Origin of the sequence: Filomicrobium insigne (assembly GCF_900104305.1) — a bacterium.
Taxonomy (GTDB): domain Bacteria; phylum Pseudomonadota; class Alphaproteobacteria; order Rhizobiales; family Hyphomicrobiaceae; genus Filomicrobium; species Filomicrobium insigne.
In genome coordinates this window covers 854,971-912,011 of record NZ_FNJC01000002.1, presented here as the reverse complement: position 1 = coordinate 912,011, position 57,041 = coordinate 854,971, and the positions used below count along the sequence as shown (strand labels likewise).

Sequence of the window (57,041 nt, the reverse complement as noted above, 5' to 3'; positions counted from 1 at the left end):
TTAACAAAAAAAGCCGCTAGGCGGCGGAGGAAGACAACGCATGACCGTCAAGTCAGACATTGAGATCGCACGCGAAGCCAAGATGAAGCCGATCTCTCAGGTGGGCGAGAAGATCGCGGTGCCGGGTGACGCGCTGCTCAACTACGGACCTTACAAGGCGAAGATCTCGGCCGAGTTCATCAACAGCGTCAAAGATCGCCCCGATGGCAAGCTCATTCTGGTGACTGCGATTTCGCCAACGCCGGCTGGCGAAGGCAAGACGACGACGACGGTCGGTCTGGGCGATGGTCTGAACCGCATCGGCAAGAAGGCGATGAGCTGCCTGCGCGAACCCTCACTCGGGCCCTGCTTCGGCGTGAAGGGTGGCGCGGCCGGCGGCGGCTATGCCCAGGTCGTGCCGATGGAAGACATCAACCTGCATTTCACCGGCGACTTCCACGCCATCACGTCGGCGAACAACCTGCTCGCCGCGATGATCGACAACCACATCTACTGGGGCAACAAGCTCGGCCTTGACGAGCGCCGCATCACCTGGCGCCGCGTCATCGACATGAACGACCGGGCGCTGCGCTCGATCGTCAACTCGCTCGGTGGCGTTTCCAACGGCTTCCCGCGTCAGGACGGCTTCGACATCACGGTGGCCTCGGAAGTGATGGCGATCCTGTGCCTTGCCAGCGACCTCAAAGATCTGCAGCGCCGCCTCGGCAACATCGTCGTCGGCTATACGCGCGACAAGAAGGCGGTGCTGGCGCGGGATCTGAAGGCGGACGGCGCTATGACCGTGCTGCTCAAGGACGCGCTGATGCCGAACCTGGTGCAGACCTTAGAGAACAACCCCGTGTTCATCCACGGCGGTCCGTTCGCCAACATCGCGCACGGCTGCAACTCGGTGCTGGCCACCAAGACGGCCTTGAAGCTCGCCGACTATGTCGTGACCGAAGCCGGCTTCGGCGCGGACCTCGGCGCTGAGAAGTTCCTCGACATCAAGTGCCGCATGGCCGGTCTGAAGCCGGATGCCGCCGTCATCGTGACGACGGTGCGCGCCATGAAGATGCATGGCGGCGTCGCCAAGAACGATCTCAAGGGCGAGAACGTCGCGGCGGTCGCGAAGGGTTGCGAGAACCTCAAGCGTCACATCGAAAACATGCGCAAGTTCGGTCTGCCGCCGGTGGTTGCCATCAACCAGTTCATCACGGACACGGATGCGGAAATCGATGCGGTCCGGGAAGCGGCTGAATCGGTCGGCGCCAAGGCGTTCCTGTGCTCGCACTGGGCAAACGGCGGCGCCGGTATCGAGGACCTGGCCCGCTACGTCGCGGAGCTGGCGGATTCGGGCCAGGCGGACTTCAAGCCGCTTTACCCCGACGACATGCCGCTGTGGGACAAGATGAACACCATCGCCACGGAAATTTACCGGGCTTCGGGCATTACCGCCTCGGCGTCGGTCAAGGCGCAGTTCAAGGATCTGCAGGACGCCGGTTACGGCCATCTGCCGATCTGCGTGGCCAAGACCCAGTACTCGTTCTCGACCGATCCCAACCTGCGCGGTGCGCCAACGGGCCACGAAGTGCCCGTGCGTGAAGTGATCCTGGCGGCGGGTGCGGAATTCATCGTCGCGGTCGCGGGTGACATCATGCGCATGCCCGGCCTGCCGAGCGTGCCCTCAGCGGAAGCCATCCGCCTCAATGATCAGGGCCATATCGAGAACCTGAGCTAACCCAAAGCCGGGGAGGGGCGCAGCAGCGCCTCTTCCTCCGAGCTCTATCAATTGTGACCGGCTTTAACGATTTTCTTGAAGCCGGTTTTTCCTTTACGAAACATGCTTTGTTCAGGCGCCGTTGTGCTCGACCCGATTTCTCCCGCTTTCTTTTGCGATGTAGAGATGTCGGTCGGCGCGTTTGATGAGCTGTTGGATGTCTTCATCGGTTTTCAGTTCGGCGAGACCGAATGATGCCGTGATTTTGCCGATGGGTTGCCGGGTGGTTGTTACCCGCCAGCTGCTTGCCTCCAAATCGGAACGAATATTTTCGGTCACGTGTTTAGCCCCCTCAATACCCGTCTCGGGGAGGATTAAAGCAAACTCTTCGCCGCCATAGCGAATTGCCGTATCGCGGCCCTTAATATTTTTAACGAGCAGCGAAGCGAATAGTTGAAGCACGCTGTCTCCGACCTGATGGCCGAATTTATCGTTGATATGCTTGAAATGATCCAGATCGCAGATCACGAGAGAAAGTTTTGAGCCCTTGGCCTGCGCTTGTGCAGCTTCCTGGGCCAAAGTGATATCGAAGCGTCGGCGATTTCCAAGCTCGGTCAAGGGGTCACGCATGCCCTGATCCAAAGCATGCGCGAGCTTCGCGCGGAGTTCTTCGATCTGTTGCTGGGAGGTGGTGAGGCGTTGCTTGAGGTCGGCAGACTCTTTCTGCATCAGAGAATTCTTGGCGAGCAGAAAAGTGATTACGACGTCGGTCTTGTTGGCAGATTTGGAGCGTTCGAGCTTGGTGCGCGCGTCTTTCAGCGACCTTGAGAATTCTTCGTTCGCGCGCAAGAATGTCTGGATCCACTTTATATTCTGGACGAGTTCTTCATCCAGACGCAGGCCCTCGGCGCGAATGTCTTTTGCGAGTTCACGCTGGCTTGCTGAGAGCTCCGGACGGTTTCCCTCTTCTGCGTTACCCAAGTAGCGCTTTGTAGCGAAGTAAAGCCCCGCGCCGCTAAGCGCGAACAAGCTCAGGATAAAAACAAGAGAGTTCGGGCTTTCGACATAGCGGATCGTCTGTGTCTGACCAACGCTGTTGGATATCTCCCAGATCGCTGGCGATAACAATCCAAACGTCAAGGCGTTCACACTCACCGGAAGCCAGCCCGGAGACAAAAGGAGAGACGCCCATAAAATAGCTAAAAATATCGCTCCCGACACAAGCAGCGGCAGGGGATTGCAAAAGCGTACGGTCAATCAATATATCTCCGATTTGAGGATAGCTATATACTATAAATAATGCGTGTATACATAGATATGGTTAAAGGCTGGTAACCAAGAAGCTCTTGAGATTTCAGGCATATGGCTAAAAAGTAATCAGGCCAATTTATTTCTGTATACGAACCATCTTCCTGCGACCTAATTTTTGTCGGCGCGCCGTATCGTTACGGCGACGTCTATTTCATTATTTAAATCCACTCCTGTGTCGGTGAATATTTTTCCTGCAATGTCTTTTGTTAAATAATGCATTGTGTGAAATGAGCCGGAAGAATCCGTTCTCCGCATGTGCTCATGCAAGTCTACGAGGCCAGTGTACTCGATCGTTCCTTCGATCCATTCACCCGTACGGCGGTCTGCTTTGACGATTATATGATGACGTTTGTTCATCGCTTGCTCGCTGTCGCAAACTTCAAAAAATACCTAATTCTTAATTCTGGCATTGGCTTTTTATTTAATTTGCCGTGTGCCCAGGGCAATCCAGGCATCGTGTGTTCGATGTAAATTGGGCAGCTCAGGTTGCTGGCTTTCGTCGAAATGGCGCAAATATAATCTGCCCGCCTCCTAACTTAAGAGAAATTTTCATCACTCTATGTAGCTTATGCTGCTGGTCGTTTCTGCAGAGTGACAAAATGGTGCGCGTAAGAGAAGAAAATAAACTTTCTGTGGCGTGGTACGTACCGTCATTGCTCTGCATTGCGCTTGTCGGCCTGTGCTGGATTGGTATTGCGCTTATTCTGAAGAATACCAGAGAGTCGCAGATTGCTGCGGAAGCCCGCCACTTGCACAACGTGGCGATGATCTTTGCCGAACACGCCGCGAGCACGTTCGGTCAAGCAGACACGATGCTCCGTTCCTTAAAAAATGACGTAGAAGCGGATCTTGCATCAGGTATCGATAGTCTCAGGATTGAGAGATCAAAGTACGGCCTGGGGCCACAATCTCGACCTGTTGAGCGACTCTCCCTTGTGAATCCAAGGGGGCAGCTTGTTGCGACCTCGCTTTTAGGAACGGATACGCCACTCATTGATTTGAGTGGCCGGCCGCATATTCGAGTCCATTTAGACAATCCGGCATCCGGATTGCACATTGGCGTTCCGGTAATTTCAAAGCTCACATATCGGTGGTCTTTGTTCCTGACTCGCCGGATCAATGGGCCTAGCGGGTTCTTAGGAGGGATCGCGACTGCAGCGGTTGATCCCGCGATTTTATCGGAAATGTATGGTTCCGTGAGGCTGGGTGATGATGCGGTTATTATGCTTGTCGGCACGGACGGTATCGTCCGAGCAAAGGTGGGCGAAGACGGCAAGGCGATAGGCCGGAAGTTGGATTCGCCGGTCTGGAGGAGATTGCTAGCATCGCCACCTGACAGACCCACGGTGCATCGTACTCTCATGTCATCCGAGAAGATGATCGATGTGGCACCAGTGATGGGATATCCCTTGCGAGTGGTGGTTGGCCTCAGCAAGAACGACTACCTTGCCTCTTATCGTCTTGAAGAGCGGCGCTTAATCAGCATTGGCGCGATTGCGACGGGACTACTTTCATTGGCGGCGATTCTGATCGCAATGCTTCAATTGCGTTCCAATGCGGCCTTTCAATCTCTTGTATTGGTCGAGCAAAACAATCGGCTCATAAACTCTACGCTCGCCGTGAACAATGATCGATTCCAGGCTATGTCAGAACACCTGAGCATTGGTCTTTGTATGTTCGATGGTAGCGGAAATCTTGTCGTCTGTAATGACAACTTTTTGAAAATGTACGATCTCCCGTTTGAGCTTCGCGATCGGGAGGCAAGTTTCAAAGAAGTTGTGATACTTTGCGTCGATAACGGATTCTGGGCGGTGCGGAATGGGGACGAAGGCGGTGTTTCCGAGCCAACCTATTGGGGGCGTCTCGATGAGGAGCCTTCAAACCGTTGCGTGTATGACCTTGTGGATGGCCGATCCATTTTGGTGACGCGTCAGCGTATGAATACCGGTGGCTGGGTATTTACGCATGATGACATCACTGAGAAGCGTAAGAAGGACCGGCAGATCGAACTGTTGGCACTTTCAGATTCGTTGACATCTCTGGCCAATCGTCCGCGCTTGCTCCGCGAATTGGAATCGATGGTTGCGTCTGAGGATCGGAACTTCGCGCTGCTGTTGCTGGACCTCGACCATTTCAAATCAGTCAACGATAGTCTCGGGCATCCGGTCGGCGATAAGCTCTTGATCGAGGTTGCGGAGCGTATCAAGCGAACCTGCCGCGAGGGAGATGTTGTTGCGCGTCTCGGTGGCGATGAATTTGCTGTTATCGCCAAAGATCTCCAGGCCGTTAAGGACGCGAGCAAACTTGCGGCCCGGCTTATACAAGAAGTGTCTCAGCCCTATCTTGTCGCCAGCCATGAACTGGTTATTGGGGTCAGTATCGGTATTGCGCTTGCACATTCCACGGATCTCGCGCCGGAAGTACTTATGCAGGACGCGGACGTTGCGCTTTATCGCGCGAAGGCGGAAGGACGTAACGCTTATCGGATCTTCGCGCAGCAGATGATGCTGCAAGTCAAGCAGCGGCGCCTTTTGGAAACAGAACTACGGACGGCGGCCATCGAGAATCAGTTTGAGCCCTATTTCCAGCCGATTGTTAACACACATGATGGCCGCGCCGTGGGGTACGAAGCATTGGCGCGGTGGCATCATCCGTCGAAAGGACTGGTGATGCCTGGCGAGTTCATTGATGCTGCGGAGGAGACGGGGCTTATTGGTCCAATCGGACGACAATTATTCCGGCAAGCCTGTCAGGCTATGCGGCGCGCCCCGGAGAATGCATTTCTTTCGATTAACATCTCGCCGGTGCAGTTGCGCCATAACGATTTTGTCGAGCGCATTCTGAAGCTTTTGCAGGAAGGCGGACTGGAGCCTGATCGCGCTCAGATTGAGATTACGGAAGCTGTTGTGCTCAGGGATGATGCGATTACGCAGCATAATCTTTTGGCGTTACGGCATGCCGGTGTGCGGATCGCTGTCGACGACTTCGGTATGGGTTACTCATCCCTGAGTTATCTGAAGGAATATCCGTTTGATACGGTGAAGATCGATAAGAGCTTTACCAGCGGCGTCACTGACAATGGCCGTGGCCTTGCAATCGTCAAAGCGATTGTCGAACTAGCGCACGCTATCGGTATGGACGTTACGGCGGAAGGGGTCGAGACGGAAGAGCAGTTCACGCTCCTGAGGAGCATCGGCTGCAGTAAGGTGCAGGGCTACCTGCTGGGGCGCCCAGTGCCGGTTGATATGATTTTTGCTGGCTCCGCTACAGCTTATACGCCGTCGAGCGATGATTTGGGGGCGGGGAAAATTTACGCCTGACGAGAGACGATGGCCCCGTGATTGCTCTCTGACACAGCCTTCTGGGTGAGCGATTAGTGTCGAGAAGCGCGCAAGCGCATGTGCGTCGGATAAGCGCGCACTTTTGGTACGAGACCGGCGTTGAGCGCGCGCTGCATCCCCTCCCAATAGGCTGTTGTCATTAGTTCCCCATTGATTTCGCGAAAAGCGCGACGCAGATCAGGGTCGTCGACGCGAAGTCCAACCAGCATCTCCTCAGGTAGGAAGATGGTACCTTTTTCGAAAAACCAATCGGGGATGTCCTCTTCGCCTTCGATACGATCGAGGTTTGTGCGGACTTTGATGCCTGTGAGGGGTTCCACCGCATCGTAGTCGAATAGATAAACGCGGCCAATTCGGCTGACGCCATAATTGCGGGCGTCGAGATCCTTGTTGAAGATGTTGGCCGCAGCATTATTCGCGATACAAGTGCCGAGTTCGCGTATGGCGGCTTTGGCTTCCGTGGGAGATGCCTTTTTCAGAAACTCGGGAACGGGCGTAAGTTTCATTTGAACGATCAAATGACGGAATAGCACATAGCGGTGGAGAATCTTGACGCTGTCCGGCGCAGCGTTGGCGAATTCCTGCAACAGCTGCGGCGTGAACCATTCGCGGTCCAAGCGGACATTATCGTAGATTATGTTGTCCAGCATGGAGCCCGCACGATCGGTCTCGTGTACCGCCCGGTATTTCTGAAGTATGGCATCGACGCCGGGAAAGGTATCCCACTTATAGCCCTCGGCGGGCTGATCCCGAATTACCTTCAAGACGTACCGCGAGGATGGCGTTGAAAAACCGATGGCCACGGTGCCGCGAAAACCTAACGCAAAATCGAGCTGTTCGGTGGCGGTGTTGTGTTCGGCTTGAAGCTCGCGCATGACGGCGACCTTGCCGACGTGATTGAAGCCGATCGTCGAATAATGGAGGCCCAAGGGCCGCTTCGGCATGACGGAATGGAGGAAGTGCGCAAGCTGATGGTACGCTTCCGCGGTAACGTGAAAGTTGGCGAGCGCAGAAGAGAAGACGTAATGCAGTCGATCAGCCTCGAACAGGACGGCATCGACATATATGCCGTCCTTCTCATTGAGCAATGCGAGGGCTAATGGAATGTCGGGCCCAGATGGTTGCTTTATGCGACCAACGAGATAAGCACCACGATTTCGGAAAAAGCCGCCATCGATCATTTCGATCGTGATTGATGCGCCTGAAATGTCGCTGTTTGTGGCGGCTTCCAGTGTCTCGTTTATGCGCATTGCGATTAGCCGAGCGTCATCGACAATGTCACGGAAAGGCGCGTTGAAGCCCGGCACCTGCAGCAGATCAATTACCGTTTCGTTTTTAACGGGCCAAATACAGGTGAACGTACGTATGGCAGTGGGGCCGTTGTCATGAGGAACGATCTCTTTCTGCCTGCCGGCAAAATATGAGACTGGCGCCCATTCACCTTGCCGCATGAGGCGGCGCGTGGAACGTAGGAAGGCAAAGGCAAGATCGGCTTCATAGCGCTCGCGAATTTGAGTGAGATATTGCGCTTCAACCTCAACCCAAAAACCGCGTTCGTCAGCGAACTGGGGCCACGATTGCTTTAGCAGTGGAATCAACGCGTCGAGATTGCGCCCGTAAATGTCGAGACGCTCACGGCTCAGGTTGGTCGTTTCCGGCCAATTACGCGTCTCGAACGCTTCCTTGGCAAGATAGGGGATGTGACGCGAGCGGACGTAATAGTTGTCGAAGACGGCCAGGATAGCATTGGCGATGTGGCTCGCCTGAGCTTCTCGTGTTGTGGCTTCGGGTAGTGCGCTGAGCGCGTCGCGAGCGACTTCCTCAACCGGGATGAAAGATGCGGGGGATGAGCTGGCCTGAAACGCGACCGTCATTGCTGTGTCCTTATCGGTTGGGGCGCGACGTAGCCAGATGAGGAATACAAAAAAGCGCTCAAATAAAAAATGCGGCAGCCCAGCCGGGCTGCCGCATTGAATTTGCGAACAGGTCGGTGCCTGTTCGCAATCTTAGCTGATTATTCCGCAGCCTCAACGCGTGCGCGAACTTTCTCAACCTTGGCTGCGCAGTATTTGAACTCCGGAATCTTGCCCATTGGGTCAAGTTTCGGGTTCGTCAGCATGTTTGCGGCAGCCTCTGCAAAGCAGAATGGAATGAAGACCATCCCTTCGGGAACGTCGCGATCCATACGGGCTTTGAGAGTGATTGTGCCGCGCCGTGTCGAAACTTCGACTTCATCACCCGGCTGCAGGCCTTGCCGTGCGAGTTCGCGCGGATTGAGGCTTGCGATAGCTTCCGGCTCCAGGCTATCGAGCGTGGCTGCGCGCCGCGTCATCGAGCCGGTGTGCCAATGCTCCAGCAAGCGGCCTGTGGTAAGGATCAGCGGATATTCGTCATCCGGCACCTCATCGGGTGGGAGAAGGTCGGCAGGCGTAATCTTCGCGCGACCGGACTTGGTCGGGAACGATGATGCGAAGATGATCTCGTTGCCCGGCTTGTCGGGCGAATCACAAGGATACGTGACTGAGCCCTCACGCTCGACGCGTTCCCACGTGATGTTGTCCAACGACGGCATGACAGATGCCATTTCGTCGAACACTTCGTTGACGCCGGCGTAATCCCAATTCAGTCCAACGCGCTGAGCTAGTTCTTGAAGGAGTTCCCAGTCCTGACGTGCTTCGCCCGGGAGCGGCACGACGGGGCGGCCAAGCTGAACCTGGCGGTTGGTGTTTGTGAACGTACCGAGCTTTTCGGCGTGAGCGGAAGCCGGGAGTACGACATCGGCATGCCACGCTGTTTCAGTGAGGAAGATATCCTGAACTACGAGATGGTCGAGCTCAGTCAATGCTTCGCGTGCATGCTGGACGTCAGGGTCCGACATGGCGGGGTTCTCGCCCATGATATACATGCCGTTGATTTTGCCATCGTGGATGGCGTGCATGATTTCAACGACAGTGAGACCGGGCTTGGGATTGAGTTCTGCTCCCCAAAGCTTTTCATATTTCGAGCGTGTCGCCGGATCAGTCACAGAGACGTAGTCCGGGAAGACCATCGGAATGAGACCCGCGTCGGAAGCACCTTGGACGTTGTTCTGGCCACGGAGAGGATGAAGGCCGGTACCTGGGCGGCCGATCTGACCGGTCACAAGTGCCAGCGAGATCAGGCAACGGGCATTGTCTGTTCCGTGGGTGTGTTGTGAAACCCCCATGCCCCAGAAGATGATGGAGCGCTGCGACGTTGCGTAAAGGCGGGCAACTTCGCGAATTGTCTCGGCGGGGATTCCGCAAACGGACTCCATCTTTTCAGGTGTGAATTCCTGAATTTTCTTTTCGAGAGCCTGGTAACCTTCCGTGTGTGCCTGAACGTACTGAACGTCGACCAAGCCTTCGGTGACGATCACGTTCAGCATAGCGTTCAGGAGCGCGACGTCGGAGCCGCCCTTGAACTGCAGCATGTGCGAGGCGTGACGTGCGAGCGTACCATTATGACCGCGAGGGTCCATAATGATGAGCTTTGCACCGCGTGCGGCTGCGTTCTTCAAATAGGTGGCGGCGACGGGGTGGTTTTGGGCGGGACGGGCGCCGATGACGATCATGCAGTCGCTGTCACCAGCTGCCGTGAACGGAGCCGTAACAGCGCCGGAGCTCACGCTTTCCATGAGCGCTGCCACTGATGATGCGTGGCAGAGACGCGTGCAGTGATCGACGTTATTGGTCCCGAAGCCCTGGCGGATAAACTTCTGGAAGAGATAGGCTTCCTCGTTTGAGCCTTTGGCCGAGCCGAAGCCGGCAATGGCGTTACCACCCTTCTCTTCGCGAATTTTGACAAGGCCCTGGGCGGCTTTCTCAAGAGCCTCTTCCCAAGTTGCTTCGCGGAAGACCTTTGCGAAGTCTTCAGGACGCAACTGCATGTTGGGGTCTTTAGCGACGCCTTCGCGACGGATAAGCGGCTTCATCAGACGGTCTGGGTGACTGATGTAATCGAAGCCGAACCGCCCCTTAACGCATAGGCGGTTTTCGTTCGCCGGGCCGTTGCGGCCGTCCACGTAGAGGATCTTGTCGTCCTTGACGTGTGCGGTGGTTTGGCAGCCAACGCCGCAGAACGGGCAGAGCGTATCGACGGAGTGGTCTTCGTAAGCGACGCGTTTGCCTGCATCATCGAGCAGGTTGGCTTCCATCAGAGCGCCGGTCGGGCAAGCCTGGACGCACTCTCCGCACGCAACGCACGTTGATTCACCCATTCCGGAGTCGAAATCGAAAACGACCTTCGAGTGGTGGCCGCGGTAGGCCATGCCGATGACGTCGTTCATCTGGACTTCGCGGCAAGCGCGGACGCAAAGACCGCAATTGATGCATGCGTCGAGATGGACCGAGATCGCTGAGTGCGTGTTGTCCGCGACAGGGCCGGCTGCGCCTGGGAAGCGGCTCGTCGTGGCGATGTCCATCTGGCCGACCCAGTTCCAGAATTTGGACGATGGGTCGTGGCTTTCTTCTTTCGCAGGCTGGTCGGCGATGAGCAGTTCGAAGACCATTTCCCGGCTTTTCTTCGCCCGTTCGGAAGCGGTCTTCACCTTCATGCCATCGGCGACTTTGCGTTGGCAGGACGCCGTGAGAACGCGCTCGCCCTCGACTTCTACCATGCAGGCGCGGCAGTTGCCGTCAGCGCGGTAGCCTGGCTCCGGCAGCCAGCAAAGGTGGGGAATTGAGGTGCCGTGGCGTTTGGCGACTTGCCAAATCGTTTCGCCAGGCGCGGCCTCGACGGTCTTACCATCGAGCTCAAAGGTGATCTTATCGGTCATGATCTATCTCAGCACGTAATGGAGTTGGTTTCGCCGTATTGCGACGGCTGCTTATCCCTTGCGTTAGTCCCGTTCTGGCGCCGCGGGGCTGCCTGAAACGATGTCGTCCGGGAAGAATTTAATGACGCTGGTCAGCGGGTTCGATGCCGCTTGCCCCAAGCCGCAGATAGACGCATCGCGCATCACTTGCGCGAGATCATCGAGAAGTTCTTTGTCCCAGCTGGGCCGGCTCATCAATTGGACCGCCTTCTCTGTGCCGTTACGACACGGCGTACACTGGCCGCAGCTCTCGTCCTCAAAGAATTTCATGAGGTTCAAGGCCACAGCTTTCATATCGTCCTTATCCGACAGGATAACAACCGCGTGCGAGCCAACGAAGCAGCCATGCTTTTCGAGCTGGCCGAAGTCGAGCGGAATATCCGCCATCGACACGGGCAGAATGCCGCCCGATGCGCCGCCCGGCAGGTAGCCCTTGAAGGTGTGACCTTCTTTCATGCCGCCGCACAAACGCACCAAGTCGTTGGCTGTCGAGCCGGCTGGAGCCAGGATGACGCCGGGGTTCGCGACGTGACCGGAAACGGAATAGGACCGGAAGCCCTTCGCGCCGTTGGTGCCCTGGTTCTCGAACCACCCCGCACCTTTTTCGATGATTTGGGGGATCCAGTAGAGCGTCTCAATGTTGTTGACGAGCGTCGGACGATTGAAGATGCCGACCTGAGCAACGTAAGGTGGGCGATGACGAGGTAGCCCTCGCTTGCCTTCGATCGATTCGATCATGGCGCTTTCTTCGCCGCAAATATAAGCGCCAGCGCCGCGGCGTAGGTTGATCTTGGTATGCGGAGCCAGGTTCGCAGCCTGCAGTTTGGGAAGTTCAGCCCGCAGAATTTCAAGCACAGCTTGATACTCATCGCGCATGTAGATGAAGACTTCCTCGGCCTCTACTGCCCAAGCCGCGATCAGCATACCTTCGAGGAACTGGTGCGGACGCGTCTCGAGATAGTGCCGATCTTTAAAGGTTCCGGGTTCGCCTTCATCGCCGTTGACGGCCATGAGCCGCGGACCCTTCTCAGCCCGAACCAACGTCCACTTGCGTCCGGTTGGGAAGCCCGCGCCACCGAGGCCGCGCAGCCCACCATCAGAGAGTGTTGCGATAACGTCCTCGACTGTGTGCTTGCCGGAGAGGCAGGCCTTCAAGACCTCATAACCACCTTCGGAAACATATTGTTCGAGTGTTTGATAGGCGGGAACCTCAGGATGCGTATGGCCTCCGGTCGCGAGTTCCATCACCTTCGTGGGCGTAGCGTGGTCGACGTGGTGGTGGCCGACGTGTGCAACCGGTGCCGTATGGCAGGAGCCAACGCACGGGGCGCGGAGGATGCGCACATTTGGTGCGTCCTTGGACTGAAGCGCTTCGATAAGCTGTTCAGCACCGGCCATCATGCAGGAGAGGCTGTCGCAGACGCGGACGGTTACGGCCGGGGGACGCTCAGCATCATCCGGGACGACGTCAAAATGCGCGTAGAACGTTGCAACCTCATAAACCTCTGCCATGGGGACGCGCATGAGTTCTGCTAGCCCCTGGAGAAGGCCGGCAGGCAGGCAGCCCTCGGCATCCTGAATTTTGTGGAGATATTCGATAAGAAGCGGCCGCTCATACGGTCCTTCGCCAATCAGCCCCTTTACCGTCGCGAGTTCCTCGGGCGTGAGAACACGGCCTTTTGGATGCAACAGAGCGTTGCGACGTCCTGCGCCGGGGTGAATTGGCTTCTTACGTCCGCCGCCACCGCCATTGCCGTGACCGCCTTTTATTGTCATATCGTTCATGTTTTCGTGCCTAAACCCGCTTCAAGCGATCCAGTTCTCGAACCAGCGGATCGCATCCCGATTGAAATTTCCTATCAAAACCAGCCTTAGGTCAAATCGGCGTCGTCTATTCCTGCCATCGTCTCTTCTTTTCTTTGTCTATACGGCAAGTGTTTTCCGCATTGTTTCGCCGACTGTGGCTGCGTTGGGTGCGACGACAACGCCGGCTGATTGCAGGGCCGCGATCTTGCTAAGCGCCGTTCCGCCGCCACTCGATGAGGCAAATGCGCCGGCATGCCCCATGCGCCGCTCCGGCGGGGCGTGACGACCGGCTACAAGCGCTACGATCGGCTTTGTCGGCTTAAGCTCGGAGATCAGCTCTGCGGCTTCTTCTTCTTCCGTTCCACCGATTTCGCCAATTACGATGACGCCATCGGTGTCAGGATCATCCAGAAAAAGTTTAACGCAGGTCTTCAAATCGACGCCATGAACCGGATCGCCGCCTACGCCGATGGTTGTCGACTGGCCGAGTCCCGCTTGTGTCGTTTGCAGGACTATTTCGCTGGTTAATGAAGCTGACCGAGAGGCGATTCCAATGCGCCCGGGGCTTGCGTCGACCGTCGACATGACCCCCAACTGCGTTACGCCCGGAGCCAGAATACCTTGTGAGTTTGGACCAATCAAACGCGTCTGGGTGCCGATGAGTGCCTGGCGGACGCGGACCATATCTAAAATGGGTATTCGTTCGGTGACGCAAACGATCAAAGGTAACTCAGCTTCAATTGCTTCAATGATCGCTGCGGCCGCGTTGTTGGGTGGCACAAAAACTATTGTGGCATTGGCGCCAGTTGCGTCAATTGCTTCGCGAACGTGATTGTAGACGGGAAGATCCAGATGTCGGTTGCCACCTTTACCTGGCACGACACCTGCGACAAGCTGAGTGCCGTAAGAGAGCATCCGGCCACAGTGGAAAGTTGCGGTGCGGCCTGTCATGCCCTGGCAAAGGACCTTAGTTTCTGGACCAATGAGTACTGCCATCAGGCTGCTTTCCTTCTCGATAGCGCGACCGCCTGCTGGGCGGCGTCCGCCATATCGCTGACGGCGACGTAACGTGTGCCGTTGTTTTCCAGGATGGTGCGCGCGAAATCGGCGTTGTTTCCTGCCATACAAATCACGATAGGTATCTGACGGGGATGACGGCGCAGCGCGATGCCGATGCCTTCGGCGATGGTGTCACACCGTTGCATGCCGCCGCCGTGCACGTTGACCAAAATGGATTTGACCTGTGAGTTTGTCAGGAGCATTCCGAAACCATGCGCGATATCAAGGCTGGTTGCGGTGGTGCGGATGTCCATGAAATTCGCGGGCTGTCCGCCGGCGTCGACGATGAGATCGTACGTCGCCAGAGCAAGACCGGCGCCGTTGACGACTACCCCAACGTCTCCGTCGAGCGGGACGTAATTGATCTGGAAGCGCTGAGCTTCGAGTTCGGTTGGAGAGCAGACGATCCGATCGTTCTCCTGACGCAAGGCGGCGAGCTCGGGGCGGCGGTAGAGTGCGCTGTCGTCGGCAGATATTTTTACATCGAGTGCGATGAGGCGACCGTCCTTCGTTAGGGCCAGCGGATTAATTTCAATAAGCGTCGCTTCGTACGCGACAGCGGCGTCAGCGAGGTCGCGGTAGAGATTGGCTAATCCGGTTACGACTTCGGGTGTGTCCGCGATGATCGACGCCAAGCTGTGGAAGTCCGCGACGGCCTTATTGTTCTCAAGTGTCAATTCGAGTCGATGAATCAACCCCGGTTCTGCAGCAGCCCGCTCTTCGATCGCTTCGCCGCCTACTGCAGATGCGAGCATCACCAACTTGCCGGCCGACCTGTCCAGCGTGATGGCGACATACATTTCGCGCAGGCTTTCGATGCGCTCTTCAACGAGCACTTGCTGGACGATGTCGCCGATTGAGTGGGGCTCGCCAATGCGCAAGGCCTTTCCGATCATCGATCGGGCCTGCGCGCGTACTTGTTCCGGTGTCGAGGCGAAGGCGATGCCGTTATATTTCATACGCGCGAGAAGAGGGACCTGTGCCTTGACCGCGTAGCGATCGCACCCGAGCCGCCGGGCGGCTTCAAAGGCTTCTGACTCGCTCGCCGCAACCTGGCCAATCGGGGTGGCGATGGCAAACCGGCCCAGGAGCCGTTTTGCTTGAAACTCAAGCAAGTTCATCGACGCTTCCTCTGGCGTAAACCCAAGCCCCTATACGCGGTCGGATCTGCGCCATTCCGTTTTGCTGGCAGTCAGCCGGGCCGCATTTGCGTTGGTATATAGGATGATGAACGAAAGTATAGTGTTCGGCCGCGGAGACAAGGTCGCTGTTGATGGCATACGGTATACCAAATTTTGATCGTTGTCGAGGATTAGGTGGTATATTTCCGATCGATCTTTGGGGCGTGTTCAACTCAACCCATTCTTAGCGATTGCCTGTTCCGTGATGTGATCCTGGGCGACCGAAAACACCAAATCTCATGCCCATGTAGCTCACCACCATCGTGATCAAGCTTGAGATGAAGAGTGAGACAAGCGGGGGTGTTGTCGGTTGCGCAATGAGGATCCCAGAATAGATGGCGTAGTTCGCCGCCGCCGTCGTCCAGGCGATGCTTGCATACCCGGTGAATTCACGAACCGTCGGCGGCCGTTTTACAGCGAACGTAAACGTTCTGTGGGTCAACCAGCCGACAACCATCGCAATGGAAATCGCAAAGATACGGGAAACAAAAGGGTCGAGCCCGATGATGCGGTAGAGCAGCGCCAATATGACGGCATCGACGGTGAGGGCGAGCGTTCCAGATATAAGAAAGCGGCCACCGTGGGCTAGGGCATCGCGCATCTTTCGACCATTGGTTGGAGAAGCGTTGGCATCCTCTCTGGGATCGTCCGTCAAGGCCGCTGCTCCAGTCCCTCAGCCACGTCAGGGTGAGGTTCGCCGGGTTTGGCTGGCTGATTGGGGGTAAAACCAATCTCTTCGGCAACAAGGAAGAGTGGGCGCGCTTTCACCTCATCATAGATGCGGCCTAGATACTCGCCGATAATTCCCAGTGAAATCAATTGAACGCCCGCGAGCAGAAGGATTGAAATAATCAGGGTTGGAAATCCGGCGACATCAGTGCCGAAAATTAGAGTCTTTAATAAGAAAATCGCAGCGTAGATGAAGGCGAACGCCGAGACGAGCAGGCCGATGTAGGACCAAATGCGCAATGGGATCGTTGTAAAAGAGGCGATGCCGTCGATTGCGAAGCGTAATAGCCGGCGTGTGCTCCAACGTGACGCGTCTCCCACTTGCCGCTGGGCGACGTTATAGGGGACGCCAATAGAGCGGAAGCCGATCCAGGCAAAGAGGCCTTTGTTGAAGCGGGCGCGTTCTCCGAGCTGATTGAGGGCGTCAACGGCGCGTCGACTTAAGAGACGGAAGTCGCCCGCGTTTTCGTGTAGTTGCGTGCCGGACAGCACTTTGAAAATTGCGTAGAAGCTGCGTGCCATCATTCGGTAAGTGGCGCTGTCGGATTCCCGATCCATCCTCTGACCGTAGACATCGTCGTAACCCCGCTCCCACAGCGAAATGAATTGCGGTAACGTTTCGGGAGGATGCTGCAAGTCGGCATCCATGAGGATGACTGCATCCCCTCTAGCGTAGCGTAGCCCGGCGGCAACAGCGATTTCTTTGCCGAAGTTGCGGCTGAACGAAACGGACTTAAGACGCGGGTCAGTTTCGTTGAATTGGCGTAGCTGCGATAGCGTCGCGTCTGTTGAGCCATCGTCTATAAAGACGATCTCGTAGTCATATGTTGTTCGCTCGAGAACGGGCAGAAGCCGGGCAAGCAGCCGGGGCAGGCCGTTAGCCTCATTGAGCAACGGGATTACGATTGACAACGACTGCCTCCGGCCCGACGTCGCTATGGAGGTGGCCGGTTTGCGGACAGGCAGCTCGTCGATCTCCTTCGTCAAGAAGGCCTCGTGGTTCACAAGTCGTTAAGTATTTGCAGCGCGTTAGGCCGCATATCTTCAATGCTGCTGATTTGGCTTATTAGCTGCGCTCTGGCTAGAGCAAAGTATGTTTACTCGGTTAATCGGGATCGCCGCTTGCACATAATTTTGGAGATATCTTGCGTTGTGCGTGGGGGCGCGATTGAATCTGGCCCAAAGGTGCCGAAGCACCGGATACATGAACTAGGGAGTCTGCCACAGCATGCCGATTGAGGGGGACCTCGTCCAATTTCTTGAGCGATGGTCTGCGCAGGACCCCGAGCGTGGGGAGGTGGCGCAGGCCGTTGAGGTTATAGCGCGGGCGGCTTTGGCACTTCACGGGCTTGTGGATCGTGGTGAGCTCGCCGGGGGGCACGACGTTGTCGGGCTGAAGCCCGCGGGAGGGGATCAGCAAACCGGGCTTGATCGCCAAGCCAATGCGTTGCTGTTGGATGCGTTGCGGGACGCACCGGTCGCCGCCATGCTGAGTGAGGAAGCTGCGCGGCCCATAACGATACGGACGGACCAGCCGCTTGTCGCAGCGATCGATCCGTTGGATGGCACAACAAATATCGATACCAATGCCGCGATCGGAACAATCTTTTCAATATTGCCGCGCTTTCACGCAATGCAGTGCGGTGGGGTCGAAGACTGTTGTTTCTTTCAGCCCGGGACTAGTCAGCTCGCTGCGGGTTTTGTCGTCCATGGCTCAAGTACGCTCATGGCGCTCACCGTCCGTGAAGGGACGCATATCTTCACTTTCGATCCCGATAGCGGACGTTTTCTCCTGACGCTACGCAATGTGCAAATTCCGGCGATGGCCAGAGAATATGCAATCAACGCATCGAACTATCGACATTGGGACGAGGCGATCCGCATTTACGTCGACGACTGCTTGCAGGGCGTCGAGGGAGTGCGTGGCTGCGACTTCAACATGCGTTGGATCGGATCACTTGTTGCCGAAATCTATCGCATTTTTATGCGGGGCGGGATCTATATCTATCCGGCTGATCAACGTGAAGGCTATGAGCACGGGCGGCTTCGTCTCATCTATGAAGCCAATCCGATTGCATTGCTCGTCGAGCAGGCGGGTGGGGCAGCGTCGACAGGGCGCGAGCGCATTCTCGATATCGTTCCCAAGGCCCTGCATCAACGAGTTCCTATTCTCGTCGGGTCGCGCGCGGAGGTCGATTATGTTGATCGCCTCTATACGCATCCGCGGGCGCACGGCGAGCGCTCCCCACTCTTTGGGCGCCGCGGTTTGTTCCGCCTCTGACGGGACGTAAGGTGTGAAGATAGCGGCGCCTGCATGCTTCGCATTGTTAGGTTAAGCGCTCCTCATTCCATCCCTAGAACGTATTTCCAAAAAAGGTATCCAAGGTCATGTCAGCCAAGCATCCGATCATCTCGGTCACAGGGTCTTCAGGGGCCGGGACGACGGCAGTCAGGCAAACGTTCGAGCAGATCTTCCGCCGGGAGCGCGTCAACGCCGTGTTTCTGGAGGGAGACGCTTTTCATCGTTACGACCGCTTCGAGATGCAAAAGGCCACGGAGAAATCGACTCAAAACGGCGAGGGTGTGATCAGCCACTTCGGTGTTGAAGGCAACTTGGTCGAGGAGCTTGAGCGTACGTTCAAAACTTACGGGGAGAACGGCACCGGCCGGACTCGTCATTACGTTCATGATGACGAGGTGGCGGCACGTTTCGGTGTCCCGGTGGGGCGTTTCACTCCCTGGAAGGATCTGCCGGAGGGGTCAGATCTCATGTTCTACGAAGGGCTTCACGGCGCCCTCGTCACCAAGGACATCAACATTGCGCGCCATGCGGATCTCAAAATTGGCGTGGTGCCGGTGATCAACCTCGAATGGATACAGAAAATCCATCGCGATAAGTCGACCCGTGGGTATTCAACAGAGGCGGTGACGGACACGATCCTTCGCCGGATGCCGGATTACGTAAAATATATTTGTCCGCAGTTTTCGGAGACGGATATCAATTTTCAGCGCGTTCCAATGGTGGATACCTCTAATCCGTTCATCGCGCGGTGGATCCCGACGCTTGAGGAGTCGATGGTTGTCATCCGGTTTAAAACACCGCGTGGAATCGACTTTTCGTATTTGCTGGCGATGATCCAGGGCAGCTTCATGTCGCGGGCGAATTCGATTGTCATTCCAGGCGGCCGCATGGACCTTGCGATGCAGCTCATTCTGACGCCGATGATCATGCAGCTTGTGGAGCGGCGTCGCAGGGTCTTCTAAATTCCGCGAGAGCGAGTGGACGCGCATGACGTCCGTTCTCTGAAAAGGATGTCTGATTTTGAGCCGACCTACCGGTGGCAAAAGCGCGAAGGGGACCGGTTCCAATCCCAATCCGTTTGCTGAGCCGCTCCCCGTCGACGAGGTGTTGGAACAGCTGTCGGATACCCTGTCTCAGGGGACCAGCGCCGTTCTGGTGGCTCCGCCGGGTGCAGGTAAAACGACGCGTGTGCCTTTGGCGCTGCTTGACGCTCCGTGGCTGGATGGCCGCAAAATCATCGTTCTGGAGCCTCGACGCATTGCTGCTCGCGGTGCTGCGGAGCGGATGGCCAGGAGTCTGGGAGAGGAACTCGGTGAGACCGTAGGACTCCGGGCGCGCCTCAACTCGCGGGTGGGGCGTAAGACCCGGGTCGAGGTTGTCACGGAAGGCGTGTTCACACGCATGATCCTCGATGATCCGATGCTCGAAGGCATTGGGGCTGTTCTTTTCGATGAGTTTCACGAGCGATCATTGGATGCCGATCTGGGATTGGCGCTCACGCTGGATGTGCGACGGGGACTGCGACAGGACCTGCGTATTTTGGTCATGTCGGCGACGCTGGCGGCTGATCGCGTCGCGGGCTTATTGGATGGTGCGCCGGTCATTGTCAGTGAGGGGCGGAGCTATCCGGTAGAAACACGCTATCTCGGGCGCAGTGTTGAGCGGCGTATTGAGGACCAGGTCAAAGACGCGATTATGCGGGCAGTCCGTTCGGAGCCTGGATCCGTGCTTGCGTTTCTACCAGGCCAACGGGAAATCATACGCGTCGCGGAAGCTCTAGAAGAGACGATGAAGGGGGATGTCATCCTTGCCCCCCTTTATGGCGCTATGGATCCACGCGACCAGGACCAAGCTATTGCGCCAGCACCGGTGGGTAAACGAAAGGTCGTGCTTGCGACCGCGATCGCTGAAACTTCTCTCACAATCGAAGGCATTCGCGTTGTGGTCGACAGCGGCTTGGCGCGGGTGCCGCAGTTTGAGCCTGATGTTGGGGTGACGCGGCTTGTTACGGTTCGCGCGCCGCTTTCGTCCGTGGACCAGAGACGTGGCCGGGCGGGGCGTATGGAGCCCGGCGTCTGCTATCGTTTGTGGGATGAAGCACAGACTTCATCGCTTTCTCGGTTTCCCGAGCCTGAAATTCGAACGGCAGATCTCACGGGGCTTCTGCTCGATTGTGCCGATTGGGGCGTCGTGGATCCGACTTCTCTCTCTTGGCTCGATGCACCTCCTTCGGCTGCGCTTGATGCAGCACGCAGCCAGTTGGTCGCGCTTGGTGCGCTTGATCTTGAAGGCCGCCTCACGGACGTGGGGCGTGCTCTGCGCGCACTCCCATTACCTCCGCGATTGGCGCGCATGGTATTTGCTGCCGTAGAGGATGGCTGTGAAGATGAGGCTGCCGAAATTGCGGCGGTGATCGTCGAGCGGGGGATCGGCGGCAGCGACACCGATCTGGCGGTCAGGCTTGCTAAGTTTCGTAGAGATTCCTCACGCCGGGTAAAGGACATGCGCCGTTTAGCAGGGGAGTGGGCGCGTGTGGCGCGCAGTCTCGTCTCACTGCGGAAGCCAATCTCTCTACGCGACATCGGTTTGGCTGGTCATCTGGCGCGCGCTTATCCTGATCGCATCGCGAAATCACGTGGTTCGGATGGCCAGTACTTATTGGTCAACGGCCGCGGTGCGCGTCTCGATACGGCTGATGCTTTGGCGCGTTCTCCTTATCTCGTTGTCGCTGATTTGCAGGGTAGTGCCGCCGCCACCCGTATTTTGTTGGCAGTGCAGGCGAGCGAGGATGACATCGTCGCGATTGCTGGCGCGCGTATGACATCGTCGGTGGAACTCGCTTTCGATACACCGTCATCGAGTGTGCGCGGACGGGAGGTGCAAAAGCTTGGGGCAATTACTTTGTCCGCTAAGCCGATGCAGGTCCGGGCGAGCGAAGAGACGCAAGAGCTGCTTGCGGAGGGGCTGGCAAAGATCGGGATCGCGGCACTTCCTTGGAGCAAGGCGCAAATTCAACTCAGGGCTCGTGTTGCCTTTTTGAGAGCGGAGTCGCCGACTGATTGGCCGGACTTGGGCGATGCAGCGCTCGCTGAAACGGTTCAGCTTTGGCTGGCGCCGTTTCTGGCTGGAAAGCTGCGGGCAAGTGACCTCAACGCGGGGGATCTTTCGGCGGGTTTGGATATGCTGCTGTCGTGGGAACAACGGCGAGACCTCGATGAGGAAGCGCCGACGCATTTCCTTGCCCCGACCGGCAATCGACACGCTATCGACTATGAAACGGCGGGGGCACCGGCACTGCATATCCGGGTGCAGGAATTGTTTGGGCTGACGGAACATCCCGCGATCGCCAAAGGGCGTCTCCCTCTGACGCTGCACCTTCTTTCGCCTGCCCACCGTCCTATCCAGATCACGCGCGATCTGCCCGGATTCTGGGCGGGGTCCTGGGCGGCCGTCCGCGCGGACATGAAGGGGAGGTATCCCAAGCACGTCTGGCCGGATGATCCAGCGCGCGCAGAAGCGACCCACCGTGCAAAGCCGCGGCGCTGAAATTGATCAGACATTCCCTTGCTTTGTACGATTTTCGCGGCAGGGGGCCTGCTTCAATTTGTCGGGGCCTACTCACGACTTAGCTGACAACAAACTGTCACACACTACCGTTTATCACTGCGGCGACGTTGTGGACGCGCACTAACGGTTGCTTTTTGCAGCCATATCGGGCTAGCGAACGCAGTAACCGGGTAGGTGCCTGGACGGTCCTACCATAGAGCGATGGGGGTTGGTTCGTGAAAATCTGCATGATTGGTGCCGGTTACGTGGGTCTCGTGTCGGCAGCGTGCTTTTCCGAGTTTGGTTTCGACGTAACCTGCGTCGACAATAACCCCGAGCGCCTGAAGCAGATGGAAGAAGGCCGCTCTCCCATTTATGAGCCGGGGCTCGACGATCTGATGGCGCGCAATATTGCCGCTGGCCGTCTACGCTTCTCAGGGGATCTGGGACCGGCAGTAAAGGCTGCCGATATCGTGTTTCTCGCCGTTGGTACGCCGATGCGTCGTGGTGATGGGCACGCGGATCTGTCTTACGTCTACGGGGCCGTCGAAGAACTAGCACCGTATCTGGATGGCTTCACAGTCATTACGACGAAATCGACTGTACCTGTCGGGACAAGCCGTGAAATCCAGCGTCGACTTGCGGCCTTAAGGCCAGATGCCGAATACGCCGTTTGCTCGAATCCCGAGTTCCTGCGGGAGGGGTCGGCGATTCAGGACTTTACCCATCCGGATCGGGTGCTCGTTGGTCTCGATGATGCGCGAGCACAAGAAGTGATGGAGAAGCTTTATAAGCCTCTCTCTATCCGGAATGCTCCGGTTATGTTTGTGTCACGCGAGTCTGCGGAGCTGGCTAAGTACGCGGCCAATGCGTTCCTGGCGCTTAAAATCAGCTTCATCAACGAAATCGCGGACCTTTGTGAAGAGGTTGGCGCAAACGTGCAGGAAGTCGCCTCTGCTATCGGCAAAGATCGGCGTATTGGCGATAAGTTTTTGCACCCTGGGCCCGGTTACGGTGGGTCGTGCTTCCCGAAGGATGTGTCAGCGATCATCCGTACCGCACGGGAAAGCAAGTCGCCCTTGTCGATCATTGAACAAGTGCAAATCGTCAATGACGAGCGCAAGATCGCAATGGCCGGCCGTATCGTGAAGGCGGCTAACGGTTCGGTGCGCGATAAGACGATCGCGGTGCTTGGGGTTACGTTCAAACCCAACACGGATGATATGCGCGATGCTCCAAGCTTAGTGATTGTGCCCATGCTGCAGGAGCGTGGAGCCACCGTGCGAGTCTATGACCCGCAAGGCCAAAAGCAAGCTGAGCCTCTGTTGCCCGGCGTTACGTGGTGTGCGGATGCCAACGATGCGATCTTAGGGGCTGATGTCGCGGTGGTGCTGACGGAATGGAACGAGTTTCGTGCTTTGGACCTGAAGGCTGCACGTGCACGCATGTCCGGTGATGTGCTCGTTGATCTTCGCAATATTTTCAGTGCGGACGCAGCGAGAGCCGCGGGCTTGCGTTACCACAGCATTGGGCGGCCGGTCTCCGCTGACTAAATCAGCTTGCCGGGATTGAGAATGCCTTGTGGATCGAAAGTCTGCTTGAGCTGACGCATCAGGTCCAGTTCAACTTGACTGCGGAAGTGTGTGAGCGCTTCGCGTTTCATTCGGCCAATGCCGTGTTCTGCAGAAATCGAGCCACCAAGTTCGGTGACGAGGGTGTGAACCGCTTCATTCATCGGTTCCCACAGCTTGAGATAGGCGGCCTTATCCATCTCTAACGGCTGTGAAATATTGTAGTGAATGTTGCCGTCGCCAAAATGACCGAACACGATCGGGCGGCATCCGGGGCAGATGCTCTCCACAATGGGGGCTGCACGCGCGACGAATTCGGGAATGCGTCCGACGGGCACGGAAATGTCGTGCTTGATGCTGCCGCCTTCGAACCGTTGGGCTTCGGACAGCGTCTCGCGGAGTTTCCAAAGGGCTTCGGATTGCGAGATAGACCTTGCAAGGACCGCGTCGGTGATGAGCCCGTTCTCAAGCGCCTCGCCAAGCACCGTCTGCATCAGATCGTCGGGTTCTCCGATCTGCGCGGTGCTTGAGATCTCAATCAATACGTACCAGGGCTGGCTGAGGGTGTCGAACGGTGCGCGGGCGCCCTCCACGTGATGTAAAACGACGTTCAGAGATTCTCGAGAAATGAATTCAAAGGCTGTCAGATTGTGACCGGCGGCGCGCTCAGCGGCGCGAAAAAACTGGAGCGCTGCATCCAGGCGGGGAAGAGCGACGAGTGCGGTGGATTTCGTGGCTGGCGCCGGAAAGAGTTTCAAAACAGCGGCGGTGATAATACCGAGCGTGCCTTCGGAGCCGACGAAGAGCTGTTTCAGGTCGTAGCCCGTGTTGTCCTTCTTCAAGGCGCGCAGGCCATCCCAAACGCGCCCATCGGCCAGTACAACTTCAAGGCCCAAGACGAGCTGACGTGCGGAGCCATAGGCTAGGACGGCGACACCGCCGGCGTTTGTTGCGAGGTTTCCGCCGATTGTACATGTTCCCTCAGATGCGAGGCTTAATGGAAAAAGGCGATCGACTGCAGCCGCTCGGGCCTGGACTTCCGCGAGCGTGACGCCAGCTTCTGCAGTCATGTGGCCAGCATCAGCATTGACGTCGCGGATACGATGCAAGCGATTGGTTGTCAGAATGATCTCGTAGCCGGTTTCCGCCGGAATCTGTCCGCCGACAAGCCCCGTATTTCCACCTTGTGTGACGATGGCGAAACGTTTGCGATTTGCGATCTCCATGATGGCGGAGACCTCGGCAGTAGATCCCGGGCGCAGCACGAGCGGCGTGCGGCCCACATAACGACCGCGCCATTCGCGCAGGAATGGCGCTTGATCGTGCGGGTCGGTTAACGCGTGCTCGTGGCCGACAATCGCAATCAGCTGTTCAATTGCGGAAGGTGAAGGTGGCAAGAGTCCGGAGATGGACCGATCGTTCATTCGTTATGCTCGCGGTTTGCGAACCGGCTGATTGCCCGATTGGGGAGAGCCTGTCCGTTTGCCGCTAATGCTTATCAATAATCCCCTTCATTTCCAGGGTTCGAATAATTTCATCAACCAGGGCTTCTGGGGCGAGGGTGCCGCCCTGGAGCCGAAGTTCTGGATTTTCCGGCGCTTCGTAAGGGGACGAGATGCCGGTGAAGTTCGCGATTTCGCCCGCGCGGGCCTTGCGATATAGGCCTTTTGGATCGCGCGTTTCGCAGATTTCCAAAGGGGTGTCGACGAACAGCTCAAAAAACTCGCTGTCTTCAAAACGCTCGCGGGCCAGGCGCCGTTCAGCCCGGAACGGGGAAATGAACGAGACGAGGGTTAGAAGCCCAGCGTCAACCATGAGACGCGCGACTTCTGCAACACGGCGGATATTCTCGACGCGATCCGATTCGGTGAAGCCAAGGTCGCGGTTCAGTCCGTGGCGTACGTTGTCGCCATCGAGAATGTATGTGTGACGGCCGAGGGCGTGGAGGCGCTTTTCGAGCAAGTTGGCGACCGTGGATTTTCCCGAGCCAGAAAGGCCCGTAAACCAAATGCAGCAGGCCTTCTGGCCTTTCATCGCGGCGCGCTGGTGTTTGTCGATATCAACGGCTTGCCAATGGATGTTGTGCGCGCGGCGCAGCGCGAAGCGGATCATACCGGCGCCGACTGTTTCATTTGTAAGTCGGTCGATAAGGATGAAACCGCCGGCCTCGCGATTATCAGCGTAAGTGTCGAAGACAATGGGCTTAGACAGCGAGAGATTACAGAGGCCGATTGCGTTGAGCTCCATTTCGCGACCTGCGGTGTGCTCCAACGTTTCAACGTTGATCTTGTGTTTCAGCTCGCTGATCTGACAGACGGTCGATTGCTGACCACAACGGAGAATGTAGGGGCGTCCACGCATGAGCGGACGTTCGCTCATCCAGACGATGTCGGCTGCGAATTGGTCGGCGACCTCGGCCCGCACATCCGCAGCGCAAATCACATCGCCGCGGCTTACGTCGATTTCGTCGGCAAGTGTTAGAACCACCGCGTCGCCAACGGTGGCGCGTTCCAAATCGCCATCATAAGTCACGATGCTTGCGACTTGGGTCGATCGCCCGGCGGGAAGTACCGTGATCCTGTCACCAACGCTTACGGATCCTGCTTGGATCGTACCAGCATAGCCGCGGAAATCGAGGTCCGGACGACACACCCATTGAACCGGCATCCGCAGCGGTGCGGAGGCTATCGAGCTGTCAACAACGACGCTTTCCAGATGCTGGAGAAGAGCGGGGCCACGATACCAAGGTGTGCGTACGCTCAAGGATGAGATGTTGTCGCCATCGAGTGCCGAGATCGGAATTGCAGTGATGTTCGTGAGGCCAAGTTCTGCGGCGAAAGTTCTGTAGTTGCTTTCGATTTCGGCAAATCGCGTCTGATCGAAGCCCGCAAGATCCATTTTATTGATGGCCAGGACGATGTGTTTGATGCCGAGCAAGTGGGCGATGCAGCTGTGTCGTCGCGTTTGGGTGATGACGCCTTTTCTGGCATCGACAAGTATGATTGCAAGGTCGGCGCTCGATGCTCCAGTGACCATATTGCGCGTGTATTGTTCGTGACCCGGAGTGTCGGCGACGATGAACTTGCGTTTGGATGTTGCGAAGTATCGATATGCAACGTCGATTGTGATGCCTTGTTCGCGCTCGGCTTGCAGGCCGTCGACAAGCAATGCCAGGTCAATCTCACGACCGGTTGTGCCGTAACTGCGGCTTTCGTTTTCCAGTGCTTCCAGAGTATCGTCATGGACCAGCTGGCAATCGTAAAGCATGCGGCCAATGAGCGTGCTCTTACCGTCGTCGACGCTGCCGCACGTCAGGAAGCGCAGGAGCGGCATGTTGGCTTCAGCCGCTTCATTAGTGGCTGAAATCGTTGGCGAAGAATTTGGGGTGAAGCGGCTTACGGCGGTCTCTGCCATTAGAAGTACCCCTCCTCCTTCTTCTTCTCCATCGAGCCGGATTGGTCGCGGTCGATGACCCGGCCCTGCCGTTCAGATGTGCGTGACGCTTCGAGTTCGGCGATGATTTCTTCGACGGTTGTAGCTTCGGATACGATGGCGCCCGTGAGCGGATAGCAGCCGAGCGTGCGGAAGCGCACCATACGTTGTTGCGGGATCTCGCCGGGTTTCAGCGGCAAACGGTTGTCGTCCACCATAATGAGTGCACCGTCGCGCTCAACGATGGGGCGCGGGGCGGCGAGGTATAATGGGACGATCGGAATCTCTTCTTGCGCGATGTAGTCCCACACGTCGCGTTCGGTCCAATTCGATAGGGGGAACACGCGCATGTTTTCCCCAGGCGCCAAGCGACCATTGTAGAGATGCCAGAGTTCCGGGCGTTGCTGTTTGGGGTCCCAACGGTGATCGGCTGTGCGGTGAGAGAATATCCGCTCCTTAGCGCGCGACTTTTCCTCGTCACGGCGCGCGCCACCGATTGCAGCATCGAAGCGATATTTCTCAAGTGCCCGACGCAAACCTTGCGTCTTCATGACGTCCGTATGCAGAGCGCTGCCGTGGCTTATTGGACCGATGCCCTGCTCGATGCCTTCCTGATTCATGTGGACGATCAGTTCGAGACCGTACCGGTGCGCGACGTTATCGCGAAAGGCGATCATTTCGCGGAACTTCCAGCCGGTATCGACATGAAGCAAAGGGAAGGGCGGTTTCGCGGGATAAAAGGATTTGAGTGCGAGATGCAGCAGGACGGAGGAATCCTTGCCGATCGAGTACATCATCACTGGACGCTCGAATTGGCCTGCGACTTCGCGAAAGATATGGATCGCTTCCGACTCCAAGTCTCTCAGATGACCGGTATTTCTCACAGAATTTGGTCCCTCGCTCCCCTGTGCCGATGGCATACTCAACTTTGAAAGCCGCTGTAGGGCCCGCAGTCAAGATCCGACTGTTAGCTTATGGGCTATTGTGGGCTTGGTTTGACCAAGGGGAATGGGGCTGTGGTTACGCGAGTGGCCCGTGAGCCACAGCTGGGTGTGTGCAAATGGCACTCCGTTGGCCTTAATCCGGTATGTCGGGCCGAGACCATTAGCTTAAGTGTGCGCCGTCTTCATCATATTTTGAAGGCGGCTTATGTGTTGCGCGGGATAACCTGCTCTATCTCCTAAGATCCTTCAGTGAGACGTTATGGCGATCTCCGAGGCAGGGCCGACTGATATGAAGTGCAATGCGATAGGTGATGATGTGAACCTCACGATAACCTCGAAAGCTGACGCCGGCGGAAAACCAGCCGAAGCGGCGCTTGATATTGCGAAGCAATGCCAAACGTGGCTTCGCGAAGGCTGGACGATCGGCCTAGCGACTGTCGCGGACACCTGGGGATCGTCACCTGTTCCAATCGGCGGTCAGATGGTGATAGCCGATGGTGCAAATTTCCAGGGATCGGTTTCGGGTGGCTGTGTCGAAAACGAGGTGATCGTGGCGGCGACCGAGATCATTGAGACCGGTACGCCGCGGCTGCTGGAATTCGGCATCACCAATGAGACGGCTTGGCAGGCCGGGCTGCCGTGTGGCGGGCGCATTATGGTGTTTGTCGAGCGGCTTACGCCAGATGATGATTTGGCTTTCATCGATGAAGTGATTACGGCGCGGGAAGGTCGTCGTCCGATCGTCGCGTTGCGTCAGCTTGATACGGGTCAGCGAGACCTTTTCAAGCCGGGCGATAACGCGCCAGCTGAAGTCAAGGAGCGATTGGCTTCCGGGCATAGTGGGCTAGCCCAAGTGGATGGACGTAAAGTCTTCCTTCAGGCCGTGGTGCCCCGTGCTCGTATCATCGTTATCGGAGGAACGCACACAGCTCAGGCTCTCGCATCGATGGCACCGTTGGTTGACCTTGATGTTGTCATCGTCGATCCCCGTGAGGCGTATGCAGCCTTGCCGCGTTTTCGAGATCGAAACGTTATTGTTGCCTGGCCACAGGATGCGATACCGGAACTTGGCCTTGATGAGTATTCGGCCGTGGTTACGCTTTCGCATGTCGAGCACATTGACGATGAAGCGCTCAAGTTGGCGGTGAAGAGTGACTGTCGCTATATCGGAGCGCTGGGGTCCACACGTAATCACGTAAGACGCCGACAGCGGCTCGCTGCTGCCGGCCTTGCGTCTGAAGAAATCGATCGTGTGCACTCGCCGGTTGGGCTCGACATTGGGGCGCGGACGCCTGAAGAGATTGCGCTTTCAATCCTAGCTGAAATTGTCCTGACTTATCGGGGACCGCGGAGAAAATGAAAATTGGCTGTGTCATCCCGGCGGCTGGCTTTTCGCGTCGGTTTGGCACTGCCGACAAGCTTACCGCGGAACTCGATGGGACAGCATTGGTACGCAAGGTCTGCGAAGCCGTTGTCGCGAGCCGCGTTGCAGTGTGCCTCGTCGTAACGCAGCCCGCCGCCGTGAATGTGGTTACGGCGCTCCTCGGACTTCCGGTTTCCATCGTTGAAAATCCGAAAGCCGCGTTGGGGATGGGAACTTCGATCGCCGCGGGGGTTGCGGCATTGGACACAAGTGTCTCCGGGGCGTTCGTCCTGCCAGCGGATATGCCGGGCATGACGTCGGAATTTTTAGATCAATTGATCGCGTGCTTTGCAAGCGAGGGTGGGCGCAAGATCATTGTGCCGGTGACACCGAGCGGCGAACAGCGCAATCCTGTTTTGTGGCCGGCAGCGCATTTCGAAGCGTTGAAAGCTCTCGGCTCTGAGGGCGGCAAGAAGCTTCTCGATGAGCTGCGTGAACAGGTCGTTCAAGTCCCGCAAAGCGATGCCAGTTTGTTCGCAGATGTCGATACGCCGGAGGACTTTGTTCGTTTGCTGGGTGGGCGTGTCCACTGAACGAAGTCAGGGCGCGGGCCTCAAGACTTCGATCGTCATTTTCCAGCGCGCGTGCTTTTCGCGCTCCTTAAGCCAATATGCGGCGAGGTCCGGTCCGGATAGCCATTCTCCGCTCAGGCTGTTCTTCTTTCTGTAGTTTTGCCAGTCAGCGGATGTGAAAACCCGTTTGAATAGATCGGCGTAGTAGGCTTGAGCTGCTTTGGTCATGGAGGGTGGCCCGACGACAGAGCGCTGCATGAAGTAGTTGAAGTCCATGCCGGTTTCCCGAAGAGTGGGAGTAGATTGGAATTGGGTGATCCTTGCCGGGGTAATGGCTACGATTGGCTTGGTGATGCCGGCTTCGTAGTACTTGCGTTGCTCAGACGGATTGTTGACCGTCGAGTCGCACAGCTTCTCGGTTAACTCCTTGGCTACCGCGCCGCCGCCTTTGAGGGCGCGATAGGACATGTCGAGTCCGAAGGTGGCATTCAAGAACTCCGTCAGTAAATGATCTTCAGCTCCTGTCCCCGTACCGGACATGACCCAATCCTTACCCTTGGTGCGTGCCTCGCGTACGAAGTCCTCGATCGTGTTGATGTCTTTGCGGTCTGTATGCACCCAGAGCAGAAACACATCTTCGGCCAAACGCGCGATGGGTGCGAAGGCGCCGATGTCGATCTTGAGTTCCGGTTTATCAATGGGTGTTGTGTAGAAGCTATTGAGCGTGAACAGAATTATATGGTCGTCGCCGGCGCGTCGCTGCAACTCCTGAAGTGCGTCTGCGCCGGAGTTACCTGGAATGTTCACGACCTCGAATTTTGCCTTGGTCAGTTGATTGCGTTCGATGAGATCGACAATGAAGCGGGTGGCCTTGTCCGCACCGCCGTCGCGACCCGCCATTACAATAAACGTTATGGGCTTGTTTGGTTGCCATTGAGCCGCTGCTGTTACGCATGTGGAGAGCAAAGCGGCCAGGATGAAGGCTACGCCTATCCTGAGTTGGCGAAGATGCAATCGCAGCATCCTATCCTCCAAGTTCTTAGGCGATTTGCCTTGCAGCGAAAGCGCACCGCTGCCGGAGCGAAGCTATTTCACCCAGATTTCGACGCGACGATTGTAGTTGCGGCTGGCGGGGGTGTCGTTGCAGGCCACGGGTGCTAACTCGCCGTATCCTTTGGCGATTGCGTTGGTGACGCCGGATTTTTTTAGGAGATCTGCGACTGCCGTTGCGCGTACCTCAGAGAGTCTTAGGTTCTCGTCGTAGCCGCCAACAGCATCGGAGAAACCGAGGACGAGTAGCTGGCGGTCGCGGAATTTGGGTGATTGCACTGTCGTGACGAGGCGCTCAATGTCTTGCCGACCTTTGTTGTCGAGCCCGACTGATCCACTTTTGAAGCGGAATGTCGTCGTGAGCCGTTCGGCTTGAGCAATCTCGCTGATCAGTTGGCGCATTGCGTCGAGATCGAAATCTTCATCGTGCGCGTTCAAAGCGTAGGCGATCCGAGCCCCCTGGTCTCGGAAGGTGAGGGAGTCGCTGCCCAGATCGATAAAGTCGGTGCGTGCAATGGCAGGCTGCGCTTGCTCAGATAAGGTGAAGTCCAAGAAGCGAGCTGCGAGCGGATTTTTCGGGCGTCCCGGCGTGTACAAGTAAAGGCGGCGGGTGAGCGGGTATTCCTCGGTCTTCATTGCGAAGCGAGAGGGCCGGGAGATAAGACCACACGAGGATTCGATATTGAGAGCCTTGGCATTTCGCTGGTAGGCAATGCTGGCAAATGTAATGCCGGAGGGGTCTGCAATTATCCAGTTTGATCGTTCCGCGTCATCGGAGGTGCGCTTGGCGCTTTCGGCCATTTGTTTGCCGTTCGGTTCAAGCACGAGCGTTTGGAACGTGTCCAACGTGCCGGACCCGTCCGCTGGGGCATAGAGGTTGATTGCTCCCTCTCTGCCACCAAGTTCGGACCAGTCGGTTATTTCGCCAGCAAATACCCGGGCGAGATCGGTAATTGATATTGCTACGACTGGATTGTCCGGCGAGACCAGAACGACCAAGCCATCCAGTGCCAGGACATGCTCATGTGTGGGTGCATGCATATTGCCGAGTCCGGCTGCGGCGAGGCCGGTAGCCTCCAGATCGGCGATCGGTCGCGATGACATCGTGAGTTCGGAGGTTTTCGCGCGGAGTTCGGTGAACGCAGTATCGGAACCTTGCCGACGGAGATCGATGGTTCCTGCGTGACGTCCGTCTGATGATGTCAGCTTCACCGTCGTATTTTTGGGATCAGATCCAACCGCGGTGGAAACGGACAGTCCCAAAGTGTCAGCGTAAGCCTCAATCAGAGCAGGCATAAGCGCATGACCGATAGTATGGGAGCCGGCTATGGCCATTTTACCCGACGCTGGTAGTGGCGCTAATTTGGCCGGTATCGGCTGCGTTGTCGTCGTGAGATTCGGGCAGGCTCCGCCGATGCATTCAAAGCGTGATGCGTCTGCCTTCATGCGACCGACGAGAGGGGATAGGACGACGTATGTCCGTCCGTCGAAGGAAACCAAGTCCCCTACGATTTCAAAGTCTCCGCCTTTGAGGCGTAACCGAACCTCTTCTGCCGCGGCGGTAAATGAAGATATCAATGAAAATAGTATTAGTACGCACACGGCCCTTGCGGAACTGACCCATCCGGCCATTGCCCACCCTCCCCACGCAAAACTCTAGCGGTGCCGCGTTATCGTTTCGGCCCGTCCGCGGTCAAACAATCTTCCAATATTGTTTTTCCTAGGGGCGCTCCGGTACAAGAGCGCGTGTTTTTGATCTTCATGGTTGATTTTTTACGCATATCATCCGGCGCCAAAACGAACCAGGAGAGCCCCCTCTCGCATTTTTCAATTTAATTAGATGCTTGTCGGGGGCGCGATCTGTTTCGGCGTCGTGGACTCCGCGGGTTTAGCCCCTTTGGTTGCGGGCGTTTCATTCAACACCTCAAGCAGTGGTGTCAAACCTTCTACGTCAACGAGTTTGAAGATTTCGATGTCCCGACGCGCCTTTTCGCTCCAACCGGCGATGGTGAGGACACGCTCGGCTTTGGAGAACAGGCCATGATTGCGTACAGGCTCGGCGGTCCGGATCTGTTCGGCTTTGGCTTGGTCGAGTTCGATACCCTTGTTTTGCTCCAGCTCGCGGAGCCGTTCTTTGCGTATCTCTGTTAGATCCGTATCGCTGCTGCCCGTTTCTTCGTTCTTTAGTGTCTTTAGTTCAGCGCGGGTTGGCCAACGCACGAGGTCAAGGTCGTCAAGGACGCCAGCGAGCTGATTCATGGCGAGGGCTTTGGCGGATTCGTCTTGATTGTCCGAATCGGTGCTGAAGAGATTTGGAATGACGAAGTAAGACGCGTGATTGTGGTAGATGAAATGACGGCGGACCCACTCGATATCAGCGCCGGGCGCGCGTGCGATCGCCATGTCCATGGCCGAGCGAATTTGCGCGATGACCATGGAGCTCGTGCGCGGTCGACTCGGCGGCGTTGATGGTGGGTTGAGGACCATGAGGACGAACAAGCCGAGGTCGATGCCGATGCTCGCGAGTAAAGCGATCAGGTCGCGACCTGTAATGGGCTGGCCACTTTCCGTCTGACTGTAAGCCTGCTCACCTCCCGAGATTACGTAATTGAAGAGGCTGCTTGAATAGGCACCGATGTTTGACCAGAGGTTCTTGATGGCATTTGCGACGCCGGCTGGACCTTCATTGAAGGAGGCGACCCGTAGATCAAGGTTGGCGGGTTCATCGGCTTGATCTGCCGCTTGACGCAGGCGCTGGGCCAACGTCGGATCGTAACAGGAGAATCCGGCTTTTCCTGGCGGGATGGAAACCACTTCCGCCAGCGCGCGCATTTCTGTGGCGACGGATTTGCCCAATTCATTGCTACGCGACGCGATGTTGCGCGCATGGGTCCGGATGTCTCGCGCTTTTGCCTCAAATTCGCGTTGCCGCTCTTCGACCGTGATGCCTTCCAGGCCTGCGGCTGATTTTCGCAATTCCTCGATGTCGGTTTGAACCGGAGCGATCCATGAGGTGGTGATGCTTTCGCGTAAGGAAGCAACGGCGTCCCGGACGCTTAAGCGCGCATTGTAAAGGGGCCCACGTCCGGCGCCTGAGGGCTGGCCGCAACTCCCTCCACTCGTTTCTTCGCGCGCCATCTGGCTTTCGGACCACGTGACAACGTTGTCTAATTGTATGCGTACTGCGTCCAGCCGAGCTGCAACAACGGAGCTTGCGGCCCGGGCGTCTTCCTGAAGCCCCGACATGCTGGTGCGGGTCGCCTCTTCGCCGGCAATGAGGCTCCACCAGAATCCGTAGCCAAAGCCGATCGACCAGACCGCCAGGAATAAGTAGAGCGGGAAGGTGATGAGGCGATCGCGCAAGGAACGTCCAGCGCCAAAGGTTTCGCGCAATGCGAGCCACATGAGAAATGTCAGAGCGACAACAACGGCTATGACGAGGAACTCATTGGAGACAGAGAGGCCGCCGGGAATTTCCCGTCCTTGGCTCGCTGGCGAGGTTGAGACACCAACGATGAAATCGTTCATTCCGCTCCAGGTTGCGTAACCTGAGATGGCCAGCAACATAAGCGAGGCGATGCCGATCAGCGTATTGCGTCCGAACAAGTAATCGAGCCACCGGACCTTGACGGAGCCGGTGCCTGATTTCGGTTCTGCCATGGTCGTGTCCCTTCCGCGAAACTGGCTCGGGCCGAGTATAGGAAAAAGTCGGGGCCTGTCGTGCCGCTTTCGCGTGCATGGCGACCTGTCATTGGACAAGCGTAGCGCAGCTGCAACGGCTGGGACGGAAATCGCTCGATCTATTCTCCGCGCGATCCGGATCGCGACACAATTTGAGTTCAAATATTATGGAGCGAACGGAAGAGTTTGGGAGTTTGGATAGAGGGCTGTGACGGCGGATGGGCGAAACTGATCTGGCGGGGCGCTGGTGTGGCTTTGCGGATGCGGAACAGATCACCAAGGGTACGGTGATCAGAGAAGCGCAGCGTTCATGAGGGCCCTAACGCTTGTTTCGGTTATTGCCGGGACTTTGGCCGTTCTTGCGGAAGTCTCTGGTTCGTCGACGGCAATCGCTGAGAAATCTCAGCAAACGCGTCCCATTGTGCTAGCGCAAAAAAGTAAGCGCGCACCTGAACGTCGCGCGCGGCAGGTCCGGGATATACCCTTGCCGGAAAGGCCAATGGATCCCGGTAAGTCTCCTGCGAAGCCAGCCACGAAGGATGTTGCAATACCGGTGCCCAAAGCGGCGGCCGAACCTGAGCCTCCAGAACCTGACGAATGGTCTCAAGAGGAGGTCGCCCGGGCTTTACGGGACTGCATCAAAATGCTCGGGCCTATTGCGGCGGAGGTGGACGTCACGGTTCCCATCAAGAATGGAGCTTGTGGGGCAGCGGCCCCCGTGCGTTTGCGTCGGATTGGATTGGTGAACCCGGTTGTGCTCTCGCCGCCCGCAACGATGAATTGCTCGATGGTTGCTGCCCTGCACCGCTGGGTGGAAACGCAACTTCAGCCTCGAGCGAAAGAACTGCTCGGCTCTGAAATTGTCGCCTTTGAAAGCGTGTCTGCCTACAGTTGCCGGATGCGAAATGGCACATCGGTCAACAAGCTCAGTGAGCACGCGTTGGCCAATGCCATAGACATTGGGAAGTTCAAGACGGCGGATCGACAAGTCATTTCGGTCGCTCAGGATTGGGGGGCGACCGCGCGAGACATCAAGGCTGCGCGCGCGGGGCGCCCCCAAAAAGAAGATACAACTAAGAAGTTGGCGCCGCCCATTCCCGCTTCCAAGACCGCACAGAAAGCCAGCTTATCGAAGTCTGATGGTATTCCGCTTCCTAGCCGAAGGCCTGAGGCTGAAAACAGCCAGACGAATAATACCGGCGAGACAGAGACGGCCCTCAAGCCTGCAACGTCGAACAAGGCCCGGTTTCTGAAATCGATTCACGAAAGCGCGTGCGGTATATTTGGGACCGTGCTGGGGCCGGAGGCCAATGAGGCGCATCGCGATCATTTTCATTTCGATCTTGCTCACCGTCGGCGCCGAGCCTTTTGTGAGTAGATTTATTCGTCAAAGCCTCGATAGGCCGGCGCAGGACAACGACAATCAGAGCGTGCCTTGGCGGAAAGAGTTTCGTTTATTTTTGCTTGAGCCGCTTGGACTGAAGGCTCTGGATGGACCGGTAGAAATCAAACCCCAGATGGTCATGGTGTAGGTAATCGGCAGGCTGCAGAAGCTTGATATCGAAGGCTATACCAATCGATTTTTTATCTATTCTCGAAACAGTGCCGGCCAATTCCGTCTTGTCCAAAAGCACGATGCTGACGGCCTCGTCGGTCTCTGGGCATAGGCCGTCACGTATACGCAACTTGGCCCCAGAGGCAGAGATGTCGAGCAGTTCGCCGACGAGGTCGCCCTTGGGCGTCCGGACGACAATAAGTTGTTCGGTATCGTCGCGTTTATCGCTGCGACGGTCTTTGGTGGATTGGCGATCCTTAGTACTTGTCCGCCCGCTGACGTGCGCCATGCTGCTACCTTAAGGTCCCTAAAGTCGTGAGAGCCCCAGAGTTTGGCCGCAACATATTGATATTCGGTTTGCGAGATCAAATCGGCCTGATGGCGCAATCTCGAGTGTGGCTACACTTAAATCCTTGAGCAGATGTTCTGTGTAACAAGTACCCGAGACAGGGACGTCCTGTAACATTTTTGACTCTTGACGCGAACTAATTGCGTGATGCGGATATCTCAAAACGCTATATTTACGAATTCAGCAATTCCGAAGTCTTGACGCAGATTCTCCATGAAGTTACCCCGCGATAGGGGAAGTCGAATTGAATGATTCGATTTTAGGGGGATATCTAGATGATCGTGATCGTCGACGAGCGCGAGCTTGTCATCAACGGTTATGCGTCAATGTTCGATCGTGAGGGTGTGGCGACTACAGGGTTTTGTCCAACAGAATTCGATAGTTGGTTTACGGCTGCGCCGGATCCGGACCTTGGGTCAATTGAAGCTTTTTTACTTGGAAACTGTGACGGGCGCAGGTCGCTTGCACGGATTATAAAGAAAAGATCGTCCGCTGCCATTATTGCGATGGATGATCAGAAAACTCTCGACGAAACTTTGGATTTATTCGCCGCCGGCGTTGACGACGTCGTAGGTAAGCCAGTCCATGTGCGTGAAATCATGGCGCGAATTGGCGCAATTGGTCGGCGCGCAAAAACTTCTGATAATGAATTGGAGGCCGGCCCAATCGTTGTGTTCTCCGAGGGAAGAGATCCCGAGGTTGGAGGGGTGCCGCTTCCATTGCCGCGGCGTGAATTGCGCATTCTGGAATATCTCGTGCGCAACCAGGGGCGCCGGGTGACGAAGGCGCAGATTTTCAACTTCGTTTACGGACTGTTCGATCGCGAAATCGATGACAACGTCGTCGAGAGTCACATCAGCAAACTGCGCAAGCGTTTGCGGCAGCGCCTCGGTTACGATCCCATCGATTCAAAGCGTCATCTTGGCTACCGGCTGCATTCGGATTGAGCGTTAGTTTGTCCTGCCTGAAGTGCGTTAACACATTATTAACCTTTGAGTTTTTGTACGAATTTGGAGCATTGCTGTAAGGCCCGCATAAGTCCCGCGTGATGTCATCGCTCCAACTGCTTTTATTGATCCAGCGAGGGACGATCTAATGAGCGTGTACAATTTGATGCGGACGGGTGTGTCCGGCATGGGGGCCCAGTCCAACCGTCTTGGTACGGTTGCTGACAACATCGCCAATGCAAGGACCACCGGTTACAAGCGCGCTTCAACTGAGTTCGCAGCTCTCGTCCTCGACAATCACGGCACCAACTATGCTTCGGGCGGTGTGGAGTCCAAGACCCGCTATGCGATTAGCCAGAAAGGCACGCTTGAGTATTCGGCGTCGGGTTATGACCTCGCGATCAATGGCCAGGGCTTTTTCATGGTCGGCGATGCTGAGGGCAGGGTCTCTCTAACGCGTGCGGGTGCCTTTGTCCCGTTGGAAGATGGTACGCTCATGAATACGGCCGGCTTTCGCCTCATGGGGTATCCGATCGCCAACGGCAACACAGGGGCGGTGATCAACGGTACGGCCGGCCTTGAGGCCGTCAATATTCGTAGTGTGACGCTCGTGTCGGAGCCCTCGACAGAAGGTGTCATGACGACCAACCTGGATGTCAACGAGGGCATTGTGGCTGCGGGCAGTTTGCCGTCCGACAACGTGGCCGGTTCGACGTTTACGCATACGTCTTCGTTGAAGGCATATGACAGTGTCGGCCGAGAAGTCATTCTAGACGTCTACTATACGAAGACGGCTGCGAACCAATGGGAAGTTGCCGTCTTTGATCGTGATGACGCTGCTCCTGGAGGCGGGTTTCCTTATGCGGCGGCCCCATTGTCCACGCAGACGCTTACGTTCGATCCCACCACGGGCGCGCTTGATGCCGGCAGCTTCACGGACATTACAATTCCAGTTCCGAACGGTTCCAGCCTTGTTATCGATCTGTCGGCAACAACTGAGAAGGGCACTGGCTATACCGTTCTGGATGCGGAAGTTAATGGTAGCGAACCGGCTGCAATTGAATCGGTCGAGTTTGCCGATGACGGTATTATTTATGCGGTCTACGAGAATGGAGCGCGCTCCGCGATCTACCGTATTCCGCTGGCCAATGTTGCGAGCCCTGACCGACTGAAGCCGGAATCCGGGACCGTCTTTTCAATTACCGCCGAGTCCGGTGATTTGCAGATTGGTTTTCCTGGAGAGGGCGCGCTCGGAACCATCTTTTCCGGTGCTCTGGAGAGCTCCAACGTAGATCTCGCGAGCGAGTTGACGACGATGATCGAGTCTCAGCGCAACTACACAGCGAACTCCAAAGTCTTCCAGACAGGTTCGGAACTCCTCGAAGTTCTGGTCAACCTGAAACGGTAACGCGCACTAGTTTAGCAAAGCAGGGTAGGGGTCTCATTCAATGTCGCTGTCTGTTGGCTTGGATATCGCCAAGCAGGGTCTCAGGACAACGTCTGAGCAAACGGCGATTCTGACGCGTAACGTTACGCGGGCGGATGACCCTTATGCATCGCGTAAGGTCGCGCACCTTATTACTTCCATTACCGGAGGTGCGCGGCTTGGGACGGTTCAACGGCTTGCCGATGAGGCCCTGCTGGAAAACCTCATGAGGTCGGCTTCCAGTCATGAAGCTCAATTGGCGATCGCCGATGCGCTTGATGCGCTCGATGCTACAGTCGGCGATCCCGAACTCGGAGCGTCTCCTGCCGCTATGATGCAGGAGCTCATGGATAGCCTGCAGGAATATGCGGCGCGGCCACACGATGCGATTGCCGCGCGGGCCGCGTTGGATTCAGCAGTACGTGTCGCCGAGTCCCTGAATAACGCCTCTCAAGAAGTGCGAACTGTGCGTGAGCGTGCGGACGCCGACATAAATAGAAGTGTCGAGAACCTTAATCAGCTGCTCAAGGAATTCGATAAGGTCAATGAGCAGATCATTAAGGGTACGCAAGCTGGACTCGATGTCACCGATCAGCTCGATAAGCGCGATGAGCTGTTGCGCAACATCTCGGGCGAAGTCGAGGTTCGCACGGTTTTGCGTGCCAACAACGACATGGCGATCTTTCTAAGCAATGGCGTTACGCTCTTCGATAAGGGGCCGCGTACTGTTTCCTTCACGCCGACACCAACGCTGCTTGCTGGACAGACCGCCAACCAGGTCTATGTCGATGGCGTGCCGATGACAGGATCGGTTACGGGGCGTATCGCGGGGCTCATGGAGGTGCGCGATACCATCGCGCCGACCTATCAAAGCCAGCTTGATGAGATTGCGCGCGGGCTTGTCGAAGTTTTCGCAGAGAGCGATCAAAGCGCGGTGCCGACGCTGCCGGATCTGCCGGGCTTGTTTACAGCGCCTGGACTTACGGGTGTTCCGGCATCGGGAGTCGTTGTTGATGGTCTCGCGGCATCCATCATGATCAATCCCAACGTGGACCCTGATGCTGGTGGAGATTTGATGCGGTTGCGCGATGGTGGGATTTCCGACCCTCTCAATCCAGCATATGTCTACAACGTGGAGGGAGCGGCCTCTTATTCGGACCGGCTGCATGGTCTTCTGGAGAAATTCGGAGCTGTGCGAAGCTTTGACCTCTCAGCTGAGGCCGGAAATTCCGCAACGTTGATCAACTATGCGTCTGCGTCCGGCGGATGGCTCGGTGAAGCTCGCTCTGCGGCGAAAAGCGAAGCTGATTTGAGGGGCGCAGTGGTGACCCGGTCGGTTGAGGCGTTGTCGAACGCTACCGGCGTCAATGTCGATGAAGAGATGTCGTTGCTGCTCGACCTTGAGCGCTCGTATCAAGCGTCGTCGCGTCTCATTTCGACTATCGACAACATGTTCCTCGCGCTGCTCGAAGCCACAGGATGACGATATGAAAATCAGTCAGGTTTCTACATCACACATTTCGACGAGCTTGCGGGCATCTGTTGCTGAGCTTCAGTCGAAGTACTTGGTCGCGCATAAAGAGTCGCTTACGCTTCGTGCTGCCGATATGGGGTTGCATCTCGGGAACCGGACCAGTGAGGTGTTGTCCCTGCGCGCTCAATTCTCTCAGATCGGGAGTATTAAGCAGGCCAATGACAGTATCGCGATCCGTATGGACACAACGCAGGCCGCATTAACGGCGATTGTTACGGATGCGGAAGATTTCCTCACGCAGCTTATTCCGATGCGCGATCGCACAATTGGGTCCGACGTTGTGCAGGATCAGGCGAAGACGCGGCTCCAGGCTCTGATGGAAATTCTCAATACCGGCCTCGATGGCGCGAATATGTTTGCCGGCATAAACACGCAGAATAAGCCGATTGTTGACTATTACGCCTCACCAACCGCCACCAATAAGGTTGGGATAGACGCGGCGTTCTCTGCTGCCTTCGGCGGGCTTACTCAAGATAACCCTGCGGTTGAAACGATCGATGCTGCAACCTTGCAGACGTTCCTTGATACGGATTTTGCGCAGAAGTTTGAGGAGCCTGCTTGGTCTGCGGAATGGTCGGATGCGTCGGATGCCGTACGCTACGACAAGATTTCGCTTACGGAGCGGATCTCGACTTCGGTTTCCGCGAATGCTGAGCCTATCCGTAAGCTGGTGAAGGCTTACACGATGATTGCAGAGCTGGGCCTCAACAACATGAATGATCAAGCCTACGGCGTGATCATCGACGAGGCGACGCGACTTATCGGTGAGGCGATTCCTGGGATCGCTACGCTTCAGGCCCAGTTGGGCAACTCGCAGGAGCGCTTGGAGTACGCGAATAACAAGATCGACAAGCAGATCGCATTATTGAACGAGCGTGTCGGCGAAATGGAAGGTGTCGACGGCTACGAAGCTCAAGTGCGCGTAAACGAGCTTAAGACGCGCATCGAGACATCCTATGAGCTGACAGTACGTATCCAGAGTCTCAGCCTCGTGAATTACCTCCGATAGAGACGGTCGAACATAGGGACAAAGGCAAGAGAGCGGCGCCATGTATCAATTTTCATACACGGATGTACTTTCAGATTCGTCAGCCAGCGCGCGCGAGTTAGAGGGTAAGGCGCTTGATCATTCGATCGAGCTATTGCGGAAGGCTGCAGAGGTCGGCCCTAATACCAAAGAGGCGACCGAAGCGATCTATTTCTTGCAGCGCTTGTGGACCGTGCTGCTTGAAGATCTTTCCAATCCGGAAAACGGATTGCCTGATGAACTGCGCGCGCAGGTGATTTCAGTTGGTATATGGATCCTCCGAGAAGCCGAAAAGATCCGCCAGGGTGAGGTTGCAAGCTTCGATGGACTAATCGAGGTTTCTGTTGCCATCCGTGAGGGGCTTGAATGACTTCGAGTTTCAAAATCCATCTGCGGCCCAACGAGCGCATTTATATAAATGGCGCCGTGGTGCGGGTGGATCGCCGGGTTTCGCTCGAATTTCTGAATAACGTGACGTTTCTTCTGGAAACGCACGTTATGCAGGAAGCCGATGCAACGACACCAACCCGGCAATTGTATTTTGTAGTTCAGTCGATGATCATTGATCCGGCGACAGCGCCGTTGGCGCAGAAGCTGTTCGTATCGTCGATGCTTGTGTTGCGTAAAACCGTGACAGACGCGGCGATCCTTAACGGATTGGACGAAGTTGAACTTCTCGTGGAGAGTGGACGTTCGTTTGATGCGCTCAAGGCGATCCGTGGCCTCATCTCTCTAGAGGACGAAATTTTGCGGCAGCAGCCTGACGATGGGTTGTTAGAGCGCGAACAGGAAGCGGAGATCGCCTGATGTCTACAGACCCCATATCTGCAATCAGGAACTACGGACAGACTTATGAGTCGTCGTCATCTTCGTCAGCGCGCAACGTGTCTCTTGATTACGATACGTTTCTTCAGCTCCTGATCGCTGAAATGCAAAATCAGGATCCGCTGCAGCCTATGGATTCCAGCGAGTACGTGGCACAGCTCGCTTCCTTCTCTAACGTCGAGCAAACAATTGTGACCAACAACAAGCTCGATGAGCTGTTTGCGGCAACGATGATTTCGCAGGCGGGTAGCATCATCGGCAAGACGATCACTTCCGCTGATGGTGAGGTGACAGGCGTTGTCGAATCTGTTCGCTTCGTTACCGGTGGTGCGATTGCAATTCTCGAAGATGGTCGCGAAGTGGTTATGAGCAACGGCATGATGCTGTCAGAGTCTGGGGCTACGCCTGATTCGGAACCTGAGCCCGAAGCATGAACGAAGCTGATGCACTAGATATTGTGCAATCGGCCATTTGGGCCGTGCTCATGGCTTCGAGCCCGGCCGTCATTGCCGCGATGGTCGTCGGTATCGCCATCGCGCTTTTACAGGCTTTGACGCAGATCCAGGAGATGACGCTTACGTTCATCCCGAAAATTATCGCAATCCTGCTGATATCGCTTGTTTCTGCTCCGTTCGTGGGCAGCATCATTATGTCATTCTCGACATCACTATACGCGCGAATAGAAACGGGATTTTGATGTTGATGGCTCGCCCGAGGGCGGCTTGGCGCAAGGTTTCGCCCTCAAGAATCATGCGAGAGCGAGTGTATGCTCGCATTTGATTCTAAACGGTTGAGACGCAAATCATGGAAAACACGGCGTCCTCGGCGCTGACCGTGCCACGTGAAGGCTTCCGCGACATTGGCTTCGCGGTAGCTATCATCTTCATGTTGACGGTTCTGTTCCTGCCTTTACCACCCATCATGGTGGATTTCGGGCTGGCGCTGTCGATTGCTTTTTCCGTTCTCATTCTCATGGTGGCGTTGTGGATTCAGACGCCCCTACAATTCTCCTCGTTTCCGACGGTGCTGTTGCTCGCAACAATGATGCGGCTCGCGCTTAATATTGCCACAACGCGGCTGATCTTGACGGATGGGTCCAAAGGGTCCGATGCCGCGGGGCATGTGATCGGAGGATTTTCGACCTTTGTAATGGGCGGTGATTTCGTTATCGGGATTATCGTCTTTGTTATCCTGCTGACGGTCAATTTCATCGTTATTACCAAGGGTGCAACGCGTATTGCGGAAGTTGGCGCGCGCTTCACGCTGGATGCTATCCCCGGTAAGCAGATGGCGATTGACGCTGATCTTTCGGCTGGCCTGCTCGATGAAAAGGAAGCTCAGCGGCGACGGCGTGAGCTGGAAGAGGAGAGCTCGTTCTTCGGTTCGATGGACGGTGCCTCGAAGTTCGTACGCGGTGACGCGATCGCGGGGTTGATCATCACTGCCGTTAACATTTTTGGCGGTATGATCATCGGTGTGCTCCGGCACGGGATGTCCGTGGGCGAGGCTGTTGACGTCTTCACGCGCCTGTCGGTGGGTGATGGCTTGGTCACCCAAATCCCTGCACTTATCGTTGCGCTTGCCGCAGGTATGATCGTGTCTAAAGGTGGCACGAAGGGGTCTGCGGAAAAGGCGGTTCTTGGACAGCTCGGTAATCATCCCAGAGCGCTGTTCATGGCCTCCATGCTGATGTTCATCTTTGCGCTGTTGCCGGCGCTACCCTTTGTTCCGTTCGCACTCATTGGTGCGGTCCTGGCTTTCCTCGCGTATTCGATCCCGCAAAAGTGGGCAGAAGAAAAGGCAGCTCAGGAGGCTGACGCCCTCAAAACCGAGATGGCGGCGCAGGAGAAGGCACGCGAGTCGGTCAAGGAATCTCTGAATACTGTCGAGATCGAGCTTTGCTTCGGCCGCCAGCTTTCATCGGGCTTGGCAAGATCTCATTCGGAGCTGGCGCAACGTGTTGCGAAGATGCGGCGCAAGTTTGCGCGGCAGTACGGCTTCGTCGTTCCCGAAATCAAGCTGTCCGACGACCTGCTTATCGAGTCGAAAGCGTATCAGATCAAAATTCACGGTACGGTTATGGCCAACGAGGAACTTCGGCTCGGCGATATGCTGGTGATTGTCGGCGATCGCAAGCCACCTCAGGTTCCTGGCGAACCGGCACGCGAGCCAGCTTTCGGCATGAAAGCAATGTGGGTTCCGCAAACGCTTGCCAAGGACGTTAAGAACGAAGGCTTCGTACCCGTCGACAACCTTTCAGTCCTGTTGACGCACTTAAGTGAAATTCTGCGCAACAATCTGGCTCAGTTATTGTCCTACAAGGATATGCGTTCTTTGCTGGACCGCTTGCCGGCGGAGTATCGCCGCCTTCTTGATGAAATCGCACCGCAGCACATTTCTTATTCGGGAATCCAAGCTGTCTTGAAGTTGCTTCTGGCGGAACGTGTTTCCATCCGAAATCTACATCTCATCCTGGAAGCGATTGCGGAAATCGCACCACACTCCCGGCGGACAGAGCAGATTGTTGAACATGTCCGTGTCCGTATTGGTCAGCAGATTTGTGGCGATCTCTCTGAAAACGGTGTTCTGAGTGTGTTGCGATTGGGCAGCCGCTGGGACCTTGCGTTCCATGAAAGCTTGAAGCGGGATTCGAATGGAGAAGTTGTTCAGTTCGACCTCGATCCGCGGATGATTGAGGAATTCAGCAAGGAAGCTTCGAAGGTCATTCGCGGGTTTATGGATAAGGGCAAGAACTTCGCTCTTGTGACGTCGCCAGATGCCCGCCCTTATGTGAGGCTCATTACAGAACGTCTGTTCGCGAACCTACCGGTTCTATCGCACGTGGAGATTTCGCGCAGCGTTCAAGTTGAGTCGCTTGGTACGATTTCGTGACGGAGCTCGCGAGCGACGCGATTGTGACGGTGCTCGTCATCTTCTGCCGCATCGGTGGATGTTTGATGGTCGTGCCGGGCTTTGCGACGCCGCGCATTCCCATGCAGATCCGGCTGTTTGTCGCTGTTGCGGTGACGTTGGCGCTGTCTCCGGTTCTGATGCCCGTAGTAAAGTCGGCAGGGCCTGACCCGTCCTTGGCGATATTGCTGCCTTTAATGGTGCTTGAAACCATTGTGGGATTGATGATTGGGCTGATGGCGCGTGCATTTTTCGCCGCGTTACAGTTTTTTGCGATGGCCATCGCTTCGTTTGTTGGCGTCGGCGGCATGATGGGCGCGCCGATTGACGACGTGGAGCCCGCCGCGCCGTTGTCTGTATTGATTACGACTACGGCGACCGTGCTCGTGTTTCTCACGGATCGTCATTGGGAGCTGCTGGCTGCGCTCCTCGATTCTTATTCGGCTATTCCTGTGCAGGGCGTCGGCGAGATGCAGGGACGTTTGATCCCTGTTGTCGATGCGCTTTCGCGTTCGTTCTATTTGTGTTTGCAGATTGCAAGTCCATTCCTCGTCTATTCCCTGTTGGTCAACCTGATGTTCGGTATCGCGAACAGGCTTGTGCAGCAGATCCCAGTTTATTTCGTTTCGATGCCCTTCGTTATTGCGGGCGGTCTGGTGCTTTTGTTCTTCACGGTGACGGAACTCTTGAGGATCTTCATGGCGGGGTACGCGAGTTTGCTGGCAGGGGGGTGATGGAATGACGAAGCGGACGGAGAAGGCCCGGCAGATTGTGCAGTTGTGTGATGACCTTTTGCGTGTGGAACGGGGCAAGCTGGCGAAGCTCATACGGCATAAGGACCAGTTACAACATGATAGACAGCGGATCGCAGAACTGATCGACGGCGCCCAGCTTATGAATTCGCGGTTGATGGAAATTGGTGTTAGCCGCCTGTCCTGGATAGATCGGCAACTCCATCGATTGGAACTTCAGATTGATACACAACGAGAGATGGTCAACGATGCTGCGGTGAGAGGGAAAGCTGCGGAGGCATCGTTGCGGTCTGCGCGTGAGCGCGAAGAGCTCGATAAGAGGCGCACGTATGAAATCGAGATGTCCGAAAGTGTCGCCTGGGATTGGTCCGACAAGGCTCCCATAAGTTAGGGGAGCGAGAATACCCTGTGGAATTATAGGGATTCTCATGGGTATCAATCCGTCTACCGACCTGATTGTCGATGTTATGCGCCAAGCGGATCCAGTAAAGGTCCGAGAGGCTGCCGAACGTTTGGCTGAGGTTGGCCGTGCGGTGCGCGTGGAAAGACTAGACGCAAATTTTGCATCGCTTGTGAAAGATGCGATTGGCGAGGGTGAAACGCTGGCCCGATCGGGTGGGGGGGCGCCTCAAGGGCCGGTACAGGTCGTAGACAGTCATCCTGGTGTGCGCATGGCTGAAAAACTGGCACCAGGGCAGCAGCTCGAGTCCTTTGTTCTCACTCAGCTTCTAGAAAATATGATGCCGAAAGATGCGGATTCGCTTTTCGGTTCTGGGACCGCTGGCTCTTATTGGCGGTCGATGCTCGCAGAAAAACTTGCCGCTGAATTGACGATGGCCGGCGGCGTTGGGCTTACCGAACAGTTAGGTTTAAGCGGGATGCGCGATGACCCGAAAATGGCAACGGCGATGCTTGGTGCTGTGCTGAACGGTGGCCGAGCTTCAGCCGCTACAGCGGAAGAGGTGGTTCCCACTCTCGTGCATGGCGGGTCTGCGGCGAGGGCAATCCAAGAAATAATGTCTCCAGTTGAAGGCACTCACAGTGCTGAACCTGAAACGAACGGAGTCTAAATGGTCATGGCGACTCAATCCAAAACGACAGTTGCTGCTGTTGCGGCAGACAAACTGAAAGGGGCTTCCGCACCTATCGTAGCGGTCGTAAGCCGGCTGGCTGATCTCCTCGACGAGGAAACGCAGCAGCTTGAGAAAAATGACGTCAGCAATCTGGGATATTTTATTGACCAGAAGAGCCGGTCGCTGCTCGATCTCAGCCGTGCATTAGCCGCACATGAAAACACTTCAAGCGTGATTGGGCTTGATGACGAACTCACGCGATTGCGCCGCTCTTATGAAAAGAACCGGTCAACGCTCGGTATTCATCTTGCGTCGGTTCAGGAGATAACGGAAATCATTGCAACGGCTATGCAGCAGGCCGAGTCCGACGGCACATATAGCACCCGGATCGCTCGGTAAGGAGCGCACATGATCAAGTTGCTTCTTGCCGGGGTCTGGGTTTGTGCCATCACGTTGGGGGCCAGCTACTTTGCCCATTCCTGGTCTGCACAGCCTGTGCCGACGACATCCGAGGTGACGTATTTCGGGGGGCTGGACTATGTAAAACCGGCTTCAATCAGCGTGCCTATCATCAAGGCCGGTGTCATTGAGGGATACGCAATCGCGCAGTTTGTCTTCACGTCGCCAGCCAATTTGCTTGCCAAAATGACGGTGCCGGCGAAGGTGATATTTGTCGATGAGGCCTTCAAAGCGATTTACGCGAACAGTAATTTCGACTTTTTGAGCAACTCGAAAAGGGACCTCGATGCTTTGACAAAAACCATTGCTCAGAACGTTAACAAGCGTGTGGCGCAAGAGGTTGTCGTTGAGGTCATGGTCGAAAGCCTAAATTTCGTTTCGAAGGAGCAGGTGCGTTGTCAAAGCGCGGGTTGAGGTGTCGGGCTGTGAATGGCCCAGCTTTTCAAAGCGACGTCTTTTTGCTGCGTGACGGCTGCATAACCTTGTTGTCCTATTTGAATCAGTCGGTCAGACCTTGCGGGGGAGAGAAATGACGGAAACTCGGCTAGAGGGACCCTTTAGGCTTACTGTCGATGAGATCGACTCTGCGATTGGTGCCAAAACGGCAGGCACTTTCGCCATAGGTCATGTCGATCATCTCGGCCGTTTTGTTGTTCAACACGTGGGGCGCTCCGATAGCGACCTGCGGGCCCAGCTACGCAACAAGATTGGTGCTGAGCCATACTTCAAGCATCTTTGCTTTGGGACACCCAAAGAGGCGTTCGAAAAAGAATGCGAACTTTTTCATGCGTTTCAGCCGCCCGGAAACTTTCTGCATCCGGAGCGCCCGCCTGGCACGGATTGGAAATGTCCCTGCTGTTTGGTCATGAGTTTCCGGCGCTGACAGTCGCCTCACTGCAGGTGGGTGTGTCAGATTATTGACGGCCGTGAGCTCGTAGGGCGGCGTCCAGCAGCGCGTTGAGCTTTGCCATTTCGGCCGTCGCAGATTGGCGGTGGTCTTCTGAGACGATATCGGGATGAATGTGGCGCGCGAGCTGTCGACGTAACGTCTGCAGTTGCGAACGGGTCATTTGTTTGTGGTTCGCCAACTGGTTCAGAAGTTCGGGAAGATCCGGAATTTGCTGTTGTTGTTCGGGTGTGCCCGGCTCTGTATCTGCTTCGTGAGGTTCCAGGTCTTCGTCAAAATCTGCAAAAACCATTTGCCAGTCGCGGTAAGCTTTGCGGAGGTCGTGGGCCGACAGGTGTGGTTTATGGAGCGAACCGCCGGGTTCATTTTCCTGACGCATCTGCAAGAAGTCGGACTTGTTGGCTTGTTTCGTTGCCGGACGGAATGCGCGCGACAAATCTGTGTCGTTGCGTGATCGCGTGGGTTCGCGATGCGCCAATCCGGCATCAATCATTTGTTCAAAGCGAGACCGATTCATAACAACTGCTCAGAACGGTTTGCGGCCCTGACCGTGTTCGCGGGTCCGCGCACCGGCGGTCTGGGCGGTGGTTTCATATCGACATCCACACTTTGGCGAAGGATTGTTACCCTTCGTTGCCGTTGGCGGCGATCATTCACGTCCTGCGACTATTCTCGTATCTAAATCGTTAATGAATGCTGCACGCCAGCCGATTGGAAATACATCAAAATTTATGAATGCATCGCTCTATACGTACGTGTACGGACCGGTTCTTTGATGTGCAATATGCAATCTATGGTTGTATTTCGGGAAATATATGATTAGATGAGCGGGTCTTGTGATGAATGCGTGAATTTCAATAGATATTTGATGTGTTTGCGAAACCTCAGTGTTCGTCCGAACGAATTTCCGGGTCCTTGTGACGCGGGATGGGCGGCTGAGAATGGGGTTGAATGCAACGAAAAGTTTAGTGTATGGGGCATTCCACTGCGAGACGTGCGGGGCGCTTTGGGATTACTCCGAGCGTAGAATGACACGCTGAAATCGATGCAATAGGCCGACGTCAGTTATTGCTGGCGCTGAACGATTCGGCTCGATTTGTTTTGAGGAGAACCTGAATGAAGATCAGGCGTGACGATCCGCGGTTGCCGGCTACGTCGCGACCGTATGCGGGGCCACTCTATTTGCAGATCGGCGATCTTTTACGCGAGCGAATCCGTTCGCGTGGATGGGTCGAGGGACAAGCCCTTCCCAATGAAGGAGAGCTTGCACGTGAGTACGGCGTTAGCGTCGGGACCATGCGCAAAGCGCTCGAACAAGTCGAAGCTATCGGTTGGATCTGTCGGCGCCAAGGTCGGGGAACTTTTGTAACCAACCCAGAAGCCGCATCGGCTCAACGGCTCAATCCTTTCTTTGATGAAGGGGAGCATGTGATGCCACAAGATATCGCGGTTCAATGCGTATCATCGCGCGGGGCGACAACAGAAGAGGCGAAGCTGCTCATTCTCGATGAGGAAGAAAGTGTCGTTGAGATTGCGGCAGTGCGTAGGTCGGAAGGCGTTTTGGTGATTCACGACAATATTGTCGTCCCGGAGCGGCTTGTTCCTGGGCTTGCCGACGAACTGGCTGTTCGACCTGAAGGGGTCACCACTTATCGCAATGACAATGGATTGGTCGTAACGCGGCTTAAAGAAGCGCTTACCGCCGTCGCACTTCCGGAAGACATGGCCGTTAAGCTGGGTCTACCGATTGGTACACCCGCACTTCTGGCCAAGAGAGTTTCATTCGACGCAGATGGAGGCCCGATCGACGTTTGCGTCCGTTATGCTGTGCCGATGAGGACTGAGTATCGTATCGAGTTGAGCTGAGTGTGCTCACAATGCCGACGTTTCGGCGATTTTTCTAAACGAGAACTTATCTGGCTTTTGGGGGGGCTTCCGGACGCTTGGGGGTCAACGCGTTTGCCAGTTCTTGGAACGCGTCTGAGCTCGCTTGATCATCGGGGGTTTGCTGGAGTGCTTCAAGCACCCTGGGTACCAGTTCGACAGCTTGATCCAATTCCGCGTCTTCGCCTTTGCGATGTCCGGCGATAGCGCGAATTTCGCGCGTTTCTTCAAAGCGCGCGATTAGGCCCCGGAGCTTGGGGATGAGCGTACGTTGTTCGGGTGTCCAGGCTTTCTCGGCCAGTCGAGAGACTGAACTCAGTACATCGACGGCGGGAAAGCGCCCTTGCTGGGCGATGGAGCGTTCGAGAACGATGTGGCCATCGATGGTTCCGCGGATGGAGTCTGCGATCGGATCGTTGTGGTCGTCCCCATCGACGAGAACGGAAAATACGCCCGTGATAGAGCCTGAGCCTTCTTCTCCTGCACCAGCGCGTTCGAGCAGATTGGGAAGTTCGGAGAAGACGCTTGGCGTGTAGCCGCGTGCGATGGGAGGTTCACCTGACGCCAGGCCGACGTCACGTGCAGCGTGGGCGAAACGTGTTATTGAATCTACAATTAAAAGTACGTTGTCGCCGGCATCCCGAAAGTATTCGGCGATAGTCATTGCCGTTTTGGGAGCTAGGCGCCGTTTCATCGAGCTTTCGTCGCTAGTCGAGACGACGGCAACGGTATTCTGCCGGTTTTTTGCGACTGCTGTTTCCAAGAATTCGCGCACTTCGCGGCCACGTTCTCCGACCAATGCGACAACGACTGTGTCGAATTCCGTAGATCGGGCGAGCATTGTCAGAAGAGATGATTTTCCAACACCTGAGCCCGAGAAAATTCCGATGCGTTGGCCGGCGCAGAGCGGTGTGAACAGATCAATCACACGGATTCCGGTTTTTAACGGCGAATCAATGCGTTGACGGTGGAGTGGACGGGGAGGCGCACGGTCCAATGGGATGCTGCGCGGTCCTTGCTCCAGAGTGGGACCGTTGTCGATGGCACATCCGAGGGCATCGACAACACGACCTTTCCAGGAGGGGGCCGGGCGTATCGTCAATGGCCCGCGTTTCCACGCAGCGTCACCTATTCGGGTCGAAATTTTTTGCTGGAGAGATTTTACGCTTGCTGATCGCGCGTCGACACGCACGATCTCGCCGATCTCCTCACCATATGGCGCATCGATTTCAACGCAGTCGCCGATCTTCAGAAAGCGTGACATCCCTTCGACGCGAAAATGAGTCGGCATCACTTCGGAGATGATGCCGCCGATCCGATAGGGAGCTTGGCTGTCCATGGTGTCAGACAGTGCGTCAGCAAGACGTTGCAGGACGTTCGGTTGAGCGCTGGACGGCGAGGTGTCGTGCGTCATTTCAATCGGAGCTGTCTGTGATGTTTGAATGCCTTCTGAGACCATTTATTCGGACTATCGGCTTGGCTCGCCTAAGGTGTCGATGGCTTTCCGGAAGGTCGCGTCGGTTTGATCTACTGAGTTTTGCAATGACTCGAAGGCGCGGGAGACGGCGATCAGTTGCGTAATCTCGACGACGGGATTCACGTTGGAGCGTTCAAGATAACCCTGTCGAACGCCAACGGAATTAAAGTCGAGCGCGGGTTCAACAGGTCCCTCGACGGTGACGCCGCTATTGTCGTAGCGATTGAGCTTGGTGTCTGGAGGGATCGTGAACAGGCCAATCGCACCAAGCTGGACGCCGTTCTGCGTTATCATTCCATCATGTGCGATTTTGGGAGCGCCGCCTGCGGGATCCAGCTGAATGGGCGCGCCACCTACATCGAGAATGGGATAGCCTGATACGGTTTGCAGGTCGCCGGCTTCGGTCATTGTGAGGCGACCATCGCGCGTATATGCCATGCCTCCCGGTACTTGGAATGCCATCCAGGCATTACCGTCAATTGCGACATCCAGAGCGTTGTCCGTGCGTTCGACCGCTCCGGGACGACGGGAGATGTAGTTATCTCCTGTTGAGGCAAAGTCCGTACCGGTACTGACCTTTGAAAGCAGCGCTTCAAATTTGATTTCTTCAGCGCGAAAGCCGGGCGTCGAAGAGTTGGCCACATTGTGAGCAAGTGTTTCCAGCCGCCGTTGCAAGGCGAGCTGGCCGGACAACGCTACGTAAAGCCCTGCCTCCATAGGTTAGAATCCTCCGAGTTTGAGATTTTGCAGACTAGCGAGCAGATCAGAGCTGAAACTGGCTTGAAGAGGCTGCCCGATCAGCACGTTTGGTACGGGCGCAGATTGTGTCGGGTTTTCGAGTTCCCAAAGCATGGTGAAGCGCCGAACTAGCTTGTCGAGCTTTTCAGGATCCTGCAGGTCGGCAAGATCGAGCCGCTTTTCGATCATGGCCGCTTGCTTGTCGATATCCTGCGAGGATGCGCTGGCCGGAATTCCCAATGCGACCTGTACGAATTTTGTAAGGGCCTTATCCGCGAGAATGGTATAGGCGCTGGTAATCGACGGCGCTTTGCGTTCGAAGTATAGCGCCAGCCGGACGCCTTGGTTTTCTTCCCCGGCGCTGACCTCTAGCGTCTCGCGTATGTAGCGGTCGACAGTGCCTTGCTGTGTCAGCGAGTATGTGGTGGCGTCCTCGCCCCGTTCTCTGAAGTTGAAGGCATTGGCAAAAGTCGCCAAGCTCTTTTGATCGAGGGCTTCAAGTTGCTCGATGATACCTCCAACACTGTCGAGACCATCTTCCAGAATCTTACGGATAAAGTCCGTGTCATCGGCGAAGTCTTCGAGGAAGAAGGCTTTCAGTGCGTAGTTGAAGACCTCGGTGTTTTCCATGAACTCGCCGATGGACTTGATGTCGGCAATCGTGGACAAATAGTAGTCCGTATCGGCTTCCTGTTTGCTGCCCATCGTGAGCATGTATTTGTCGACGGTGCCCTGTTGGGTTGCCGAAAACGAAGTGGTTGCCTCTCCGTTGCTCTCGAAATTGAAAACTGCGGCGAACTTTCTGAAACGCGAGTCAGCGAGCTGGTTTGCGAACGCGTTCGGGTTGTGGATACCCTCGGTAAGCACCGTGCGCATGAAATCTGCGTCCTCGATCATATCTTCGAGGCCGAAAGCTTTCATGGCGTAGCTGTAGACGCGGGTATTGCCGATAAACTCATCGATGGTCGTGATGGATTGGATACTGGCGAGATAATAGTTGGACTCCATCGAGTCCTCTTCCAACATCTGGCGTGTGTAGTAATCGGTTGTGGTTTCCTGCGCGACGATTTGTGTCGCAGCAGCGCCAAGCTTCTGGAAGTTGAAGGCCTCGGCAAAGGCTCTATAGCGCTTGTCGACCAGCTTGTTTGAGAAGGCGTCCGGATTGTCGATGCCCTCCGTGAGGACCTTGCGCATGAAAGCCTTGGCGTAGCTCATTTCCTCGAGCCCGAACGCCTTCATGGCATAGTTGAAAACGCGCGTGTCATCGACGAATTCGTCTACGGTGGAGATCTCGGAAATGCGTGACAGATAATATTCTGTTTCACGAGCTATGACCGGATCTGAGGCCGTCATTTTCAGGGTCCTATCGAGGTCCTGTGTCAGACGTTGATATTCCGCCATAGTTGTCAGCATCACGAAATCCTTAACCCCGTTTCCAGGCCGATCAGTCTTAGAGGTGGCAGATCACGCTTTCCTGGACCTGATGCCGTTGCGGCTACCGGATCGTGATGAGCGTTGATCCAAGAAGTGAAATCTTGCCCCGCAAGGTAATTACCCTCTGCAAGAATTATGGGACGCTTACTGATTTTCAGTAAAACCTTTGTCTCAAACCCGTCCATTCGGAATTTATTAACGAATCACTTTGCAGCGTTAGGTGGAAATCCGGCAAAAAGCTTCGCGCAAGCAACGACATTTACTCATAGTTCTCGCGCTGCATAAGGGGGACACTGTCGTTGACAATCGTCATTGGTTTGATCGTTACGCTAGGGTGCATCCTAGGTGGCTTCATGGCCATGGGAGGCCATGTCGCGGTCATCTGGCAGCCATGGGAATATGTTATCATCTGCGGTTCGGCGTTGGGGACGTTCATCGTCGCTAACCCTATGAAAACGATCAAAGATGCGGGTAAGGGCCTCATGGAAGCCTTCGCCAACGCATCACCCAAGCAGCGCGATTATCTGGACGTTCTGAGTGTATTGTTCTCGCTTATGCGCGAGCTGCGCAGCAAATCGCGCACGGAAGTCGAGGCACATATCGACAATCCTGGCGAGTCGAGAATATTCCAAGCGTTTCCCAAACTCCTGGCTAATACAGAAGTCGTGACGTTTATTTGCGATTATTTTCGCCTCATCATTATGGGAAATGCGCGGACGCATGAAATTGAAGCGTTGATGGACGAAGAAATTCAGACGCTGCGGGCCGACAAACTTAAAGCGTATTATTCTCTTGTTACGCTGTCGGAGGCGTTGCCGGCCTTGGGAATCGTCGCCGCCGTGTTGGGGGTCATCAAGGCGATGGGAGCCTTGGACCAGTCAACGGAAGTTCTCGGTCACCTGATCGGTGCGGCTCTCGTTGGTACGTTTGCCGGCATCTTCTTCTCTTATGCCATCGTTTCTCCGATAGCGACGCAGATGAAGACCGTGCGTGATAAAAAACTCCGACTGTATGTTGTTATCAAGCAGACCTTGCTCGCGTTTATGAATGGCGCCATTCCGCAGGTGGCTATCGAACATGGACGTAAAACTATTTCGTCTAGCGATCGTCCTACGATCGATGAGGTCGAGCAGGAGACGATGGCGGCGGGTGTGACGGTTACCGCGGAAGCGGCCTAGCCGTCATCGAGGTTACTGGATTAATGGAGTTGGCGCGGGTGCTGCGCGATTCGTGGCCTTCGCAGCCGGGCCAAAGTGAGAGGATGAGATGACCAACGAGACCGCTTCTGAGACTGAAGCTACGATCGAGGAATTTGCCACCGAGTTGGTTGAAACCGGTGAAGAGATCGCGCGCTCGTTTCAGGGCGTGGCGGGGGCGAAGGCACAGGAAAACCCTTTGACGGCCGGGCGTAATCTCGATGTCGTTATGCGCATTCCGGTATCGGTGAGGATCGTGCTCGGCTCTACGAAAATGCCGATATCCAATTTGGTCAAGCTGGGGCGTGGTTCTATCATTCCGCTCGATCGCAAGGTCGGTGAGGCGGTCGATATAATGGTCAACGACCGAGTTGTGGCGCGTGGCGAAGTGGTCTTGATCGATGATAAAGAATCGCGTTTTGGGGTGTCTTTGACAGAAGTTGTTGGGTGGGACGCTGTCGACGTCTCCAAGTAATTTGTTGCGATATTTTTATGCCTTTGAGGCCCGCAGTTTTTCTTGGCGGGATTTTTCTCGTGCGAGCGAGCTCGCTGTATGAGCTAGTTGCCGAGGGTGTTGTTCGCTTGATGCTCACGTCACGAGTGTGAGCCGCTCTTGTCTCCAACTGAATCTAAGCTGGGTTTCTGATTTGGTCGAAAAGCCAGACAAAGAGAGTAAAACCGAGCAGCCGACCCCGAAGAAAATCAGGGATGCTCTTGACGAGGGAAATGTTCCGAACTCGAGAGAGTTCGGCACCCTTGCTTCTCTTACTGGTGTGGTCGTTGTGGCGGCCTTCGTACTGAACGATGGCGCTGCGTCCATGACAGCCGGCCTCAAGAACTTCATTGATGATCCCGGAGGGTGGAGGCTTGAGAATGCGGCGGATGCAACCCGATTGTTTCAATTTATTGGGATTAATGTGGCGGGGCTTCTTATTCCCGCAGCCTTGATACTCGTCAGTTTCGGGCTAGCGGCATCCTGCGTGCAGAGCGTGCCAAGACTTGTTCCGAAGCGGATCAAGCCAGATCCCTCCCGTCTCTCTATCTTGAAGGGCTTTACACGGATTTTTGGCCCGCAGGGCCGCGTGGAGTTCCTGAAAGCAACACTAAAGCTCTTGGGAATCAGTATCGGAGGCAGTCTTCTTCTGCTGTCGATGCAGAGCCAGGTCGTGCAGACGATGCTGTCAGACCCTCGCGGTTTGCCTGCTGTCTTACTATCGGCGTCACTTTGGCTTTTTGGTGGGGCGATGCTCGCCATGGCGGTGCTGGCGGCCGCGGATTTGTTCTGGTCACGCCATTTCTGGCACACTGAACTGAAGATGACCCGTCAGGAAGTTAAAGACGAAATGAAACAGTCGGAAGGTGATCCGATTGTTCGGTCGCGCTTGCGGTCTCTTGCGCGTGACCGCTCGCGCCGTCGCATGATTGCTGCGGTTCCGAAGGCGACGCTCGTCATTGCCAACCCGACTCACTACGCGGTTGCTTTGCGCTATGTGCGCGAAGAGGGGCCTGCGCCTCTTGTGGTGGCGAAAGGCGCAGATCTTGTTGCGCTGAAAATTCGCGAGGTCGCAGAATTAAATGAAATACCTGTGGTTGAAGACAAGGCTCTGGCAAGGGCGCTGTACGATAGTGTCCAGGTAGATCAGCTTATTCCGCCAGCGTTCTATAAGGCGGTGGCTGAAATCGTGCTTCATCTGATGAAGCGTTGATCAGCTTCATCGACGTTTGTGCAAGGGCGCTCATGATGTTTCGGCAAAGTATATCCATTAAATGCGAATACGAGCGTATTCTTGGTGAAAGCCTTGCGGAGGTCGCGAGCGAATTGCGTCTCGTCGAAGTCTCGGATTTCATTGCCTACATTCGCAACGGCCATATGGGTAACTTAGAGAGCATCGTCGATTCCTCGACAGAGCTGTTTTTTCGGCGCGGAACGATTCGATTGGGTTCAACATCCGATGTCGTTTTGGATTGGGGAGTTCCGCCCATTGTGAAGCTCGGAATGGAGTTTCACAATCATGATGTCTCGGTTTATTTTCATATGATATTGGAGGCCGATAAGGCGGGTCTCGGCATTGATTACATGAATGTGTATGATAAAGCCGGAAGTAGCATTTACGAAGAGGTCGAAGATAA

General features: G+C 55.9%; 48 protein-coding genes (1 of these 48 running past the window's edge). 29 read left to right on the top strand and 19 right to left on the bottom strand.

What is annotated here, in order from left to right:
* Window positions 1–40: 40 nt before the first annotated feature.
* A complete protein-coding gene (locus BLS30_RS10160; protein ID WP_046478303.1) occupies window positions 41–1,717 on the top strand; it encodes a formate--tetrahydrofolate ligase in 1,677 nt (558 codons plus the stop codon).
* Between the two features lie 111 nt (window positions 1,718–1,828).
* Here BLS30_RS10160 and BLS30_RS10155 read toward each other — a convergent pair whose 3' ends face one another.
* Window positions 1,829–2,953, bottom strand: a complete 1,125-nt coding sequence (locus BLS30_RS10155; RefSeq protein WP_090228466.1) for a GGDEF domain-containing protein — start codon at window positions 2,951–2,953, stop codon at window positions 1,829–1,831.
* A gap of 653 nt (window positions 2,954–3,606) precedes the next feature.
* Between BLS30_RS10155 and BLS30_RS10145 the strand changes: the two genes are divergently transcribed.
* A complete protein-coding gene (locus BLS30_RS10145) occupies window positions 3,607–6,327 on the top strand; it encodes a bifunctional diguanylate cyclase/phosphodiesterase (protein WP_090228464.1) in 2,721 nt (906 codons plus the stop codon).
* A 53-nt stretch (window positions 6,328–6,380) separates the two neighbouring features.
* On the opposite strand, the gene BLS30_RS10140 is transcribed toward BLS30_RS10145, so the two are convergent.
* The 7 genes from BLS30_RS10140 to BLS30_RS10110 all read right to left on the bottom strand — a co-directional run bounded on the left by BLS30_RS10140 (window position 6,381) and on the right by BLS30_RS10110 (window position 16,944).
* Window positions 6,381–8,222 carry an isocitrate dehydrogenase kinase/phosphatase AceK regulatory subunit gene (locus BLS30_RS10140; RefSeq protein WP_052744024.1) on the bottom strand — a complete coding sequence of 614 codons (1,842 nt, stop codon included), beginning with the start codon at window positions 8,220–8,222 and terminating at the stop codon, window positions 6,381–6,383.
* Between the two features lie 140 nt (window positions 8,223–8,362).
* Window positions 8,363–11,143, bottom strand: coding sequence for a formate dehydrogenase subunit alpha (gene fdhF, locus BLS30_RS10135; RefSeq protein ID WP_046479283.1), 2,781 nt, complete (start codon window positions 11,141–11,143; stop codon window positions 8,363–8,365).
* Window positions 11,144–11,206: 63 nt separating this feature from the next.
* Window positions 11,207–12,958: an NAD(P)H-dependent oxidoreductase subunit E gene (locus BLS30_RS10130; RefSeq protein WP_170832451.1), complete on the bottom strand. Its 1,752-nt coding sequence runs from the start codon at window positions 12,956–12,958 to the stop codon at window positions 11,207–11,209.
* Between the two features lie 147 nt (window positions 12,959–13,105).
* Window positions 13,106–13,984, bottom strand: a complete 879-nt coding sequence (gene sucD / locus BLS30_RS10125; RefSeq protein ID WP_090228459.1) for a succinate--CoA ligase subunit alpha — start codon at window positions 13,982–13,984, stop codon at window positions 13,106–13,108.
* Window positions 13,984–15,168 carry a succinate--CoA ligase subunit beta gene (locus BLS30_RS10120; protein ID WP_090228455.1) on the bottom strand — a complete coding sequence of 395 codons (1,185 nt, stop codon included), beginning with the start codon at window positions 15,166–15,168 and terminating at the stop codon, window positions 13,984–13,986. The genes sucD and BLS30_RS10120 overlap by 1 nt, the downstream gene beginning before the upstream one ends.
* A gap of 244 nt (window positions 15,169–15,412) precedes the next feature.
* Complete coding sequence (locus BLS30_RS10115; protein ID WP_090228452.1) at window positions 15,413–15,883, bottom strand: GtrA family protein; 471 nt, start codon at window positions 15,881–15,883, stop codon at window positions 15,413–15,415.
* Window positions 15,880–16,944 carry a glycosyltransferase family 2 protein gene (locus tag BLS30_RS10110; RefSeq protein WP_244464951.1) on the bottom strand — a complete coding sequence of 355 codons (1,065 nt, stop codon included), beginning with the start codon at window positions 16,942–16,944 and terminating at the stop codon, window positions 15,880–15,882. The genes BLS30_RS10115 and BLS30_RS10110 overlap by 4 nt, the downstream gene beginning before the upstream one ends.
* A gap of 241 nt (window positions 16,945–17,185) precedes the next feature.
* On the opposite strand from BLS30_RS10110, the gene BLS30_RS10105 reads away from it, so the two are divergent.
* From BLS30_RS10105 to BLS30_RS10090, 4 genes are all read left to right on the top strand, one after another.
* Complete coding sequence (locus BLS30_RS10105; RefSeq protein WP_052744025.1) at window positions 17,186–18,238, top strand: class 1 fructose-bisphosphatase; 1,053 nt, start codon at window positions 17,186–17,188, stop codon at window positions 18,236–18,238.
* Window positions 18,239–18,345: 107 nt separating this feature from the next.
* A complete protein-coding gene (locus BLS30_RS10100; protein WP_046479287.1) occupies window positions 18,346–19,221 on the top strand; it encodes a phosphoribulokinase in 876 nt (291 codons plus the stop codon).
* A 58-nt stretch (window positions 19,222–19,279) separates the two neighbouring features.
* Entirely contained in the window at window positions 19,280–21,805 is a 2,526-nt protein-coding gene (gene hrpB / locus BLS30_RS10095; RefSeq protein WP_090228448.1) for an ATP-dependent helicase HrpB, read from the top strand.
* 236 nt (window positions 21,806–22,041) lie between these two features.
* Entirely contained in the window at window positions 22,042–23,358 is a 1,317-nt protein-coding gene (locus BLS30_RS10090) for a UDP-glucose dehydrogenase family protein (RefSeq protein ID WP_090228445.1), read from the top strand.
* On the opposite strand, the gene BLS30_RS10085 is transcribed toward BLS30_RS10090, so the two are convergent.
* The 3 genes from BLS30_RS10085 to cysD all read right to left on the bottom strand — a co-directional run bounded on the left by BLS30_RS10085 (window position 23,355) and on the right by cysD (window position 27,728).
* A complete protein-coding gene (locus BLS30_RS10085) occupies window positions 23,355–24,800 on the bottom strand; it encodes an FAD-binding oxidoreductase (RefSeq protein WP_090228442.1) in 1,446 nt (481 codons plus the stop codon). The genes BLS30_RS10090 and BLS30_RS10085 overlap by 4 nt on opposite strands.
* Window positions 24,801–24,864: 64 nt before the next feature.
* Window positions 24,865–26,790: a sulfate adenylyltransferase subunit CysN gene (gene cysN / locus BLS30_RS10080; protein ID WP_082101182.1), complete on the bottom strand. Its 1,926-nt coding sequence runs from the start codon at window positions 26,788–26,790 to the stop codon at window positions 24,865–24,867.
* The gene (gene cysD, locus BLS30_RS10075; RefSeq protein WP_090228440.1) at window positions 26,790–27,728 is read right to left on the bottom strand and encodes a sulfate adenylyltransferase subunit CysD; all 939 of its coding nucleotides are present in this window, start codon (window positions 27,726–27,728) and stop codon (window positions 26,790–26,792) included. The genes cysN and cysD overlap by 1 nt, the downstream gene beginning before the upstream one ends.
* A gap of 283 nt (window positions 27,729–28,011) precedes the next feature.
* Between cysD and BLS30_RS10070 the strand changes: the two genes are divergently transcribed.
* Together BLS30_RS10070 and BLS30_RS10065 are read left to right on the top strand one after the other, a co-directional pair.
* Window positions 28,012–29,112: an XdhC family protein gene (locus BLS30_RS10070; RefSeq protein WP_090228437.1), complete on the top strand. Its 1,101-nt coding sequence runs from the start codon at window positions 28,012–28,014 to the stop codon at window positions 29,110–29,112.
* Complete coding sequence (locus BLS30_RS10065) at window positions 29,109–29,708, top strand: nucleotidyltransferase family protein (RefSeq protein WP_090228435.1); 600 nt, start codon at window positions 29,109–29,111, stop codon at window positions 29,706–29,708. The genes BLS30_RS10070 and BLS30_RS10065 overlap by 4 nt, the downstream gene beginning before the upstream one ends.
* A 6-nt stretch (window positions 29,709–29,714) precedes the next feature.
* Here BLS30_RS10065 and BLS30_RS10060 read toward each other — a convergent pair whose 3' ends face one another.
* From BLS30_RS10060 to BLS30_RS10050, 3 genes are all read right to left on the bottom strand, one after another.
* Entirely contained in the window at window positions 29,715–30,710 is a 996-nt protein-coding gene (locus BLS30_RS10060; protein WP_090228432.1) for a Bug family tripartite tricarboxylate transporter substrate binding protein, read from the bottom strand.
* 63 nt (window positions 30,711–30,773) lie between these two features.
* Entirely contained in the window at window positions 30,774–32,369 is a 1,596-nt protein-coding gene (locus tag BLS30_RS10055) for a phosphate ABC transporter substrate-binding/OmpA family protein (RefSeq protein ID WP_082101183.1), read from the bottom strand.
* Between the two features lie 204 nt (window positions 32,370–32,573).
* Window positions 32,574–34,397 carry a hypothetical protein gene (locus tag BLS30_RS10050; protein WP_210184024.1) on the bottom strand — a complete coding sequence of 608 codons (1,824 nt, stop codon included), beginning with the start codon at window positions 34,395–34,397 and terminating at the stop codon, window positions 32,574–32,576.
* Between the two features lie 331 nt (window positions 34,398–34,728).
* On the opposite strand from BLS30_RS10050, the gene BLS30_RS10045 reads away from it, so the two are divergent.
* Complete coding sequence (locus BLS30_RS10045; protein WP_090228430.1) at window positions 34,729–35,796, top strand: extensin family protein; 1,068 nt, start codon at window positions 34,729–34,731, stop codon at window positions 35,794–35,796.
* A 76-nt stretch (window positions 35,797–35,872) separates the two neighbouring features.
* On the opposite strand, the gene BLS30_RS10040 is transcribed toward BLS30_RS10045, so the two are convergent.
* The gene (locus BLS30_RS10040) at window positions 35,873–36,262 is read right to left on the bottom strand and encodes a PilZ domain-containing protein (protein ID WP_090228427.1); all 390 of its coding nucleotides are present in this window, start codon (window positions 36,260–36,262) and stop codon (window positions 35,873–35,875) included.
* Between the two features lie 335 nt (window positions 36,263–36,597).
* On the opposite strand from BLS30_RS10040, the gene BLS30_RS10035 reads away from it, so the two are divergent.
* The 15 genes from BLS30_RS10035 (at window position 36,598) to BLS30_RS18135 (ending at window position 48,158) form a co-directional block, all read left to right on the top strand.
* Complete coding sequence (locus BLS30_RS10035; RefSeq protein WP_046479297.1) at window positions 36,598–37,269, top strand: response regulator transcription factor; 672 nt, start codon at window positions 36,598–36,600, stop codon at window positions 37,267–37,269.
* A 148-nt stretch (window positions 37,270–37,417) separates the two neighbouring features.
* Window positions 37,418–38,677, top strand: coding sequence for a flagellar hook protein FlgE (locus tag BLS30_RS10030; protein WP_090228424.1), 1,260 nt, complete (start codon window positions 37,418–37,420; stop codon window positions 38,675–38,677).
* A gap of 40 nt (window positions 38,678–38,717) precedes the next feature.
* On the top strand, window positions 38,718–40,178 hold the full coding sequence (gene flgK / locus BLS30_RS10025; protein WP_090228421.1) for a flagellar hook-associated protein FlgK: 1,461 nt from the start codon (window positions 38,718–38,720) through the stop codon (window positions 40,176–40,178).
* 4 nt (window positions 40,179–40,182) lie between these two features.
* Entirely contained in the window at window positions 40,183–41,238 is a 1,056-nt protein-coding gene (locus BLS30_RS10020; protein ID WP_170832447.1) for a flagellar hook-associated family protein, read from the top strand.
* A 40-nt stretch (window positions 41,239–41,278) separates the two neighbouring features.
* Window positions 41,279–41,626 carry a flagellar biosynthesis regulator FlaF gene (gene flaF, locus BLS30_RS10015; protein WP_046479301.1) on the top strand — a complete coding sequence of 116 codons (348 nt, stop codon included), beginning with the start codon at window positions 41,279–41,281 and terminating at the stop codon, window positions 41,624–41,626.
* Complete coding sequence (flbT, locus tag BLS30_RS10010; protein WP_046479302.1) at window positions 41,623–42,063, top strand: flagellar biosynthesis repressor FlbT; 441 nt, start codon at window positions 41,623–41,625, stop codon at window positions 42,061–42,063. Before flaF ends, flbT begins: the two co-directional genes overlap by 4 nt.
* A complete protein-coding gene (gene flgD / locus BLS30_RS10005; RefSeq protein ID WP_046479303.1) occupies window positions 42,063–42,515 on the top strand; it encodes a flagellar hook assembly protein FlgD in 453 nt (150 codons plus the stop codon). Before flbT ends, flgD begins: the two co-directional genes overlap by 1 nt.
* Complete coding sequence (gene fliQ, locus BLS30_RS10000) at window positions 42,512–42,778, top strand: flagellar biosynthesis protein FliQ (RefSeq protein WP_046479304.1); 267 nt, start codon at window positions 42,512–42,514, stop codon at window positions 42,776–42,778. Before flgD ends, fliQ begins: the two co-directional genes overlap by 4 nt.
* Before the next feature lie 107 nt (window positions 42,779–42,885).
* Entirely contained in the window at window positions 42,886–44,973 is a 2,088-nt protein-coding gene (gene flhA / locus BLS30_RS09995; protein ID WP_046479305.1) for a flagellar biosynthesis protein FlhA, read from the top strand.
* Window positions 44,970–45,725, top strand: coding sequence for a flagellar biosynthetic protein FliR (locus BLS30_RS09990; protein WP_046479306.1), 756 nt, complete (start codon window positions 44,970–44,972; stop codon window positions 45,723–45,725). Before flhA ends, BLS30_RS09990 begins: the two co-directional genes overlap by 4 nt.
* A 4-nt stretch (window positions 45,726–45,729) precedes the next feature.
* Complete coding sequence (locus tag BLS30_RS09985; protein ID WP_046479307.1) at window positions 45,730–46,134, top strand: hypothetical protein; 405 nt, start codon at window positions 45,730–45,732, stop codon at window positions 46,132–46,134.
* A 37-nt stretch (window positions 46,135–46,171) separates the two neighbouring features.
* Complete coding sequence (locus BLS30_RS09980; RefSeq protein WP_090228415.1) at window positions 46,172–46,813, top strand: rod-binding protein; 642 nt, start codon at window positions 46,172–46,174, stop codon at window positions 46,811–46,813.
* 6 nt (window positions 46,814–46,819) lie between these two features.
* Window positions 46,820–47,215 carry a hypothetical protein gene (locus BLS30_RS09975; protein WP_139165327.1) on the top strand — a complete coding sequence of 132 codons (396 nt, stop codon included), beginning with the start codon at window positions 46,820–46,822 and terminating at the stop codon, window positions 47,213–47,215.
* A 9-nt stretch (window positions 47,216–47,224) separates the two neighbouring features.
* Window positions 47,225–47,689, top strand: a complete 465-nt coding sequence (locus BLS30_RS09970) for a hypothetical protein (RefSeq protein ID WP_046479309.1) — start codon at window positions 47,225–47,227, stop codon at window positions 47,687–47,689.
* A gap of 115 nt (window positions 47,690–47,804) precedes the next feature.
* Complete coding sequence (locus BLS30_RS18135) at window positions 47,805–48,158, top strand: hypothetical protein (RefSeq protein ID WP_046479310.1); 354 nt, start codon at window positions 47,805–47,807, stop codon at window positions 48,156–48,158.
* 31 nt (window positions 48,159–48,189) lie between these two features.
* On the opposite strand, the gene BLS30_RS09960 is transcribed toward BLS30_RS18135, so the two are convergent.
* Entirely contained in the window at window positions 48,190–48,699 is a 510-nt protein-coding gene (locus BLS30_RS09960) for a hypothetical protein (RefSeq protein WP_046479311.1), read from the bottom strand.
* 599 nt (window positions 48,700–49,298) lie between these two features.
* On the opposite strand from BLS30_RS09960, the gene BLS30_RS09955 reads away from it, so the two are divergent.
* On the top strand, window positions 49,299–50,048 hold the full coding sequence (locus BLS30_RS09955) for a GntR family transcriptional regulator (RefSeq protein WP_052744027.1): 750 nt from the start codon (window positions 49,299–49,301) through the stop codon (window positions 50,046–50,048).
* 46 nt (window positions 50,049–50,094) lie between these two features.
* On the opposite strand, the gene fliI is transcribed toward BLS30_RS09955, so the two are convergent.
* Genes fliI through BLS30_RS09940 form a run of 3 tightly spaced genes read right to left on the bottom strand, consistent with a single transcriptional unit; the run spans window position 50,095 to window position 53,694 of the window.
* Window positions 50,095–51,480, bottom strand: a complete 1,386-nt coding sequence (gene fliI / locus BLS30_RS09950; protein ID WP_090228614.1) for a flagellar protein export ATPase FliI — start codon at window positions 51,478–51,480, stop codon at window positions 50,095–50,097.
* 54 nt (window positions 51,481–51,534) lie between these two features.
* Window positions 51,535–52,260, bottom strand: a complete 726-nt coding sequence (gene flgF / locus BLS30_RS09945; RefSeq protein ID WP_046479312.1) for a flagellar basal-body rod protein FlgF — start codon at window positions 52,258–52,260, stop codon at window positions 51,535–51,537.
* Window positions 52,261–52,263: 3 nt separating this feature from the next.
* Window positions 52,264–53,694, bottom strand: coding sequence for a DUF1217 domain-containing protein (locus BLS30_RS09940; RefSeq protein WP_090228412.1), 1,431 nt, complete (start codon window positions 53,692–53,694; stop codon window positions 52,264–52,266).
* Between the two features lie 320 nt (window positions 53,695–54,014).
* Here BLS30_RS09940 and motA point away from each other — a divergent pair, with 320 nt between their 5' ends.
* From motA to BLS30_RS09920, 4 genes are all read left to right on the top strand, one after another.
* A complete protein-coding gene (gene motA / locus BLS30_RS09935) occupies window positions 54,015–54,893 on the top strand; it encodes a flagellar motor stator protein MotA (protein WP_046479314.1) in 879 nt (292 codons plus the stop codon).
* Window positions 54,894–54,981: 88 nt separating this feature from the next.
* Window positions 54,982–55,386 carry a flagellar motor switch protein FliN gene (gene fliN, locus BLS30_RS09930; RefSeq protein ID WP_082101185.1) on the top strand — a complete coding sequence of 135 codons (405 nt, stop codon included), beginning with the start codon at window positions 54,982–54,984 and terminating at the stop codon, window positions 55,384–55,386.
* A gap of 172 nt (window positions 55,387–55,558) precedes the next feature.
* The gene (locus BLS30_RS09925) at window positions 55,559–56,617 is read left to right on the top strand and encodes an EscU/YscU/HrcU family type III secretion system export apparatus switch protein (protein ID WP_046480722.1); all 1,059 of its coding nucleotides are present in this window, start codon (window positions 55,559–55,561) and stop codon (window positions 56,615–56,617) included.
* A gap of 32 nt (window positions 56,618–56,649) precedes the next feature.
* A protein-coding gene (locus BLS30_RS09920; RefSeq protein WP_139165326.1) for a hypothetical protein crosses the window boundary here: on the top strand, window positions 56,650–57,041 show its 5' portion. It continues 64 nt past the right edge of the window; 392 of the gene's 456 nt are visible here — the first part of the coding sequence; its start codon is at window positions 56,650–56,652; its stop codon lies off the right edge, out of view.

Bases quoted from the DNA above. Each gene is read 5' to 3' on its own strand.
- BLS30_RS09975 (WP_139165327.1), top strand. From the start codon at position 46,820: ATGGCGACTCAATCCAAAACGACAGTTGCTGCTGTTGCGGCAGACAAA.
- fdhF (WP_046479283.1), bottom strand. From the start codon at position 11,143: ATGACCGATAAGATCACCTTTGAGCTCGATGGTAAGACCGTCGAGGCC.
- BLS30_RS09960 (WP_046479311.1), bottom strand. From the start codon at position 48,699: ATGAATCGGTCTCGCTTTGAACAAATGATTGATGCCGGATTGGCGCAT.
- BLS30_RS10060 (WP_090228432.1), bottom strand. From the start codon at position 30,710: ATGCTGCGATTGCATCTTCGCCAACTCAGGATAGGCGTAGCCTTCATC.
- BLS30_RS09980 (WP_090228415.1), top strand. From the start codon at position 46,172: ATGGGTATCAATCCGTCTACCGACCTGATTGTCGATGTTATGCGCCAA.
- fliI (WP_090228614.1), bottom strand. From the start codon at position 51,480: ATGACGCACGACACCTCGCCGTCCAGCGCTCAACCGAACGTCCTGCAA.
- BLS30_RS10140 (WP_052744024.1), bottom strand. From the start codon at position 8,222: ATGACGGTCGCGTTTCAGGCCAGCTCATCCCCCGCATCTTTCATCCCG.
- BLS30_RS10065 (WP_090228435.1), top strand. From the start codon at position 29,109: ATGAAAATTGGCTGTGTCATCCCGGCGGCTGGCTTTTCGCGTCGGTTT.
- cysD (WP_090228440.1), bottom strand. From the start codon at position 27,728: ATGCCATCGGCACAGGGGAGCGAGGGACCAAATTCTGTGAGAAATACC.
- BLS30_RS10030 (WP_090228424.1), top strand. From the start codon at position 37,418: ATGAGCGTGTACAATTTGATGCGGACGGGTGTGTCCGGCATGGGGGCC.
- BLS30_RS10160 (WP_046478303.1), top strand. From the start codon at position 41: ATGACCGTCAAGTCAGACATTGAGATCGCACGCGAAGCCAAGATGAAG.
- BLS30_RS09940 (WP_090228412.1), bottom strand. From the start codon at position 53,694: ATGCTGACAACTATGGCGGAATATCAACGTCTGACACAGGACCTCGAT.
- BLS30_RS10145 (WP_090228464.1), top strand. From the start codon at position 3,607: ATGGTGCGCGTAAGAGAAGAAAATAAACTTTCTGTGGCGTGGTACGTA.
- flgD (WP_046479303.1), top strand. From the start codon at position 42,063: ATGTCTACAGACCCCATATCTGCAATCAGGAACTACGGACAGACTTAT.
- BLS30_RS09955 (WP_052744027.1), top strand. From the start codon at position 49,299: ATGAAGATCAGGCGTGACGATCCGCGGTTGCCGGCTACGTCGCGACCG.
- flhA (WP_046479305.1), top strand. From the start codon at position 42,886: ATGGAAAACACGGCGTCCTCGGCGCTGACCGTGCCACGTGAAGGCTTC.
- flgK (WP_090228421.1), top strand. From the start codon at position 38,718: ATGTCGCTGTCTGTTGGCTTGGATATCGCCAAGCAGGGTCTCAGGACA.
- fliN (WP_082101185.1), top strand. From the start codon at position 54,982: ATGACCAACGAGACCGCTTCTGAGACTGAAGCTACGATCGAGGAATTT.
- BLS30_RS10020 (WP_170832447.1), top strand. From the start codon at position 40,183: ATGAAAATCAGTCAGGTTTCTACATCACACATTTCGACGAGCTTGCGG.
- cysN (WP_082101182.1), bottom strand. From the start codon at position 26,790: ATGGCAGAGACCGCCGTAAGCCGCTTCACCCCAAATTCTTCGCCAACG.
- BLS30_RS10055 (WP_082101183.1), bottom strand. From the start codon at position 32,369: ATGGCCGGATGGGTCAGTTCCGCAAGGGCCGTGTGCGTACTAATACTA.
- BLS30_RS10130 (WP_170832451.1), bottom strand. From the start codon at position 12,958: ATGACAATAAAAGGCGGTCACGGCAATGGCGGTGGCGGCGGACGTAAG.
- flbT (WP_046479302.1), top strand. From the start codon at position 41,623: ATGACTTCGAGTTTCAAAATCCATCTGCGGCCCAACGAGCGCATTTAT.
- BLS30_RS10070 (WP_090228437.1), top strand. From the start codon at position 28,012: ATGGCGATCTCCGAGGCAGGGCCGACTGATATGAAGTGCAATGCGATA.
- BLS30_RS10040 (WP_090228427.1), bottom strand. From the start codon at position 36,262: ATGGCGCACGTCAGCGGGCGGACAAGTACTAAGGATCGCCAATCCACC.
- BLS30_RS18135 (WP_046479310.1), top strand. From the start codon at position 47,805: ATGACGGAAACTCGGCTAGAGGGACCCTTTAGGCTTACTGTCGATGAG.
- BLS30_RS10085 (WP_090228442.1), bottom strand. From the start codon at position 24,800: ATGAACGATCGGTCCATCTCCGGACTCTTGCCACCTTCACCTTCCGCA.
- sucD (WP_090228459.1), bottom strand. From the start codon at position 13,984: ATGGCAGTACTCATTGGTCCAGAAACTAAGGTCCTTTGCCAGGGCATG.
- BLS30_RS10035 (WP_046479297.1), top strand. From the start codon at position 36,598: ATGATCGTGATCGTCGACGAGCGCGAGCTTGTCATCAACGGTTATGCG.
- BLS30_RS10045 (WP_090228430.1), top strand. From the start codon at position 34,729: ATGAGGGCCCTAACGCTTGTTTCGGTTATTGCCGGGACTTTGGCCGTT.
- BLS30_RS09970 (WP_046479309.1), top strand. From the start codon at position 47,225: ATGATCAAGTTGCTTCTTGCCGGGGTCTGGGTTTGTGCCATCACGTTG.
- fliQ (WP_046479304.1), top strand. From the start codon at position 42,512: ATGAACGAAGCTGATGCACTAGATATTGTGCAATCGGCCATTTGGGCC.
- flgF (WP_046479312.1), bottom strand. From the start codon at position 52,260: ATGGAGGCAGGGCTTTACGTAGCGTTGTCCGGCCAGCTCGCCTTGCAA.
- BLS30_RS10050 (WP_210184024.1), bottom strand. From the start codon at position 34,397: ATGGCAGAACCGAAATCAGGCACCGGCTCCGTCAAGGTCCGGTGGCTC.
- BLS30_RS09985 (WP_046479307.1), top strand. From the start codon at position 45,730: ATGACGAAGCGGACGGAGAAGGCCCGGCAGATTGTGCAGTTGTGTGAT.
- BLS30_RS10105 (WP_052744025.1), top strand. From the start codon at position 17,186: ATGCCGATTGAGGGGGACCTCGTCCAATTTCTTGAGCGATGGTCTGCG.
- flaF (WP_046479301.1), top strand. From the start codon at position 41,279: ATGTATCAATTTTCATACACGGATGTACTTTCAGATTCGTCAGCCAGC.
- BLS30_RS10100 (WP_046479287.1), top strand. From the start codon at position 18,346: ATGTCAGCCAAGCATCCGATCATCTCGGTCACAGGGTCTTCAGGGGCC.
- BLS30_RS10120 (WP_090228455.1), bottom strand. From the start codon at position 15,168: ATGAACTTGCTTGAGTTTCAAGCAAAACGGCTCCTGGGCCGGTTTGCC.